The 57,274-nt window shown below is 63.1% G+C and carries 56 protein-coding genes and 1 pseudogene (2 of these 57 only partly in view); 11 read left to right on the top strand and 46 right to left on the bottom strand.

The window, feature by feature from the left end; all coding sequences use genetic code 11:
- From PLO63_06280 to PLO63_06265, 4 genes are all read right to left on the bottom strand, one after another.
- Positions 1 to 702 carry the 5' portion of a transporter substrate-binding domain-containing protein gene (locus PLO63_06280; GenBank protein ID HOI73741.1) on the bottom strand. It extends 84 nt beyond the left edge of the window, so the window shows 702 of its 786 coding nt (coding positions 1-702); it begins with the start codon at positions 700 to 702; its stop codon lies off the left edge, out of view.
- 46 nt (positions 703 to 748) lie between these two features.
- Positions 749 to 1,903: a transporter substrate-binding domain-containing protein gene (locus PLO63_06275; GenBank protein HOI73740.1), complete on the bottom strand. Its 1,155-nt coding sequence runs from the start codon at positions 1,901 to 1,903 to the stop codon at positions 749 to 751.
- A 273-nt stretch (positions 1,904 to 2,176) separates the two neighbouring features.
- A complete protein-coding gene (locus PLO63_06270; protein ID HOI73739.1) occupies positions 2,177 to 3,829 on the bottom strand; it encodes a PAS domain S-box protein in 1,653 nt (550 codons plus the stop codon).
- Between the two features lie 30 nt (positions 3,830 to 3,859).
- Positions 3,860 to 4,201: a hypothetical protein gene (locus PLO63_06265; GenBank protein ID HOI73738.1), complete on the bottom strand. Its 342-nt coding sequence runs from the start codon at positions 4,199 to 4,201 to the stop codon at positions 3,860 to 3,862.
- A gap of 316 nt (positions 4,202 to 4,517) precedes the next feature.
- On the opposite strand from PLO63_06265, the gene PLO63_06260 reads away from it, so the two are divergent.
- Both PLO63_06260 and PLO63_06255 read left to right on the top strand, forming a co-directional pair.
- Positions 4,518 to 4,910 (top strand): hypothetical protein, encoded by a 393-nt coding sequence (locus PLO63_06260; GenBank protein HOI73737.1) that lies wholly within the window; start codon positions 4,518 to 4,520, stop codon positions 4,908 to 4,910.
- A 96-nt stretch (positions 4,911 to 5,006) separates the two neighbouring features.
- Positions 5,007 to 7,010: a hypothetical protein gene (locus tag PLO63_06255; protein ID HOI73736.1), complete on the top strand. Its 2,004-nt coding sequence runs from the start codon at positions 5,007 to 5,009 to the stop codon at positions 7,008 to 7,010.
- A gap of 88 nt (positions 7,011 to 7,098) precedes the next feature.
- Here the strand turns inward: PLO63_06255 and PLO63_06250 are convergent, their stop codons facing one another.
- The 12 genes and pseudogenes from PLO63_06250 to PLO63_06195 form a co-directional block, all read right to left on the bottom strand.
- Positions 7,099 to 7,956: an alpha/beta hydrolase gene (locus tag PLO63_06250; GenBank protein HOI73735.1), complete on the bottom strand. Its 858-nt coding sequence runs from the start codon at positions 7,954 to 7,956 to the stop codon at positions 7,099 to 7,101.
- A gap of 192 nt (positions 7,957 to 8,148) precedes the next feature.
- A complete protein-coding gene (locus PLO63_06245; GenBank protein HOI73734.1) occupies positions 8,149 to 8,688 on the bottom strand; it encodes a DUF6125 family protein in 540 nt (179 codons plus the stop codon).
- Between the two features lie 73 nt (positions 8,689 to 8,761).
- Positions 8,762 to 9,157: pseudogene (locus PLO63_06240) on the bottom strand (C-GCAxxG-C-C family protein).
- Positions 9,158 to 9,266: 109 nt separating this feature from the next.
- Positions 9,267 to 9,776 (bottom strand): GNAT family N-acetyltransferase, encoded by a 510-nt coding sequence (locus PLO63_06235; GenBank protein ID HOI73733.1) that lies wholly within the window; start codon positions 9,774 to 9,776, stop codon positions 9,267 to 9,269.
- A gap of 20 nt (positions 9,777 to 9,796) precedes the next feature.
- Positions 9,797 to 10,270, bottom strand: coding sequence for a hypothetical protein (locus PLO63_06230; GenBank protein ID HOI73732.1), 474 nt, complete (start codon positions 10,268 to 10,270; stop codon positions 9,797 to 9,799).
- Positions 10,271 to 10,326: 56 nt separating this feature from the next.
- Complete coding sequence (locus PLO63_06225; protein ID HOI73731.1) at positions 10,327 to 11,061, bottom strand: PEGA domain-containing protein; 735 nt, start codon at positions 11,059 to 11,061, stop codon at positions 10,327 to 10,329.
- 74 nt (positions 11,062 to 11,135) lie between these two features.
- Positions 11,136 to 12,191, bottom strand: a complete 1,056-nt coding sequence (locus PLO63_06220; GenBank protein ID HOI73730.1) for an ion channel — start codon at positions 12,189 to 12,191, stop codon at positions 11,136 to 11,138.
- A gap of 2 nt (positions 12,192 to 12,193) precedes the next feature.
- Positions 12,194 to 12,787 (bottom strand): thermonuclease family protein, encoded by a 594-nt coding sequence (locus tag PLO63_06215; protein HOI73729.1) that lies wholly within the window; start codon positions 12,785 to 12,787, stop codon positions 12,194 to 12,196.
- A 58-nt stretch (positions 12,788 to 12,845) separates the two neighbouring features.
- Positions 12,846 to 13,790, bottom strand: coding sequence for a M48 family metalloprotease (locus PLO63_06210; GenBank protein ID HOI73728.1), 945 nt, complete (start codon positions 13,788 to 13,790; stop codon positions 12,846 to 12,848).
- Positions 13,791 to 13,945: 155 nt separating this feature from the next.
- Positions 13,946 to 15,199: a DEAD/DEAH box helicase gene (locus PLO63_06205; GenBank protein HOI73727.1), complete on the bottom strand. Its 1,254-nt coding sequence runs from the start codon at positions 15,197 to 15,199 to the stop codon at positions 13,946 to 13,948.
- Positions 15,200 to 15,269: 70 nt separating this feature from the next.
- Entirely contained in the window at positions 15,270 to 16,607 is a 1,338-nt protein-coding gene (locus PLO63_06200; protein HOI73726.1) for a hypothetical protein, read from the bottom strand.
- 58 nt (positions 16,608 to 16,665) lie between these two features.
- The gene (locus PLO63_06195) at positions 16,666 to 18,252 is read right to left on the bottom strand and encodes a PAS domain S-box protein (protein HOI73725.1); all 1,587 of its coding nucleotides are present in this window, start codon (positions 18,250 to 18,252) and stop codon (positions 16,666 to 16,668) included.
- A 177-nt stretch (positions 18,253 to 18,429) separates the two neighbouring features.
- On the opposite strand from PLO63_06195, the gene PLO63_06190 reads away from it, so the two are divergent.
- A complete protein-coding gene (locus tag PLO63_06190; protein ID HOI73724.1) occupies positions 18,430 to 19,053 on the top strand; it encodes a site-2 protease family protein in 624 nt (207 codons plus the stop codon).
- 44 nt (positions 19,054 to 19,097) lie between these two features.
- Positions 19,098 to 19,574, top strand: a complete 477-nt coding sequence (locus PLO63_06185; GenBank protein ID HOI73723.1) for a hypothetical protein — start codon at positions 19,098 to 19,100, stop codon at positions 19,572 to 19,574.
- A gap of 31 nt (positions 19,575 to 19,605) precedes the next feature.
- Here the strand turns inward: PLO63_06185 and PLO63_06180 are convergent, their stop codons facing one another.
- The 18 genes from PLO63_06180 to PLO63_06095 form a co-directional block, all read right to left on the bottom strand.
- Positions 19,606 to 20,622: a hypothetical protein gene (locus PLO63_06180; GenBank protein ID HOI73722.1), complete on the bottom strand. Its 1,017-nt coding sequence runs from the start codon at positions 20,620 to 20,622 to the stop codon at positions 19,606 to 19,608.
- 220 nt (positions 20,623 to 20,842) lie between these two features.
- The gene (locus PLO63_06175) at positions 20,843 to 21,493 is read right to left on the bottom strand and encodes a lysoplasmalogenase (GenBank protein HOI73721.1); all 651 of its coding nucleotides are present in this window, start codon (positions 21,491 to 21,493) and stop codon (positions 20,843 to 20,845) included.
- 135 nt (positions 21,494 to 21,628) lie between these two features.
- On the bottom strand, positions 21,629 to 22,789 hold the full coding sequence (locus PLO63_06170; protein HOI73720.1) for a 4Fe-4S binding protein: 1,161 nt from the start codon (positions 22,787 to 22,789) through the stop codon (positions 21,629 to 21,631).
- Positions 22,786 to 23,844 carry a hypothetical protein gene (locus PLO63_06165; GenBank protein HOI73719.1) on the bottom strand — a complete coding sequence of 353 codons (1,059 nt, stop codon included), beginning with the start codon at positions 23,842 to 23,844 and terminating at the stop codon, positions 22,786 to 22,788. The genes PLO63_06170 and PLO63_06165 overlap by 4 nt, the downstream gene beginning before the upstream one ends.
- A gap of 204 nt (positions 23,845 to 24,048) precedes the next feature.
- Entirely contained in the window at positions 24,049 to 24,318 is a 270-nt protein-coding gene (locus PLO63_06160; GenBank protein ID HOI73718.1) for a hypothetical protein, read from the bottom strand.
- Between the two features lie 113 nt (positions 24,319 to 24,431).
- Positions 24,432 to 25,142, bottom strand: a complete 711-nt coding sequence (locus PLO63_06155) for a Crp/Fnr family transcriptional regulator (GenBank protein ID HOI73717.1) — start codon at positions 25,140 to 25,142, stop codon at positions 24,432 to 24,434.
- A gap of 12 nt (positions 25,143 to 25,154) precedes the next feature.
- Positions 25,155 to 25,937: a J domain-containing protein gene (locus PLO63_06150; protein ID HOI73716.1), complete on the bottom strand. Its 783-nt coding sequence runs from the start codon at positions 25,935 to 25,937 to the stop codon at positions 25,155 to 25,157.
- Positions 25,938 to 26,190: 253 nt separating this feature from the next.
- Positions 26,191 to 28,545 carry an ATPase, T2SS/T4P/T4SS family gene (locus PLO63_06145; protein ID HOI73715.1) on the bottom strand — a complete coding sequence of 785 codons (2,355 nt, stop codon included), beginning with the start codon at positions 28,543 to 28,545 and terminating at the stop codon, positions 26,191 to 26,193.
- On the bottom strand, positions 28,542 to 29,804 hold the full coding sequence (locus PLO63_06140) for a DUF3426 domain-containing protein (GenBank protein HOI73714.1): 1,263 nt from the start codon (positions 29,802 to 29,804) through the stop codon (positions 28,542 to 28,544). The genes PLO63_06145 and PLO63_06140 overlap by 4 nt, the downstream gene beginning before the upstream one ends.
- A gap of 80 nt (positions 29,805 to 29,884) precedes the next feature.
- On the bottom strand, positions 29,885 to 30,043 hold the full coding sequence (locus tag PLO63_06135) for a hypothetical protein (protein ID HOI73713.1): 159 nt from the start codon (positions 30,041 to 30,043) through the stop codon (positions 29,885 to 29,887).
- A gap of 83 nt (positions 30,044 to 30,126) precedes the next feature.
- The gene (locus PLO63_06130) at positions 30,127 to 31,275 is read right to left on the bottom strand and encodes a hypothetical protein (protein HOI73712.1); all 1,149 of its coding nucleotides are present in this window, start codon (positions 31,273 to 31,275) and stop codon (positions 30,127 to 30,129) included.
- Positions 31,275 to 31,892, bottom strand: a complete 618-nt coding sequence (locus PLO63_06125) for a GTPase domain-containing protein (GenBank protein HOI73711.1) — start codon at positions 31,890 to 31,892, stop codon at positions 31,275 to 31,277. Before PLO63_06125 ends, PLO63_06130 begins: the two co-directional genes overlap by 1 nt.
- A gap of 74 nt (positions 31,893 to 31,966) precedes the next feature.
- The gene (locus PLO63_06120; GenBank protein ID HOI73710.1) at positions 31,967 to 32,356 is read right to left on the bottom strand and encodes a roadblock/LC7 domain-containing protein; all 390 of its coding nucleotides are present in this window, start codon (positions 32,354 to 32,356) and stop codon (positions 31,967 to 31,969) included.
- 189 nt (positions 32,357 to 32,545) lie between these two features.
- Positions 32,546 to 32,746, bottom strand: coding sequence for a hypothetical protein (locus tag PLO63_06115; protein ID HOI73709.1), 201 nt, complete (start codon positions 32,744 to 32,746; stop codon positions 32,546 to 32,548).
- A 20-nt stretch (positions 32,747 to 32,766) separates the two neighbouring features.
- Complete coding sequence (locus PLO63_06110) at positions 32,767 to 33,138, bottom strand: hypothetical protein (protein HOI73708.1); 372 nt, start codon at positions 33,136 to 33,138, stop codon at positions 32,767 to 32,769.
- Between the two features lie 129 nt (positions 33,139 to 33,267).
- The gene (locus PLO63_06105) at positions 33,268 to 34,053 is read right to left on the bottom strand and encodes a DUF4388 domain-containing protein (GenBank protein ID HOI73707.1); all 786 of its coding nucleotides are present in this window, start codon (positions 34,051 to 34,053) and stop codon (positions 33,268 to 33,270) included.
- Between the two features lie 96 nt (positions 34,054 to 34,149).
- On the bottom strand, positions 34,150 to 34,347 hold the full coding sequence (locus PLO63_06100) for a hypothetical protein (GenBank protein HOI73706.1): 198 nt from the start codon (positions 34,345 to 34,347) through the stop codon (positions 34,150 to 34,152).
- Positions 34,348 to 34,797: 450 nt separating this feature from the next.
- Entirely contained in the window at positions 34,798 to 36,096 is a 1,299-nt protein-coding gene (locus PLO63_06095; GenBank protein HOI73705.1) for a CsgG/HfaB family protein, read from the bottom strand.
- A 306-nt stretch (positions 36,097 to 36,402) separates the two neighbouring features.
- Between PLO63_06095 and PLO63_06090 the strand changes: the two genes are divergently transcribed.
- From PLO63_06090 to PLO63_06080, 3 genes are read left to right on the top strand one after another with little or no spacing between them, the layout of a single operon-like run.
- Positions 36,403 to 38,334 carry an FAD-dependent oxidoreductase gene (locus PLO63_06090; protein HOI73704.1) on the top strand — a complete coding sequence of 644 codons (1,932 nt, stop codon included), beginning with the start codon at positions 36,403 to 36,405 and terminating at the stop codon, positions 38,332 to 38,334.
- A 43-nt stretch (positions 38,335 to 38,377) separates the two neighbouring features.
- Positions 38,378 to 39,076, top strand: a complete 699-nt coding sequence (locus PLO63_06085) for a class I SAM-dependent methyltransferase (protein ID HOI73703.1) — start codon at positions 38,378 to 38,380, stop codon at positions 39,074 to 39,076.
- Entirely contained in the window at positions 39,067 to 39,786 is a 720-nt protein-coding gene (locus tag PLO63_06080) for an AAA family ATPase (protein HOI73702.1), read from the top strand. Before PLO63_06085 ends, PLO63_06080 begins: the two co-directional genes overlap by 10 nt.
- Before the next feature lie 19 nt (positions 39,787 to 39,805).
- On the opposite strand, the gene PLO63_06075 is transcribed toward PLO63_06080, so the two are convergent.
- The gene (locus PLO63_06075; protein HOI73701.1) at positions 39,806 to 40,966 is read right to left on the bottom strand and encodes an MBL fold metallo-hydrolase; all 1,161 of its coding nucleotides are present in this window, start codon (positions 40,964 to 40,966) and stop codon (positions 39,806 to 39,808) included.
- A 287-nt stretch (positions 40,967 to 41,253) separates the two neighbouring features.
- On the opposite strand from PLO63_06075, the gene PLO63_06070 reads away from it, so the two are divergent.
- Complete coding sequence (locus PLO63_06070) at positions 41,254 to 42,096, top strand: HDOD domain-containing protein (GenBank protein ID HOI73700.1); 843 nt, start codon at positions 41,254 to 41,256, stop codon at positions 42,094 to 42,096.
- 60 nt (positions 42,097 to 42,156) lie between these two features.
- Here the strand turns inward: PLO63_06070 and PLO63_06065 are convergent, their stop codons facing one another.
- The 7 genes from PLO63_06065 to PLO63_06035 all read right to left on the bottom strand — a co-directional run bounded on the left by PLO63_06065 (position 42,157) and on the right by PLO63_06035 (position 47,906).
- Complete coding sequence (locus tag PLO63_06065; GenBank protein HOI73699.1) at positions 42,157 to 43,722, bottom strand: hypothetical protein; 1,566 nt, start codon at positions 43,720 to 43,722, stop codon at positions 42,157 to 42,159.
- Positions 43,719 to 43,970 carry a hypothetical protein gene (locus PLO63_06060; GenBank protein ID HOI73698.1) on the bottom strand — a complete coding sequence of 84 codons (252 nt, stop codon included), beginning with the start codon at positions 43,968 to 43,970 and terminating at the stop codon, positions 43,719 to 43,721. The genes PLO63_06065 and PLO63_06060 overlap by 4 nt, the downstream gene beginning before the upstream one ends.
- Positions 43,971 to 44,099: 129 nt before the next feature.
- Positions 44,100 to 44,618 (bottom strand): hypothetical protein, encoded by a 519-nt coding sequence (locus tag PLO63_06055; protein HOI73697.1) that lies wholly within the window; start codon positions 44,616 to 44,618, stop codon positions 44,100 to 44,102.
- The gene (locus tag PLO63_06050) at positions 44,615 to 45,196 is read right to left on the bottom strand and encodes a TetR family transcriptional regulator (protein HOI73696.1); all 582 of its coding nucleotides are present in this window, start codon (positions 45,194 to 45,196) and stop codon (positions 44,615 to 44,617) included. The genes PLO63_06055 and PLO63_06050 overlap by 4 nt, the downstream gene beginning before the upstream one ends.
- 196 nt (positions 45,197 to 45,392) lie before the next feature.
- Positions 45,393 to 46,205 (bottom strand): Yip1 family protein, encoded by an 813-nt coding sequence (locus tag PLO63_06045; protein ID HOI73695.1) that lies wholly within the window; start codon positions 46,203 to 46,205, stop codon positions 45,393 to 45,395.
- 59 nt (positions 46,206 to 46,264) lie between these two features.
- A complete protein-coding gene (locus PLO63_06040; GenBank protein HOI73694.1) occupies positions 46,265 to 47,002 on the bottom strand; it encodes an MBL fold metallo-hydrolase in 738 nt (245 codons plus the stop codon).
- A gap of 97 nt (positions 47,003 to 47,099) precedes the next feature.
- Positions 47,100 to 47,906, bottom strand: coding sequence for a crotonase/enoyl-CoA hydratase family protein (locus PLO63_06035; GenBank protein HOI73693.1), 807 nt, complete (start codon positions 47,904 to 47,906; stop codon positions 47,100 to 47,102).
- 450 nt (positions 47,907 to 48,356) lie between these two features.
- Here PLO63_06035 and PLO63_06030 point away from each other — a divergent pair, with 450 nt between their 5' ends.
- On the top strand, positions 48,357 to 48,983 hold the full coding sequence (locus tag PLO63_06030; GenBank protein HOI73692.1) for a glycine zipper domain-containing protein: 627 nt from the start codon (positions 48,357 to 48,359) through the stop codon (positions 48,981 to 48,983).
- 127 nt (positions 48,984 to 49,110) lie between these two features.
- On the top strand, positions 49,111 to 49,779 hold the full coding sequence (locus PLO63_06025) for a hypothetical protein (protein ID HOI73691.1): 669 nt from the start codon (positions 49,111 to 49,113) through the stop codon (positions 49,777 to 49,779).
- Positions 49,780 to 49,882: 103 nt separating this feature from the next.
- On the opposite strand, the gene fdhF is transcribed toward PLO63_06025, so the two are convergent.
- From fdhF to PLO63_06005, 4 genes are all read right to left on the bottom strand, one after another.
- The gene (fdhF, locus tag PLO63_06020) at positions 49,883 to 52,570 is read right to left on the bottom strand and encodes a formate dehydrogenase subunit alpha (protein ID HOI73690.1); all 2,688 of its coding nucleotides are present in this window, start codon (positions 52,568 to 52,570) and stop codon (positions 49,883 to 49,885) included.
- A 241-nt stretch (positions 52,571 to 52,811) separates the two neighbouring features.
- Positions 52,812 to 53,384, bottom strand: coding sequence for a nitroreductase family protein (locus PLO63_06015; protein HOI73689.1), 573 nt, complete (start codon positions 53,382 to 53,384; stop codon positions 52,812 to 52,814).
- A 69-nt stretch (positions 53,385 to 53,453) separates the two neighbouring features.
- A complete protein-coding gene (locus tag PLO63_06010) occupies positions 53,454 to 55,733 on the bottom strand; it encodes a CHAT domain-containing protein (protein ID HOI73688.1) in 2,280 nt (759 codons plus the stop codon).
- Positions 55,734 to 55,843: 110 nt separating this feature from the next.
- Entirely contained in the window at positions 55,844 to 56,755 is a 912-nt protein-coding gene (locus PLO63_06005) for an SAM-dependent methyltransferase (GenBank protein HOI73687.1), read from the bottom strand.
- 248 nt (positions 56,756 to 57,003) lie between these two features.
- Between PLO63_06005 and PLO63_06000 the strand changes: the two genes are divergently transcribed.
- Positions 57,004 to 57,274, top strand: the 5' portion of a protein-coding gene (locus PLO63_06000) for a M23 family metallopeptidase (GenBank protein ID HOI73686.1). It continues 1,058 nt past the right edge of the window; the window shows 271 of its 1,329 coding nt (coding positions 1-271); the start codon lies at positions 57,004 to 57,006; its stop codon lies beyond the right edge, outside the window.

Below are 57,274 nucleotides of genomic sequence, written 5' to 3'. Positions count from 1 at the left end.
ATCCAGGGTAGCCTGCCATCTCCGGACCGTCTCGACGGGGGTGCCGCGGGACATGGCAATGTAGAAATATGTATTGCTCATGGTGTATATCGGCTCCAGGTCATTCATACTGAAGCCCGCACGTTTCACGATCTCCGGAACCGTGATGTCGGTAAAGACGGCCAACTGGACCTCGCCCTTCATGAGTTGTTTCACGCCGGTGACCGGGAGAGGCGAGCTGAGGAGATTCGTGAACCCCCTGCTCTTCAGGTATTGTTCCGTGAACCAGCCCGTCGTTGTGGCGATCGCGTGGACTTTCCTCGCTTCGTCGAGGCTCTGGAGCCGGATGCCGCCCCCTCTCTTTGCATAAAGAATCGCACTGTTTTTCCCCACCGGCCCTACCCACTGGAAGAGCTTCTCCCGCTTTTCCGTCCGCTCGGTGCTGAACAGCACAACGTTCGGCCTGTCCAGGGCCGTCTGGTAGGCCTCATCCCAGGTGACCAACCGGATATTGTCCGGCACCCCCTGGCGGGCGGCGATCTCCCGAACCACATCCGTGACGAAACCGGTGACCTTCCCTTCTTTCATGAATGTGACCGGCGGGTACTCCTCTGTCAACAGCAAAAGACCGGGGGCGCCTTTCAGGGCCTTCTGAAAGGGACAGGCGCAACCGGCCAGAACGAGCATACTCAGGATCAGACAGAACCAGCCTGCTTTTTTCATCGTTTCTCCATTTCTTGACATGCGGTTTCCGTGAAGATGTCGTGCGTCAGCGACGATCCGGCTTTGCCTTGAGCCTGCCGGAGCACACAATATAGGTTCGGCCGTCGCTCCCCTTCGCCGCCTGGAAATAGGTCGTCTTGAAGTATAGTCCGCTCTCGCCGGGATGGGTGTAAATGTAGTCCTCCCAGCCGCTCCCGTCCTTCAGTGCCCGGGTGACGATCTCATCCCGGAACGCCTTCCCGTCCACATCCGTCTTTCCCTTGAAGTTGACACCCACGGTTTTCGGATTCTCCGCGTGGGCGGCCATGGTCACCCCCGGATCGTACACGAAGACGTAGAGCGCCCGGTTGTCCCCGTCGCGGTAGGGCAGCTCGCCGGCGTTGATCCTGCGGATCGTCAGGGCGGCGTCCCCGGCCAGGTCTTTTACCGTGCGGTCGACCAGCCGCTTCACCTGCTCCTCGGTGATCCCGTCTTTCCCGTAACGGGGCTTCAGGTAATGATCGAAGATCTCCTCATAGGCGCTGAAGCCTTCCCGGTTCTTTTCCCGCTTGAGATCGTCCAGCGCCTGCTGCATCCTCTGAACGACCTCCCGCGGCGTGTTCCGGCTCACGGCGAAATAGAGCTCGCCCTCGTGGAGCGTATAGACGCTCTGGAAATTACCGGCGTCGGCGGCCACGTGCCGGATCAGCCAGAGTCCCGCCGTTTCCTCGTAGGCCCAGGCGTCGACGGTCCCGGCCTCAAGCAGCCGGATCGCGTCTTCCGGGTTGTTCCGGATGATGACGGACTTGCCTTTGATTCCCCCCCGGGCCAGGAGCTGTTCCCCGATGTCGTCCCGGAGCGCAGCGATCTTCAGCGTCTTCAGGTCGTCGAAGGCATTGATCTTCCGTGCCCGGTCCCTCCGGGCGATCAGGACGATTTTTGTCGGGGAGATGGGACCGACCCACTGGAAGAGCGTTTCCCGCTCCGGCGTCCGGGTCGCGGAGAACAGGACCGTGTTTTTCTTTTTCAGGGCGGCCCGGTATCCCTCGGTCCAGTTCGTCAGCCGGATCCGGTCGCGGCGGAAATCGAGGTTCGCCCTCTTCATCATCTCTTCAAGGAGATAGACGGAGATGCCTTCCAGGCGCCCGTTTTCCCTGTAATTGAAGGGGGGGTACTGCTCCGTCAGGAAGGTCAGTGGTGGGTCGGCAAGCGGCCTTGCCATACTCTCCGCAGGTGGAAATGCAAACATCGTTGCCAGAAATAAAAATGCCAGAAGACATGCCCGTTTGACGTTGACTCCTTTTCCGATCATCCGTCCTTCCCTCCCGGGAGATTGAGTTGAGCAGGGCGGTTTTCACCGCTCCCGTCCTCGGCCGCTCCGCCGCCGCCGGGTTTCCCGCAGGCGTATCCGGCACTCCGGCCTTGCCCGCAGTCTCACACGAATCGTGAATTCCGTCAATTATTGCCTTCGGTGGGGGAGCCGGCCCGGCGGGATCTATTTCACGGAGAGGAGGTGCGACTGCAGATTGATCTTTTCCCCGGACAGGCTGAGCTTTTTCCGGATGTTGATCCGGTGCCGGTCCACCGTGAGCTTGCTTGTTCCGAGCATCTCCGCAATTTCCTTGCTCTTTTTCCCTTCCCGGATCATGTTTGCCACCTGGGCCTCCCGGGGCGTGAGTTTCCCCTGCATGGAGGAAAGGCCCGCCAGGAAAGGCGATGCGATTTCCCGCAGGTTCGCCTTCAGGAGGTCCAGGTAGTGCATGCCCCGGGCATTCAGGCCGCAGGATGCCAGCTCATCGAGGGCGGGCAGGACCAGCTGGTCGATGTTCAACTGCAGCTTCTCCTCAAGGATCTTCCGGTCCTCCTCGCGCTGTTTCAGGAGATACCGCAGCGCCGAATTCGCCTCGCTCAACTGCAGCGTCCGCTCCCGGACCGTGGCATCCAGGTTGTCGAGTATCTCCTTCAGGGCCTTTTCGGCCTCCTTGCGGTCGGTGATGTCCCGCAGGTAGGCCAGGATGCACCGCTCTCCTCCGAAGATCACCTCGACCGGCGATACCTCGAAATGGATGCATAGGCCGTCCGGCTTCAGCACCCGGGTTTCGATGTGTCTCTGTTTCGCCTGCCCCTGATTGAACCGGTCGACGGCGTCCATGAAGGCCGCCTGGTCGTCGGGATGGATGTAGGTGCCCATCACCGTTCCCAGCATCTCGTCCCGGGTCCGGCCGATCCGGTCCAGGAACGTCTGGTTGACGTAGACGTAGCGGCTGTCCCGGGCGATGACCACGCCGTCGTTGGAGCTCTCCAGGGCCGTCCGGTAGAGCGCTTCGCTCTCCTGGAGCGCCTGCGCCATCCGCTTGCGGTCGGTGACGTCCCGGGCGAACGAGACCGCCAGGCCCTTTCCCTCGCGGCTTATGATCCGGGCGCTGACCTCGATGGCGATCTCCGAGCCGTCCTTGCGGATATTCCTGCGCTCGAGGACGCCGGCGCCGTCTTCGACGAGGCGCTTCACATCACCCCGCAGCGGAAGAACCCACTCCGGGTCGATCCCGGCAATGCCGGCACCGATGAGATCCTCCCGGCTGTAGCCCAGCATCCGGCAGGTATTTTCGTTTACGTCGGATATGTTCCCCTCGAAATCGTTGATGAAGATGGCATCGTTCGTGTTCTCCACGATGACGCGATATCTTGCCTCGCTTGTCCTCAGGACCTCTTCGAGCCGCTTCTGTTCCGTGATGTCCTGCGCAACGCCCAGCAGATACTGCTCTCCGGCTCTCCTGATGAGCGTCGCCGATATGATCACGTGGGCCTCATGGCCGTTGCGGTTCCGGAGCCGCGTTGCGAAATCGACAAGACTCCCTTTTTCTGCCAGCTCCCGGAATATTTTTCGCCGATCGCCGCCATCGACGAACAGGTCGAGCGCCTCCGTCGTGCGGCCGACGGCGTCCTCCCGGGCCAGTCCCGTCGCCCTCTCCCATGCCCTGTTTACGTCCACGATCACGCCGTCCCTGACGCGCGTGACGGACATGGGCGCCGGGCTGGCCTGGAAGACGATCGAGAGGATCTCCTCCAGTTCCTCTTCGACCCCGGCCGGATTCCTGTACGGTCTGTTGCCTTCTTCCATCCCCTGTTTCACCGTTTCGTTCTTCACCCCACCTGGCCGCCGGCGGTAAAGCGGTCTCTACTTCAGTTCCCTGAACCGGGCCTCGATGGCCGTGATGTCCTCGATGCGGATCAGGGCATCATAGAAGTCCCGGCCGGAAAGCTTCTCCAGGTGGACCAGGTGCTCGCCCAGTGCCTTCACGGACCCCTGGAAGGTCTTTCCCGAGCGGAGATGGATCACGACCTCCTTGCCGCTGTAGACTTTCAGGTTGTCCCTGATCGAGTGGGCCGTCTCGAACGTCGCCCCTTCCACGGCAACCGCCTTCCTGGCCTGTGCCTCCACCGGGATGCCGGCCGACACGGCCGCCAGCAGGATCACAGCCAGCAGCACCGGCCATGCAATCCGATCCGTCCGTTTCATAGAGCCTCCTTTCGGGAAAAGAGAATGAGTCAGGTTTTTTCATATAGCATTTCCGGGGGAGAGAAAAGGGGTCTGAATCCTCTGCCGCGTCTCAACTCTTTTATACCGAAAGTTATAGATAAATATACTCGCCGCTATATGGTGTTCGCCCATTGGTGCATGTATAAGTCGGCCGTTCCTAGTGCGTACAGGTGCGACTTACGCCGTCCGTGACGGACCGGGCGCCGGCCGGACCGGCATGGAGCGGGGTTTGCAGCGGACCGGCGGTCCTGCCGGATGCGGACGATCAATCGATACAGTGAAGGAGACGGGAACTTTGAGGGACAAGAGGCGTTTTTCGGGAGTCGCAGTGGTGATCCTGGTCGTGTGCGGGCTTTTCCTCCTGGCGGGATGCGGCAGCAAGTCGAATATCCCCGTAACCGGCGAGTACCAGGCCGTGTTCATGGACACGGGACAGATCTTCTTCGGCAAGCTGGAGAACGCCGGGTCGGACTACCCGGTCCTGAAGAACGTCTTCTACATCCGCCAGCAGACCAACCCGGAAACGAAGGAAGTGAAGAGCGTCCTGATCCGCCGGGGCAATGAGTGGCACGGACCGGACCGGATGATCATCAACGCGAGGCACATCGGCGTCATCGAGCCGGTGGGAGCGGATTCGCAGGTGGCGAAGCTGATCAAGGAGGCGGAAGCCAAGCCGGCGGCAAAGTAGGAAGCATCCGCCTCCCGGATTCCAGATCCACCCTGTTCTCCCGGTGCATGGCCGGGGACAAAAGAGGAAGGCAACAACCGGCACAAGGAGGCCATCATGGGAAGAAGACTCTCTATCTGGAAGCGTTTCCTGGCGATCGCGGCCGCGGCGGCGGTGATGGCACTGCCGGGAACCTTGCGAGCCGATGAAAATTACTGGTATGGTACCACCGGTGACGGTTTGTGGAGCACCGCCGGGAACTGGGACCTCGGGAGCATCCCTTCCGAGGGGCAGTTGGTCTATGTGGACAGCACCAGTGCCGTCACATATGACGCAACCGTGGATCCGAAGCTGAACGAGTTGCACATCTATTCCACTGGAGCTTACAGCACGGTCTTCAATCACTCCACAGGTACGCTCTCGCTTCCGGGCGACACTTTCCTGTTGGTCAACGGAGAAGTCGCCGGCTCACAAGCAGTCTACAACCTTTCCGGCGACGCCGTTCTCATCAAGGACTCTTATGAAGTGAAGATCGGCACCAGCGGCACCGGAACTTTCAACCAGAGCGGCGATTCCATCTTCCAGATGGGCAGTGCCATGTACCTCGGAGACCAGATAGGAACAATCGGTGTCTACAATATGACCGGCGGTACACTGACGGGCTTTATCGGTGAGCGGCCTGTTGATTCAGAACTGCAGTATGGAACCTGGTACGGCGACATCGCCCTCGGCGAATGGGGCGGTAAGGGATATTTCAACCAGAGTGGTGGCAGCGTAACGGTCAATACCCTCACGCTTGCCCGCCAGATCGCAAACGGTGGAATCAGGAGCTACGGCCGCTACGAACTCAGTGGTGGCGAGTTGAAGACCAGCCAGACGAATATCGGCATGTCGGGCGACGGCGTATTTGTCCAGACCGGCGGAACGCACTCAATTACCGGTGACCTTAATCTGGGATCCCAGTCAACCGGTTCCGGCACCTATGAATTGAGCGGCGGCTCTCTTGTCGTGGGGGGATCCGAACGTGTCGGCTACTCCGGATCGGGCAGCTTTACGCAGACCGGCTCCTCTACGACGCATACGGTCGGTGCCAACCTTGTCATCGCCAATGAAGCAGGAAGCAGCGGTACTTTCAATCTCGAAGGTGGCACTCTCCGAGTCGGGTATTTCTACAACAACTCCACGTCTGAAGATATGTACACGGACGGAAGCACCTTTGTCGGAATGGGCGGCACGGGAACGTTCACCCAGAGCGATGGAGATCACATCATCAGCGGCGGTCTCACCCTGGGCCAGGAGTCCGGGAGCCAGGGCACATACACCTTGAGCGGCGGGACCCTCGCGGTAAGCACACATGAGCATGTCGGCGTATCGGGCAAGGGTGTCTTTGAGCAGCAAGGAGGATGGCATTACGTTGGAGGCGATCTCGTCCTGGGAAACAATGACGACGGCGAAGGCAAGTTCTACATGAAGGGCGGAACTCTCGATGTCACCGGGACGACGACCGTCGGCCTGAACGGCACAGGTGAATTCAACCAGACCGGCGGGACATTCAAGTCGAACGCCATCATCAACAACGGTACATTCACGTACACCGGCGGTATAATCCAAACGAGTACCTTCACAAACACCGGCACGTTCACCGGTGCGGGAGTGATCAATGCCCTGTCCAAGGGCGGCTCCGTAGCCTTCACCAACTCGGGCATCCTGGCCCCGGGCAACTCCCCCGGCACGCTGAGCATCGGCGGGAATTTCGAACAGACTGACTCCGGCACGCTGGCCATCGAGCTGGCGAGCCTCACCTCCTATGACATTCTGAGCGTAACCGGAACGGCGACCCTGGCGGGGATCCTTCAGGTGATCCTTTACGAAGGCTATCTCCCGGCTGTCGGCGACTACTACGATTTTCTGACGGCGGGCGGCCTCAGCGGGGCGTTTGCATCGATTCTGGGTCCGCAGGGCTATTCCTGGACCGTGGACTATCTGGATCTCACGAATGACGGAGTTATTGAGACGGCCAGGCTGACCGCCAACGCCGTGCCCATTCCCCCGGCGGTGTGGCTCCTCGGAACGGGGCTCATCGGGATTGTCGGGATCCGGAGACGGTGGGGGAAACCGTAGCAAGCGGTTCAGAAGAGGAAAAAATTCGATTTGAAATCCAACCCCGGACGGGCTCAAGCCTTTCCGGGGTTTTCTTTATTTATTCCAATCACTTTCCCTTGTCCGCCTTCTCCAGGACCATCCGGATCGCCTTCTCCAGGGCGCGGTTGAACTCCTCCGGGCGGTTCATCATCAGGAAATGATCCGCGTTCTTGAGGATGATGGCATCGAACGACAGCATGTGCCGCCGGTTCGCCTCGTAGTTGACGGGCCAGAGGTCCCCGTTCACGCTGACGACGGGAACGCGGACCTGATCGAAGGCCCTGGCCGCCTCCCCCGTGACGAACTGCATCAGCAATTCGTTGCTGGCGCTCAGGGCCACGGCCGGCGGCGCCGCCGACATGTCCGCAAGGATCCACTCGCGAAGCCGCTGATCGGTCCGGGGCGAGATCATCTGCCCGACGAACTGCCGGCTTCCGGCCCGGAAATCCTTCTCCATGGGAGCAAGCATTTTCTTCATCGCTTCGCGTGTTATTGGGTACTCGACGTTTTCGAGCGTGTCGACGCCGATCAGGCCGGCGACGCGGCCGGGCATCAGGCGGGCAGCCTCCGCGATCACCGAGCCGCCCATGGAGTGGCCGATCAGGATGACGCGGCGGCTGCCCGTGGCCTCGACCACGGCCCGCACGTCCTCCCCGAAGGCCACCATGGTGTACTTCGTCCGCCCCATTCCCGAGTGGCCGTGTCCCGCCAGGTCGAGAACCACCACGCGGTTCGTCCTGGAAAAGAACGGCACCTGTTCGCGCCAGTAACGGGCGTCACAGCTCCAGCCGTGGACGAACACCAGGGCCGGCTCCCCTGTGCCATAGACCTCGTAGGAAATCGGCGTGCCGTCCCCGGACAGGGCGACATGGGGCCAGTCTGCCGGGGCGGCAGACGCCGTCCCGATCGTCATGACCAGGAGCAAGAGGCAACCTGCCAGGCACAAGAAATGTTGTTTGCCGGATCGGCGTCTGCGGCGGCTTTCCGCCGTCACCGCAGTGTCATGTACGATCATTCTTCTGTTCCTCCCTCCGCTCGCGGGCGGCCGTGGTTGATTGTTTCCAGGAGCATCCGCCGGACCTTCGGCGACAGGACCTCTTTTTCCGGGAACGGCGGATCAGGACCCGGCCGCCCCGCCGAATTCGAAGACGAAGTCCCCCTCGCAGGTGTCCCCCGACCGCATCCGGCAGCCGGTGATCTCCGGAGTGGCCCTGTACTTCAGGCCCAGGGCGTCGAACCAGCAGGCCAGCCGGTAGATGACCCCGCACTCGTATCGATCGATCGCCCCGATCCGAACCATCCCCTTGTAGGCGAAGCAGTTCTTCGGCGCGAATTCCCAGTGCAGGGTGTTCTCGCGGTCCGTATCGAACCTCCCGTTCATGAACGGCGGGACGCAAAGCCTGGCAGCACCGGAGAAGAATTCCCGGAATTCCTCGAAGGTCTCCATTTTCTCCGCGGTAAAGCCCAGGGCCTTTTTCATCCTGGCCATCTCCAGGGGCGCCATGGACCGGATCGCCGCCTTGTTGACCCGGTTGGCCGTTTCGATGCCGCATTCCCGGAAGCAGTTGTAGAACCACATCCCGTCGTGGGTCATCCAGGAGCGGTTCAGAAACTCGATGATCTCGTCCTTCGTCATGCGATCGACGACACTGTTCATGACGGCACCTCCCCGATCGTCCGTTCGGTTCCAGGTCCTGTCCGGTCCCGGGAGGGAGACATTCCCTTCCCTTCTACTTCCTTTCCGCAAGGTGGCGGTCGATCATCTCGCCCACGATCCTCGCGGTTTCACCGGTGATCCGCAGGCACTCGCCGTATTTTTCACTGCTGTGGAAATTTCTCGCCTGTTCCCTGTCGCTCCAGTCCACCCCGATCAGGTCGCGACAGAGGATGCTTCCCCGGCCGATCTCCTCCTTGAAACACTGCAGAAATTGCTGCGAATACGCCCACATCAGGGGGCTCTCCCGCTCCTCCTCCCGGCTGCGGCTGAACATCAGGCCGAACGCGGCGAGGGCGCCGATCACGCTCCCGCATACCTCGCCCGTGGCCGCCAGGCCCGCCCCGAAGGGCCCCATGGCCCGGATCAGCCCCTCATCCACCTCCCGCCCCAGTTTTTCCTGCGCAACCGCAAGAACGGCCTGGCTTCAATGGAACCGCTTCAACATGATCTGGACGGCCTTGTCCCTCATTTCATCCGGCGTCATGGCACCCTCCGTTTTCCTTGCGGGAGAAAAAGGGTCAGCCTCCCCTTTCCGGCAACCCCTTTTCCCCCAGGGTCATCGTGACCGTGGGGATTCCTGCGGGATTCAGGCCCGCCGCGGCGGAATCCGCGAACCCAAACTGCAGGTACAGCCTCCTGGCGGGAACACCCCCCGGGATCGTTTCATCGAACGTGGTCACCGCAATCGGCCGGCTCCGATCCAGGCGTCCGATCGCCTCGGACAGCAGGGCCGCCCCGATCCCGTGTCCGCGGGTCGTTCGGGAAACGGCAAGCCAGAGGATCTCGTTCGCCTCTTTCGAAATGACAACACCTCCACGAAATACACACCGGCCGTCCTTGTCCGTCTCCGAGACGCAGAATGCCCGCTTCTCCTCAATCGCCCGCTTCAAGCCTTCGCGGAAGGCCGCATCGTCCACCATGGGGCCGAACAGCGGCTCGACCTCCCTGGCCAGATCGAGCCAGCCGATGAAGTCGTCCGGCGTCGCTTCGCGCACTCTTTCCCGGTTTTCCATGTCTGACAGGATCACACCGGCCCGCGACGGGCCGCTCAGCGGCGCACAGTCCGCTCGAAAAACCCCTTCTCGAAGGCGATGACTGTCATCAGCTCGCTGTTCACGTCGATCGTGACGATCACGGGGAGTCCGGTGTCGTCGTCCTTTCCAGACAGGCGGACGGCGGTCCCTCTCCCTCCCGACAGGGTGAAGCCATTCTCCTGCAACCGTCTCGCCGTCTCGATGGCGAGGTCCCCCTGGAAGATGAAGGCGATCCCGGCCAGCGTCTCCCCCTTCTCGTAAATGCAGCCCGCGCTCACCAGGGGGCTCGCGCCGGTGACCCGGTACAGCTCGATCTTCAGGGGACCCATGGACGCCACCTCGCCGGGCGCTCCCAGGATGGAGAGCACCCGGGCCTTGGGCATGAGGACGCTGACCCGGTCGAGGGCGGCGAGATCCACCGCCGAGGCTGTCGCCGCCGGGACAAGGATCAGGATGACCCACAGAATCGACCATGTTTTCTTGAACATTCACAATTCCCTTTCCCTGTGGCAGGGTGCGGATGTGCCCGTTGCCACAGGGTGCCCTACTTGAACAGCGTGTCGATGACGTCGACCAGCCCCGCGGGATCGATGCCGACGCCGACCGAAGTGCTCGATTTTTCCGTGACCCTCGTCCCGTCCGGCTTAACGTAAGTCCTGGACGAAGAAGAGGTCTCCACTCTCTTTTCGACGGGCTTCGTGTGGGTCAGCGCCGCGCCGGCTCCCGACCGGAAGACCTCGCGGGCAAATTTCCCGTCATCCATCCCCGGGGCTTTGCGGGAACCTGCCGGCTGTCGCTCCATTGCGGCACCGGCGGTCGAGCCGGACGGGAAGGAATGGCTCCTTCCGGCACCCCCCAAGGGCGTCAGGGTCATCGCGACCGCCGGCGGTGCCAGGACATAAGCCTCTCCCGTCTCCTCCTGCTCGGAGAGCGACATCATGCCGGCACCAATCCCCATGCCGGCATTCCCGAAAAAGAGGCCAGAATCGATGCCCGATTCAATCGCCTTCAGGTAGGACTTGTCTCTCTGGTACCGCCTCTCGACCACCACGTCCTCCTGGCGGTAATTCTCCTTGACCAGGGTCAGGATGTGGCTGCGGTTCCGGTCCAGCGCGACGCTGGCGGGCGTCTCCCCCACGAGCTGCCCGTCGGCGTAAATTTTCGCGCCCATCGGGTTGGTGGATACAGGAATGTCCTGCTTCAGGACCGGGCTGCTGCATCCGCCTGCCAGCAGGACGGCCGAGGCTGCCATGACAGCCAGTCGCATTGGAATTTTCATCGGTTCCTCAACTCCTTCGGATGCCTGTCCGCCTCTCCCCCGGAGGGAACGGACCGGGCAGGAGGCTGTATGCTTTACACGACGACCCCGTCCGCCCGGGTGCCGCTGATGACAATGGCCCGGTCGGTGTCCCGGACGGACTCCGCCGCCGGGCAGTTGAGCATCGGACGCCCCTCGCGGACGACCCCGATGACCGTGTGGCCGTTGGCAAGGCCCCACTTGACGAGCTCCCCGTACTCCCAGCGCTCCATTTTCCGGATGGGCACGAAGTAGATCTGGTGTCCCCCGAGGTCGCTGACCAGGTCCTTGATGACGTCGTGGATGCCGGGATCCTGAAGCTCCTGGATGATCAGGCCCGCGGCCAGCTCGGCGGCACAGACGACGCTGTCGGCTCCGGCCAGGCGCAGCTGCTCGATCTTCTCCGCGCTGACCGCCTCCACCACGGAAAAAATCCGGGGATTCAGGTTCTCGATGACGAGGGTGACGGCCAGGTTCCGGTCGTCGGAATGGACGTCCGCGGGGTCCTTCGACAGGACGATCACGTGGCTTGCCCCGGCGACATTCGCCCGCCGCAGGATCTCCTGCCGGGTCGGATCGCCCCGGAGGAACAGGACGCTCCGGGCGTGAAGCTCCGCCGGAAGCTCCTCCAGGGTGTCGTCGACGAGGCAGATGTCCCGGTCCCGCGTCAGCGGGTCCGCCTTCAGCTCCCGGACGAGTTTCAGCACCTTGTCGATCTGGTTGTAATTGACGATCAGGACATGGTTTTTCGCAGTGATGTCGATCATCCCTTTCAGCCTCCTGGAACGGGTTTCAATGATGGTCCCGGCGATCTCGGAGATCAGGTATCCCAGGAAACCGATGCCGAAGACCATCGCCGGCACGCCGACGAGATATCGCCCTCCCGGCGTCAAGGGGAATACGTCCCCGTAGCCGACGGTGGCCATGGTCACCAGGGACCACCAGAGGGCGTCCAGCCAGTTCAGATCGGGTTTTCCCGGAAGCTCGAAGTACAGGAACCCCGAGGAGGTGTACCAGAGGAGCAGGACGAAGAAAGCGGCGGCCTTGACCTTCATGTTCAGCGCAGCCAGGGTCCGGCCTCTTCTCCAGAATCGCAGGAGGATCTGATACACCGTCAGTCTCCTTTCGTCCGTTCCGCGTCCCAGAGGCTCTTCAACTGGCCGGAACGAAGGGCGAGCTGCCGGTCCGCCCAGAGCCCCTCCTTGTCCTGCATGGCCTTTTCCTGTGCCAGCAGATAGGGGCTCATCCTGGAGAAGGGATATTTCGTGTAGGCCAGGGACAGCCCGCGGGCGATCATCTCCATTCCGACATCGGCACTGTCCCTGTGCAGATAGGCGAGAAGCCGCTTCCGGGAGTCATACTTCAGCTCGTCGAAGACGATCTCGACATCCCGGTTGCGCAGGGCCCGGTCCAGGTGGAGAAAGGCCTGCCGGGCCGCAGGCCTGACTACGGGATCGTCGGCGGTCGTGTCGTAGGAGTAAATCCCGAGAAGCCGGACCCTCACGGACTCTTCCCCCGTCCGGACGGTCACCTCGTCGCCGTCGATGATGTTCGTGACAACCCCGGTCTGGCCGCTCCGCAGGCCTTGAGCGGCTGCGCCGGATCCCAGGCCTTTCTTGAAGGCGGTCACCTGGACCGTGAAGAAAAGAGAGGCTCCGAAGAGGACGATGACGATCGCGACGAAGAGGTTGTAAAGGTGGTTTCTCATGTTCACGGCCCGGATGACACGAGGGATTCCCCCGTGAACGGGGGCTTCCCGGCCATCGCTATTTCTTCTTCATTCCCGCCGCGATCTGCTTCGCCCTGTTGAACGCGGGGGTATTCGTGACGGCGTTCCGGTCGGGGCTCTTCGCGGCCAGCTCGTTCATCTGCCGCACCCTTTCCTCGCTGGGGGGGTGCGTGCTCAACGCGTCGGAGAGGCTTTTGGAGACGGCTCCCTCCCCCTGCTTGGACTTTTTTTCCATGACGAGGAGCTTTTCGTAGAATTTCCCGACCTGATCCTTGTCATACCCGGCGGCGACGGAGTACCGGAACCCGAGGCGGTCCGCCTCCATCTCGTCTTCCCGGGAGTTCACCAGGAAGGTGTATTTCTGCGCCAGCATGCCGCCCCCGGCGCCGACCACCCCGCCCACTGCAGCTGCCTTGGCGAGGCAGGCCGTGTCGCCTTTTTCGCAGATCAGGACACCCAGGCCGAGGCCGGCCGCTGCGCCCACCACGGCCCCACCCGTCGCATACAGCCACGTTTTCTTCTGGGCCTTCTCCATTGCGAACATCCGCTCCGCCGAGTGCCTGGCAACGACATGGCCGACCTCGTGGGAGATGACCCCGGCCAGTTCCGCCTCGCTGGACGCCATGGCGATCAGGGGCGCCGTCACGAAGATTGTTCCCGCCGGCATCGCGAAGGCATTGACGTCGACGACGTCGACGACGGTGAAGGTATAGTGGTAGGGATTGCCCTCCAGGTTGTTCGCCCGGACGATCTTCGCGCCCAGGCCGGACACATACCGCTGGAGCTCGTCGTTTTTCGCCGGCGGATAGTCTTTGACCATCTTGGGCAGGGCTTCCTGCGTCAGCCGCCGCTCGTCTTCCACAGTCAGGCTGGTTTCCTGCCCCACGTTGCTTCCCTCGCGGTAGCGCGAGCTGTTCGTGGGGGCACAGGCGACGGTCAGAACGACCAGCAGCACGACCAGCAGGGTGAGGTTCCTTTTCATGATACACACCTCCCGGCGCGGCAACGCGCCCGATTCCTGTCGGTGATTCGTCCTGTTACCCGATTCATGCGGCCTGTCACTGGTTATCCCCGACCGGGACCGTCCTGTCAAGGTTTCGATGCACTCCCGGGAGGCCGGGTCTCGGCCGATTCCCGCTACCTGGTCCCGCCCCCGGAGGACTTCTTCTTTCTTCCTTTTTTCCGGAGCCGCGCCTCGTGCTCCAGGATCATCGCCCGCAGATCGGTCTCCCGGCCGGAGAGGCCGGCGGGCCCGGCATAGTCGTCTCTGTCGACCCGGATCACCTCGATCTCCCGGTTCAGGAACTGCCGGATCTCGTCCAGGAGCGGCTTCTCCCCGGCGCTGCAGAGCGAGAAGGCCACTCCCTTCTTCACGCCCCGCCCGGTCCGTCCCACCCTGTGGACGTAGTTCTCCGCCCGCTCCGGCAGATCGTAGTTGATGACGAAATCGACGCCGGGGACGTCGATCCCCCGCGCGCTGACATCCGTGGCGACAAGGATGCCGCATTCCCCGTCCCGGAAACGCTTCATGACGGCGGTTCGCTCGTCCTGGTCCTTGGCGCCGTGAATGGAGAGCGCGGGAATCCCGGCCCTCTCCAGGACCTTCACAACCCGCTCCGCGCGGACGCGGGTCCGGACAAAAACAATGAGCCTGTTGTCGGGGTGCTCCCGGACGAACCGCTCCAGGAAAAACCGCTTGTCGTCCATCTCCACGAACACGACCGCGTGGGAGACGTTTTTCGAAACGGGATCGTCAGGAGAAAACTGGATTCGGATGGCGTTGCTTTTCACCTGTGAAAACGCAAGCTTCTTGATCTCCGGGTTGATGGTGGCCGAGAAGAACAGGGTCTGGTGCGGCCGGGTGAGTTTTTTCTTCACCGACTGGATATCCCGGATGAACCCCAGGTCCAGCATGCGGTCGGCCTCGTCGAGGACGAGCGTGTCGATGCCGTCCAGGCGGAGGTGTCCCTGATGGATGAGGTCGAACATCCGGCCCGGGGTCGCCACGAGGACATCGATGCCGCCCTGGAGCCGCCGGACCTGTGAATCCTGCTCCACGCCGCCGTGGAGCGCAAACGCCTTCACGCCGGTGTGCCGGGCAAGGCTGGTGAATACCTCCCCGATCTGCAGGGCCAGCTCGCGGGTCGGCACCATGACAAGGCACCGGATGCCGCCGGAGCGCCGGCTGCTCCTGGTGCGCTGGATCCGGTCCACAATGGGGATGGCGAAGGCCGCGGTTTTTCCCGTTCCCGTCTGGGCGACGGCCAGGACGTCCTCCCCGTTCAGGATGGAGGGAATGGCCCGGAACTGGATGTCCGTCGGTTTCCGGAAGCCCAGACGGGCCAGGTTTTCCTTGATCTCCTCGGAGATGCGGTACGTCTCGAATTTCATGGTCCCTCCCGGACCGGGCGCCGCCAATGGATCAAAGCGAACCGCCGTTTTATCATGTGTGGAGTCCGTCTCACGGAAGGCCGCCTCCACCGACGGATGCCACAGCGCCGGCGATGGCGGATCCGATTCCCGATCCGTCCCTCGTGAGGACGAGCCGGACTGCCGCCGCCCGGCTGCCGAGGAGGTCGTCCAGGGTCTTCGAGATTCCGGCCCGGTATCCCGGGTTGTGCTCGAACAGCGCCCCGTCGATCGCCACGGCGTGGCCGGCTTTCATGTCCGGATCCATCCAGGTAAGGACGGCGGTGATGGCCGAGCCGGCAAGCCGCGCGGACCGGCCGGTGACGAGCCGTCCGATCTCGCGGATCGCCGTCCGGTCGTCTTCCCCGGCATCGCCGAGGCCGGGGGCTGTACCATCCGCCTGTGCGCCTCCGCCGGGAAGCAGCTGCTCCGTCGTCAGGCCGTACGGCACGGAGAACGCCGTTCCAGCCCCCCCCGGAAACAGGAGGCCCCTCTCCATCATCTCGCGAATGGCCAGCCGCGCGAGCTCCCCCAGGTACATCCCGGACACCATCTTCTCGAGCCGCTGCCGGCCGGGATTCGGTGAGGCTTCGTCCAGGAGGTCGTCGAAGCGGTTGGCCGTGAGCCGATGGAAATTGCCCCACTCGAGGTTGACGATCATCTCGCCGGCCGCTCCCGTCCACGGGAGCTTCCGGATCCGGTCGGCCCTTTCGGGGTAGCAGGCGTTCGTCCCCGTTCCCAGGATCACTCCCATGTCGCAGGAAGGATCGGCATAGCTCCCGGCCAGGAGTGTCCCCACGGTGTCGTTCGTCAGGGCCGCGATCCGGATGGATTCAAGCCCCCTGCTTCTCATCGCCGCGGCGAGAAGCGCCGCAACGTCCTCGCCCTCCACGCCCGGGGCCGTGAAGGCCTTCGTCCAGCCGATGAGGGTGCCCGAGACGGCGGAGCGCTGCTCCACGGGGAAGGAGAACGTGAAGGCCAGGACCGGCTCCCGCCGCCGTTCCGGGGGATGCTCCCGGAGAAAGGAGTCAACGCACCCGGCGAGGAAATCGAAGAGCTTCCGGCCGGGTCCGCACAGGCACTCCCGCGGAATCACGAACCGGCCCGCCGCCGCAACGGAAGCCCCGCCCCGCCCGTCGAGCACCACCTCCAGGACGCGGCAGTTCGTCCCGCCCAGGTCGAGGGCGAGGTAGCGGCCCCTTTCCCGGCCTGTCGGCCGGCCCATAAAGGAGGGAATCATCCGCAGGGAGCTTGGTTCTCCCACCAGGCCGCGGGCCATCTCCCCGTGGAATGCCTCGACGATGCCCCGGGCGTCGGAAACGGAGACGTCAAAGAGTTCCCCGAGACGGGCCAGATAACGCGCTCTCTCTTTTTCCAGGCTGCTGTCCACGTTTCCGCCGTTCTGCCTCTCCCGCCCGGGCGGGAGCGAAGGGAAAAGGCTCACCCTGTCAGGTCATGGAAAGAAGATGCGAGCGGAGATTGACCTTCTCCCCCGTCAGTCCGAGCTTGGTCCGGATGCTGATCCGGTGCGAATCCACCGTAACCGTGCTGACCCCCAGCAGCTCCGCGATCTCCTTGGTCCGCTTCCCTTCCCGGATCATGCCGGCCACCTGGATTTCCCTGGGAGTGAGGTTCCTGTAAGAGGACGTCAGCCTGGACAGAAACGGGGACGTGATGTCCCGCAGGTTCGACTGCAGCAGGTCCAGGAAAAGAAGCCCCTTTCTGTTCAGGCCGCAGGACCTGAGCCCGTCCAGCGTCGGGATGAGCAGCTCGTTGAGGTTCCGCTGGAGCCGCTCCTCGAGGATCTTCCGGTCTTCCTTGCTCCGGTCCAGGAGAACCCGGAGGGCCGTGTTGGCCTCCTTCAGCTCGGCCGTGCGCTCCTGGACGAGGTCCTCCAGGTTGTTGAGCGTGTTCCGCAGTTCCTCCTCCGCGTTTTTCTGCACCGTGACGTCCCGGGCCACCGAGAAGATCTCCATCCGTCCCGTCACGTCATTCCGGAAAACCCTGCCCCGGCTCTCCACCCAGCGGTATCGGCCGTCCTTCGTGCGCAGCCGGCATTCCAGGCCTCCCTGTTTCTCTTCCTTCAGTACGCCCAGGAACACGTTCCCGGCGGCGGTCCGGTCGTCCGGGTGGACCAGGTCCAGGAAGGACCCGCCGACGATTTCCTTCGGAAGGTAGCCGAGAACCGACTCGACGGCCTCGGAGACAAACAGGATGGTCCCGTCCAGGTGAAAGCGGGCGACGTAATCCATCGTGTTCTCCACCAGCAGGCGATACTGCTTTTCGCTCCGGAGCAGCTTTGCCTCGGCGGCTTTGCGGTCCGTGATGTCCCTCACGAACCCCATGATGAGCCCTCTTCCCTTCCAGTCGACGACCTTCACACTGACCTCGACGGGAATCTCGGTGCCGTCCTTCCGGACGTTCCAGCGCTCGAAGGAATGCCGCTCCTGCTTCAGGAGAGAGTCGAGCTCCGGGTTCTCCGGCTGGTTCCACTTCCCATCGATCATCCCCAGATTGGACCCGATCAATTCCTCCCGCTCATATCCGAGCATCCGGCAGGCTATCTCGTTCACGTCGATGATAATCCCATCGAAATCGTGAAGGTAGATCGCGTCGTTCGCATTCTCCACGATCAGCCGGTATCTCCGGTCCCGTTCCCGGAACTTCTCTTCGACCCGGATGCGCTCCGTGATATCACGGGCGGAGACGATGATTCCCTGGAAGTTGTCCTCCTTCCAGACCGATCGTGCGACCGTCTCCAGCCAGAGGAAGCGGCCGTCGGCGTGGCGGAAGCGGAACCTCTCCGTTTCCCGGTCGGTCTTCAGGGTTTTCCGGAAGGTCAGATGAACCCTTTCCAGGTCTTCCGGAAAGACGTAATCGAAGCTGACCGTCCCGACTATGCGGGCCGGCTCGTAGCCGAGGGTCCACCGCGCGGAGGGGCTGACGGCCCGAAAGACGCCGTCTCCGTCGAGGATCACGACGACGTCGATCATGTTCTCCAGGATGACCCGGATCTCCATTTCGCTGGCTGTCATATCGGCACCCGTCGGTTTGTCGTTTGGCGGTTCACAGCGGTCCGGCGTTCCGGACGGGGAACGTTCCGCAGCCGGTGCAATACGACAGCGGTCCATGAAAATCAATCTGGTATTGCCGCCACCGGACGTGTACCATGACGCCTGTCAAAACCAATCCTCCGGAGGGAAAGAACGGGTATGGGACTGTTGAACCTGCTCATCCGGGATCCGCTGGCATTTGTGCTCCTGGCGATCCCGCTGTTGTATTCCATCATCATCCACGAACTGGCACACGGCTGGGTCGCATGGAAAATGGGGGATCCCACCGCAAAAGCCATGGGCCGGCTGACGCTGAATCCCATCAGCCACCTCGACCCGATCGGGACGCTGATGCTGTTTCTCTTCGGTTTCGGCTGGGCAAAGCCGGTGCCCTTCAACCTCTCCTATATCCGGGACACCCGCAGGGGCCTCATCCTGGTTTCCTCGGCGGGGATCGTCGCCAACATGATCCTGGCCTTCCTCGCTTTTCTCCTGTACCGGATCCTCGATCCGCAGCCGGCCGGGACGGTCGCCACGCTTCTCTATTACATGGCGAAAATCAACATCATCCTGGCCGCCTTCAACCTGATCCCCATTCCGCCGCTCGACGGGTCGAAAATCCTCATGGGCTTTACATCCGTGAGGTTTCAGTATGCCCTGGCCCGGATCGAGCCCTTCGGATTCTTCATCATCATCGGCCTTCTCCTGCTCGGCGTCCTGGACCCGGTCATCCGCTTCTTCCAGGCGGTGATCCTGGCCCTGATCGGTTTCCTGCTTCCCTGAAGACGACGCCGGAGGGCGAACCGGCCCGAACTAGGATGTGAATCATGGGACCAACAGAAGTCGAGAAAGCCCTGAACGTCATGGAGGCGATGGGGGATCTCGAACGAGCGGTGGCCGATTTCTACCGCGCCTGCAGTGCGAAATGGCCGGAAGATCGTCCGTTCTGGTCGAACCTCGTAGACGAGGAAATCCGTCACGCCGAATTCATAGGGACCATGTCCGCCCGCCTCCGGGCGAACCCGAGGCTCTTCGAGACGGGCCGGCCGTTCAGCCTTTCCGCCATCCGGACCGTCATCGATGGAATCAAGGGGAACCGGCTCAAAGTGGAAAGGGGGGAAGTCAGCCGGAAACAGGTTCTTTTCCTGTCCCTGGATATGGAAAAATCGATCCTGGAGTCGAAATACCAGGATATTCTGAAAACCACGGATCATGAATACCTGCAAATGATCCGGGAGATCACGCTCCAGACGAACAGCCATCACCGGCAGATTGCGAACCGGGTTGAAAGGCTGCAGGATTGAATAACGGCCGGCTGGAGCGCCCCCTCCCTCCTCATCCGCTCTTTTTCCATTCGTACATCTCGTAGCCGTCGACGACCTTTCCGGAGGGGGCGAACCCGCTCCGGCCGGAAAGCGTTTCCATGACGGGCTTCGGGATGCCGACGGTGTTCCGGTCCGCGTATTTCTGCATGTGGCCCGCGATGTCGATGGCGGGATCGCTGATCGCATCGAGGGGCACGTTCTCGTCGTAGATGACGAACCCCGAGTTCACGCCGCAGCGGACAGCAAACTCGCGCCGCAGCTTCCTGACCTCCCGGTTGAATGCATCCAGATCGGTAACAACCCTCTGGGCGGCGCGCAAGGCATTGTCCACCGCCGGGAAGCAGGCCATGACCCCGTCGGGTGTCCAGGTCGACTTCAGGCATCCGTGCTCGTCCAGGATCCCGCTTACGAACTGGCGGTAGCGGGTAAAATCGTTCTGCACGACGGCCTTGTCCTCGTCCAGTTTTATGCCCGTGGAGTCAATGATATCGATCGACAGAAAGGCAAGGTCGCGCCCCTTCTCGTTGAGCCCCTTCTCCGTCTCGGCAATATTCCTGAGGATCCGGTCACGGTCTTTTTTCTTCGCTGTTTTCAGGAGGTCCAGTTGCCGGCCCAGCGCCGAGGCGCTCATCGCGTGATCGGAGATATGAAGCCGGCGCCTCATGTCGTCCACCTTCTTCCGATAGCGGTAATACTGCCCCTCGTAGAAGTAGCGGTAGCTCAGGGTGTTGAACCAGAAGGTGAACACGAACGACAGGACCAGGACGATCCACGGCGTCATGTCGTTGCCGCCGATCCGGATGGGAAACACGGCGCGGACGGGCCTGGTGACGGTCTGCTCGAGCGCGAAGGCCGCCTTGGCGTACCGATGCTCCTTTCCCAGCGATATGTTGTAGGGGGCGAGGCGCGGGACGACGATGGAATACGCGGTGGCGATCAGGATGACGGCCATTCCCAGGCTGAAGATCTGGGCGGTGAGAGACAGGCCGTAATGAAGGATGGCAGCCGGGAAATGTCTCAGGCTCACGGGGAAGTCCTTTCCTGTTTCGAGCCTCGGTGGAAAGCCCCGGCCGCGGGATGGGGTGAGCCGTTACCCGACGCGCCACGGACACGGGGAGCGCCCTCCGAAAGCTCGCGAAGAGCAGGCTTGATCTTCGCTATCGATTGCGGTGCAGGATAAGAAACGATTCCTTCCCTGTCAACTGAAATGCGTTTCCCGCGGACGGGTCTCCCCCGTTGCCTCATGCCTACAGAAACAGGGTAGAGAAGGCGATCAGGAACTGGCCCGCATAGTAGAGGGGCAGGCCGATCAGCCGGTTCAGGAATTCCGGCTTCACGAAGCGCTGGCGGGCCACGAACACGTCCGACAGGTAGAAAAGAACGGCACCGGTCAGGGCAAGGACCCGGCCGTCCACGGGCAGTTCGCTTTCTCCGGCAAGCGTGCTTGCGCCGGCGACCATGACCGAGATGACCGCGATGTAGGCCGCCACCGGGAGCGCCATTTTCCCCAGGCGGGGCCGTAGCCACAGGAAGAAGGCGCCACCGGACGGGAGGCACACCGCGGCCGCGATGACCGTCGCGAGGCCCGGAGCGGCCATGGTGAAAAACGCGGCGCTGTACAGGACGTGCCCGGTGAGGAAGGCGAGCAGGCCCGCCAGGAAAAGCCTTCTCGATGCGGAGACCAGGAAGACGTCGCCGGCCATGCAGAACAGCAGGCCGGCGAGGACAAGGGCAAAGTATCGCGGGTTCCCGTGCGGACCGGACAGGGCAGCCAGGACAAAGAGTGCCGACAGGGCGGATTTGGTCAGGAGGACCCCCCGCAGCGATTCCCGCTTCCGGAAATGCAGAAGGGACACCAGGAGAACGGTGGCCGGCAGCAGGAGGACGGCGATGGGCATCCCTTCACCTCCGTGGGAGCGGCTCCGGTACCGGGGCAACGGATGGACCCCGCATTTCCGGACGCCCGGTTCGCTGGACCGGTTGCCTCTTTCCCGCCGCAGGACCGGACGGCAGGCCCTCTCCGGACGGACCGGTTACCTGTACGGGCTGAAATCCACCCCCCGGCGGCGTCCCCGCTCGTCGAACCACGTGTCTTCGGCAAGGGGCGGGACATCGATCTCCTCACGCTCCTTGCGGACCAGCCGGATGGCCTCCGCCGGGCACGCGGTAACACAGAGCCCGCAGCCGATGCACCGCTCCCGGATAACCGCATAGGTTTCCCCCTCGTCCGAGACGGCCCCGACCTGGCAGCGGCTGTCCGCGCAAATCCCGCATCCCGTGCAGAGATCGGCGTCGATCACGGCATAATGGTGGGAGTTGACCGCCCGGGCTGCAGGCACCCCGAATTCGTTGATCGACCGGAGCACCCCGCAGCAGCACTTGCAGCAGTTGCAGATGTAGTAGTGCCCCGTCTGCACGTTGCCGGTGAGGTGCACGAGGCCGGCGTCTTCCGTCATTTTCAGGAGGGCAAAAGCCTCCTCCTTCGTCAGGATGCGGGCCGAAGGCGTCTTTTCGAAGACCCCGGGCTCCAGGGAGATGCCCAGGCAGACATGCACGGGCCGGTCGCAGGGCTTCCCCAGCAGTCCCTGTTCCTTCTTGCAGATGCATTCGTTGACCATGAACGACCGCCCCTTTTCGACGATCGCCGATACTTTCTCATAGGGCAGTGCTTCCTGGTGCGAAGGAACGGTCTCCTCCACGGCAAGGGTCTGCATCAGCTGCGGCGTGTCGGAAAAGAACTGTTTCGAAAGGTACGGCCAGTATTCCTCGTTCAACTCCGCAAACTCCCTGTCCATGCTGTCGAGCTGGAACTCGTAGATCCCGAAGACCCAGGGCAGCATCCGGAAGCGCCGGATTCCCCCGGGCTTGATCGTGAAGACCTGTCCCCTCACGGCCATGCCCATGAGGGCGCCTTTCAGGCCTTCCACCGGCATGCCGTTCCGGGCGGCGATCTCATCCACCGTCTCGAACGTCAGCCGAAGCCGGCAGAACAGCTCCGCCTGGGCGGGAGTAAATATTTTTTTGAGGAGCCGGATCTCCACTCCGCTGTCGGTCCTTGGAAATCCGTTGGGCAGCGTATCCAGCACTTCTGCAAGCTTTTCGTAGCACTCGTCCGACAAAACAGCCTCCCTTGATCGTTTATTGGTTCCGCAGCGCGGCGTCCGTTCCGCCGCATCGCCGCGGTGCACCCTCATCCCTCGGCAAAGCGCCTCCGCCAGGGTGCAAAAAGCGGAACATGGAAGATGCCCGCCGGGGCGGCGCAGACTTCCGGAATGGCGTTGATGACCGACCCCGCCACGCCGTACTGTTCGGAGCGCGTCCGGACCGTGGCATCCTCCGGCTCCACGAGGTTCATGACGATGTCGATTCCCGGTTTCCCGCGAACGGAGATCCTCCAGTGGTCGAAATTCTCGAACCCGGGCACAGAGTTTCCCATCACCCAGTTCACTTCCAGCGTGATGAACCGCCGTCCGCCGACGATCCCGTGCCAGCGGTAGTTCGTCGCCGCCACCGTCCCCGCCTCCACGGTGCCGGCCCGGGCCGTGATGTCCCCCGTTGCCACCGTCACCCGGTGGTCCGGCTCCACGCGCTCCAGCACCAGGCCCAGGCGGTGGGCCAGAAGCGCGATCACCTCGGCATACATTGCCGTGATCAGTTGCGCGACGGGTCCGGACCCGGCAGGGTCGAACCGCCCCGGATCGGAGCCCATCCCGCAGACGGTGAACACGTACTCATGATCCGGGGCGCCGCTGACATCGAAGGTCTCCCGGACGGAGATGGATTCGATGTCCGTGCAGATCCCCGTGGCCGCGGCGACGATCTTCTCCACGACGAAGCCCGGGTTCAGGCCCGTGCTGAAGAATGTCGAATTCCCCCGCCGGCAGGCCTCCTCGAACTCCGCCGCATACGCGGCACCGTGCCAGGCCGGAAAGCCGTGTCCGTTGATGGTGATCAGATTCTTGCCCGAGGCCAGGATCCGGCAGATGTCCCGGTTGTGGTGGCTGTAGGGGAACTGGATGCGGGGTGCATGGATGACCACGTCGGCGTCGAGCGCCAGGATCTCGTCGATGCTCCGGGTGGCGATCACCCCTGTCTCGCCGCGACGCGCGATCTCGCCGGCGTCAAGGCCGGCCTTCCGCTCGCTGTAGACATAAAGGCCCGCCAGTTCCAGGTCCGGGTGATCGATGACGGCCCGCAGGCAGGTTTTCCCCATGGAGCCGGTGGCCCACTGAATGACACGGTATTTCATGCGCTCCCCCCGGGAAAAGGTTTCCCCTGATATCCTTTCCGGGGAGATCGGGCAAGACAAACTTGTCCCGTCGGCCGTTTTGGTTCTTCGACGGGAAATCCAGGAACGGTCCGGGTAATGGGGAGGCCGGCCGGTTCCCGCACAGGGGGAAGGAGGGCCCGGCCGGCCGGCTTCAGGGGGTCAGGGAGTCAGGAGGTCGGGCCGTCATTCCCGGTGAACGGTCAGCCCGAGAACGGCAAAAACAAGCAGGATGAAGCAAACGCCCGAGATCAGCAGCGTCTGTCCGCTCAGCCACGAGGCCGAATCGGAGAAGATGGTGATGTCCCACAGTCTCCCCCAGTACACGAGAAAGCCGAACTGGACGATCAGGGCCAGCTTCAGGCGGCCGAAGATCACGCCGGCTGTGCTGATCAGTACGGCGGCGAGGATGCTGGAAAAGGGAACGACGACGTCCATCGACCAGATCGATTCCATGTTCCACCTCCGAATGTGCGAAAGGAGGCCGGCCCAGGAGGACAACCCGCGGGCCGGCGGGAGAATGCGGGAAGGAGATTGCCAGAAGCGGAGGGGAAAAAATGTGACGAACGTCACACAAAATCGACTTTGTGAAAATTCGGCGTGATCAGGATCCTTCGTTTCTCCAGCACGGAGATCTCCCCGGCCAGCTCCAGCCGCTTGAGGATGCGGCTGACGGTCTCCCGGGAAAGGGACGCGTAGTCCGCCAGCTCGCTGTGGGTCATCCGGAGACGGATCGCCGTGCCCCGCGCGTCCCTTGATCCGAAGCGGGACGCCATGTGGCCGAGAACCGCCCGGACCCGGTCTTCCGCCCGCTGCAGGTTCAGGACCTTGAGCATGAACCAGGAATCCCGCAGGCGCTCGCAGAGGAGGGAGATGATCTGCCGGACGGCGATGGGATTCTTCAGGAAGCGCATCTCGAAATCCGCCCGGCCGAGGAACCCGACCCGCGTATCCTCCAGGGCGATCACCCTCGCCGGGGAGGTCTTTCCATCCAGGAGGGCCATTTCACCAAAGAAATCGCCTCGCTTGTGGACGGCCAGGATCTGTTCCCGCCCCTCCTCATCGATCTGCGCGACCTTGACCCGTCCTTCGTAGATCACGTAGAGGCAGCGCGGCGTGTCCTCCTCGAACAGGATCACATCGTTCCGGCGGTAGTTCCGCTCTCCCATGACCATCCGCAGCTCCGCCACGTCCCCTCCGGGCAGGCCCTGGAAAATGGGAATTTCCTGGAGGAAAACGCTGGGGCGAATGCTCACGGCCGGCTGTTTCATCGTTGCCATTGCTGGAAAACCTCACGAACGCCTTTTGGTTGATTTCCGGGAGTTCCAATTGTGCCGCCGGTGATCCATTTCCAGGCTCTCGATCTGCCCGGCCGTCAGGATCCCTTTCCGGACGAAGAAATCGCCGAACCGGGGCTGCAGCAGTTTCTGCCAGGCCGTCAGGCGGCGCAGCTGCCCGGCGTCCATGTACCCGAGGCGGACGGCACACTCGCCGAAGCGCTCGCCGGACCGGCGTCGCTTCAGGATGACAAGAATATCTCCGCGTTCCAGCCAGCCCCACCCGCAGGCGATCATGCCGACCGGAGGCCTCTGCCTCTGCTGCCAGACCACCGCGTCGACCAGGATCCGGTGGGTAATCATGCCGGTGTAGTAGAGATAACGGCCGAAGAGGAGCCTCCCCCCGGGAATCGGCCCCGTGTGGACGTAATCCTGCACCGGGTCGCGCTTCCTTGACGCTCTCTTCCGGAACGGGGGCTCCTCACCGGGTGCGGGGGACGCCGTACGGCGCGGATTTCCTTCGATCAGGCGGAACCGGGAGGGATTCTCCAGGTAGAGGCGGAGCCGTTCAAAGGCGGACTGGACCTCCTTGAACTGCTCCTCGAGAATGCGGGATTCGACGGCCAGCGAGAGGGCGCGATCCGGGTGGGTCTCCCGCGCCCGTTTCCGATAGGCCGCTTTCAAACCGGACATCTGCAGGGAATGGTTCAGAAACTGGACGGAGACGTCGGTCTGTTTTCCAAAAAGGACATGACAGGCCTCGAACAGGTCGGTGGCGTGGATTTCGCTCTTTTGCAAGCCGGTTCCTCTTTTGCCTCTGCACAGATGGAAAAACGGGTCGGCTTCCCGGGGCAGCGTTCGCGGAAGGCCTGTTTCCCATGCCATTAAAAGAAAGCCCGTTTCCTTGTCAACGCAAAAAGCAGTCCCGCGGCCGGGATCGCAGGACCTGCCTGGTTCAGGACCGATTGGGAAAGGAAGCCGCCGTTTGCGGCAGGGAGGGGATTTGAGGGAGGGGGAGCCGCGAATCCCTCGCGGCCTGGAATGGGGAGGCCTACTTGATGCAGACCCTCCGGACCTGCCGGAAGTCGGTGATGCCCTGCAGGGCTTTCTGAATGCCGTCCTGGAGGAGCGTGGTCATCCCCTCGGACATGGCCTTGTCCCGCAGCGTCTCGACGGTCTCGCTCTTCTGGATGAGCCGTTTCACGGGGTCGCTGGCGATGAGGAGCTCGTGGATGCCCACGCGCCCCTTGTACCCGGACCGGTCGCAGAGGTCGCAGCCCCGGGGCCGGTACAGCGTCAGGTCGCTTGTGAAGGGAATGGCCAGCTCTTCAAACCGTTCCCTTCCGTAACTCTCCGCCATTTCATCGTATTCTTTCCGGTCGGGATGATAGGGCTCCCGGCATTTTTTACACAGCGTCCGGACCAGCCTCTGGGCGAGGACGCCGAGAAGGGCGTCGGCGAAGTTCAGGGGGTCGATGCCCATGTCGAGCAGCCGGATGATGGTCTCGGGGGCGCTGTTCGTGTGCAGGGTGCTGAAGACGAGATGGCCCGTCAGGGAGGCCTCCACCCCGGTCTTGGCCGTTTCGAAATCGCGCATCTCCCCCACCATGATCACGTCCGGATCGGCCCGGAGAAAGGCCCGCATCGCCGTGGCGAAGTCGAAGCCGATCTTGGGCTGCACCTGGACCTGCCTGAGTCCGTACTGGGTGATTTCCACGGGATCCTCGGCCGTCCAGATCTTCTTCTCCGGCGTGTTGATATGCCGCAGGGCCGCATGGAGGGTCGTCGTCTTTCCCGAGCCCGTGGGCCCGACCACCAGGATCATGCCGTAGGGCTTCTCGCAGATCTTGAGGAGTTCCGCATAGTTCCTCTCCAGCATTCCCATGGCCTCCAGGGGCAGCGTTTCTCCCTTGGCGAGAAGCCGCATCACGACATCCTCGACCCCTCCCTGGGTGGGCAGCGTCGCCACACGGAGCTCAATCTCGTCTCCCGGGGAGCGGCGGAACTTGATCTTGCCGTCCTGGGGTATCCGCTTCACCGTGATGTCCAGGTTGGACATGATTTTGACGCGCGACACGAGAGCGGCCCGATAGTTGAAAGGAACGGTCTGGTACACCGAGCAGTCGCCGTCGACGCGGAAGCGGACCTCCACGTTCTTCCGGCCGATGTTGGGTTCGATGTGGATGTCCGACGCCCGCCGGCTGACGGCGTCATTGATGATCTTGTTTACGAGCAGCATGATCGCGCTGTCCGACTCCGTGACGGCTTCTTCCCCGTCCTCACCATCCTCCTCATCCGCACCGTCCAGTCGGCCGATGATATCCGAAATCGACGTTTCATCCCCGTGGACCTGGTAGAAATAGTTGATGAACCGGGAGATATCCTCCGGAAGGGCCACATCATAGCGGATGTCCTTTGTCCTCAGGAGGTTTTCGATCATGTCCCGCTTGATGATGTTGTCCGGGTCGCTCACCAGGATGTGGACGGTTCCGTCGGTCTTCTCGATGGGCACCCAGAGTTCCCGGAGCAGGTATTCCTTGTTGAGCCTGCTCAGGAGGTCCGCGGGGATGGGGAACCGGTCGCTGAACTGGACAAAGCTGCATCGGAAATGCTCCTCCAGCGACGTTCCGAGTTCCTCCTTCGGGATGCCGTGTTTGCGCATCAGGAGGCTTTCCACGGTCTCCTTCTGCTCCCGGGCTTCCTCCCAGGCATGATCGAGCTCTTCTTCCTTCAGAAATCCTTTCCGGATGAGGGAGTCGAAACGCGTTTTTCTCCGGCGGGCATAGCGTGCGTGGTTGGAGAGCGCGATGGCGAGGACTTCGGAAATCTCCTGGAGCAGCACGGGCTCCTCGTCGATGAACCGGCCGTCCCGCCCGGGCTTGTTGATCACCTCGATGACGCCGATGACCTCGCCCTCGTGAACGATCGGCGCGGCCATGACCTGCTTCAGGCGGACGTTCGACCGGGCGTCCCGGTCAACCGCAAGCTCCAGCCCCTTGCAGCGGCTCTTCATCTCGGCCTGGTCATGCACGTCGGCGATGTTGATCAGGAAGCCCGTTTCGGCCACGTACCCGGGAATCGTCCGGTTGTTGACGGCCATCCTCTGTTCCCGGAACAGGCGCCCGGCTTTGGTGGTCGTGTAGATTTCCCTTCGCTGCCGGTCTACGGCATAGATGTTCACCGCTTCGACGCGGAAAAGATCCACAATCCGCCTGCTGCAGTCGGTGAATATCTGCGCCACGCTCTGGGAGGCGTAGATTTCGTTCGTGATGTCCTGCAGCTCGTTCTGGAGGCGGAGGATCTCTTCCAGTTCGTTGATTTCATTGAAGGGGACGTCCTTGCCGACGGGATGGGATCCCTGGGACGGCAGCGGATGGATGGACTCCGCAACAACGGACGACGTCATGGAAGCCGGGCCTTATCGATACGGACAGGCTCCACCATGGCCCGGACGACTCCCGGCGGCTCCTGGATGAACACGATCATGAACGGTGTCTCGCCTCCCGGGGGGACCTCGCCGTTCGCCTGCGGACCGGACTGGGCGGCCGAGATAGCCAGATGGAGATCCGCTTCTCCAAGGGTCTCCAGCTGATCGGCGGTCAACCCGCTCCCGCAGGAAACCATCCGCGCCGTCACGAGCATGCCCCGGGCATCATAAAGCTCGCCGCGGATCCGGATTCCCGAGATGCCTGCATGCCCTCTGTTGAACGCCGTTCCCTCGACAACCCTGATTTCCCGGCCGAGAGCCGCATTTCGGACGAACCGGTGCCGCAGGTTGACAACCCCCACCTGCTCCGCCACGGGATTCCGGACCGGACTTCCAACCTCCAGGTATTGGCCTGCGAAGGGGACGTTCACAGACAGCCAGCGGACCAGTGCCTGCCCGTCGGCGGGCCTGACCAGGAAATAGCCGAGAGCGGAGAGGGCCAGAGCAAGGCACAGGAGCAGGCCGATCAGAACCGGTCTCGGCCGGGACGTTCCACGGCCGGCAGACGGGGCCGAACCGCTCTCCGGCTTCGTCTTCTCCTCCCCGATGTCCGCCGCCGTCTGCAGGGACAGTCCGTTCTCGGCGGCCGCCTCTTCGATGGTTTTCCTGTCGATCCGCAGGGTCCGGTCCATTTCCGGTATGTCCCTGCGCTCTTCCGGCTCCTCAGGCAGCCGGCCGGCCGGCTGGAATTCCACGAATGCCGGCGGGGCCTGCTTCACCGCGAGTTCCGGCGGCTCTTCCCGTTCGCTTTCCACAGCGGCCTCTGCTGGATCCGGAACCGGCTCCTGCAATGCCTCCGCCTCGGGCATGACAGGCGCCATTGTGGTCTCCATTTCCAGTTTCGGGACCGGCGGCTCCTCCTGTCTACCTTCCACGGCGGCCTCTGCCGCATCCGGGACGGGCTCGTACAACGCCTCTTCCTGCAAAAGGGATAAGGGTTCCGAAGCGTCCGTTTCCGGTTTCTGCAGGGGCACCCCCTTATTCTTGACCGGAACGGTGATGTCGAATTTCCCGAAAATTGCCGGATACGGCGTCACGGGCGTAACGGGATCGACGGGATCGGGCGGCTTTATGTCCTCCATCAGCAGCGAAGGGCCTGCGGCTGAGAATGTGGATAAAAACGCCTCCAGTTCCTGCTTTTCACGGACCAGATCGAATGTCTCGTTCGGGATGTTCATCTCTGCCTTTCCACTCCATGGAATCCGGTGTACCGCCGGCCCCGGGCCCATCGGAACGAATCCGGCGCCCGGCCCGCCGTTCAGGCCTTCATAGCCTTGATACCCTGCACGGCCGCATCCGGAACGGTGATCCGGATGACGTCGCTGCATTTCCTGCAGACCCGGATGATGACGGATTCCCTGATCTCGTCGGGTTCGATAACGATTCTTTCCCCGCACTCCTCACAGAAGACAATCACGTCTCGACCACTCTCTTCATCAGCATTTCAAGGTTCGCCTGCCGGCGCGACCGGCCCCTTTCTTTCCAGACCCTGCTTCCCCGTCAAAGGACCGTGCCTTCTTTCGGGTGCGATGATCCTTTGCCCCCCAGCCCCAGTTCCGCCCTCAGCACTTCGAACTCGCTCAGGATCATCTTCCGGACCTCTCTCCGGATCTCCTCCAGTGCGCATGCGAAGGCATCGTGCGGGTCCATGGCCTTCACGGCCTCGCAGAAATCCGGACCGGCATCTTCTTCCCTCTCGGGGTGTTGCTCCGATTCGCATTCTTCGGTCGTCAGCAGCGCGGCAACGGAAACCGGGAGGCCGGCCGCCGCGGGCCCGACATCCTCTTGTCCGGGCACCGGAACCACCTCGGCCACAGGCTCCCGGCTGTCTCCGGCGACAGGGACCCGTTCCTCCCCGGCGGCCGCCCCCGCGCAGGAGGAAAGGTCAATCTTCTCCACCCAGTTCCTGTACTTCCCGATATCGGCCACCAGGACGGCCCGCTTTGACTCCTCCGCCATGGCCTTCGAGAGGACGACCCGTTCCAGGTCGTCATATACGGAGAACAGCAGCTTCACCGACTCCGTGTGGGAGTCCCCCTGTTTAACCTGGATGTAGCGCTCCAGGAAACGAAGGATCCGGAGGAAGCCGAGAACGGTGCGCTCGTGGCGGTACAGCTCCTGCAGTCCGTTCAGCTCCCTGTCCAGCTTGCCCAGAATGGCATCGCTGATTTCCCATTCCAGCGACAGAATGATGCTTTTCAGCGTCTTGACCGGCGAGAACAGGGCCGGTGTAACCGCCTCGATATCGCCGAAAATCTGCTCGAAACGCCTGTCTCCGTCTTCGGTCGCGTCGGAGTCCGTCGATCCGGGAGCCGGTTCGATTTCCTCGAGACAGGGATGGGCGGCACCGGATTCCGCAGTCGGATCCGGCGTTTCCACCTCGAGAAGGATGTGATAGCGCCTGTCCCGATCCGTCTCCGGGGATTCGGCATCGCCGCTCAGACGCTCGTCCATCATGTCCGGAACCGCCGCCGAATCCCCGTCCCCTGCGGCCTCCAGTGGAGTCTCCGCGCTGATTCCATCCAGAATGGCCCTGGGATCGACGGGATCCGGTCCCGCATTCCGGCCGCGGTCCACGGAATCAAGGCCGATTCCGAACAGGACGTCGAGGCGGTTTTCCACTTCCCGAACGAATGAAGATTCTTTCATCACCAATCCCCGTTCTCCAGCTCCTTTTCCAGGGAGGCCATGGTCAGCGAGATGATCTTTTTCAGGGTCACAACGACGTTGTCTCCCTCCACGGCACTGGCTTCGAATGACGGCGCTTTCAATACGCCGTTGAGATCCCGGTCCAGGGTCTCGACATCCAGCACGTCGATTCCCTGCTTTGCCAGGTCCCGCTTGTTGTACTGGATGACCAGCGGCATCTCGAAAATGTTCTTGTTGTAGAGGGCGAGGTTCTCCTGGAGATTCATCAGGGACGCCACGTTCTTGTTTCTTCGCTCCGCTTCGGAATCGGCGACGAACACGACGCCGTCCACCCCCTTCAGGACGAGCCGCCTCGTCGAGTTGTATTTCACCTGGCCCGGCACGGTGTACAACTGGATTTTCACGTCGTACCCGGCGATCTTGCCGATGTCGAAAGGAAAGAAATCAAAGAAGAGGGTTCGGTCGCCCTGCGTCTTGACCGTCACCATTTCGGAATTGATCTGCTCGCGGCACCGGCTGTAGATGTATTCCAGGTTCGTCGTCTTGCCGCATCTTCCGGGACCGTAATAGACAATCTTGGCCTGGATGACCCGATCCTTCAGGTTGATGAATGCCAACGTCCGCTTCCTCCCTGCCCGACACCTTCCGCGCTTTGCCTGCCCAGCCTGGTCCGGCCGGGTGATCCTGTTTCCTAATCCAGAACCCGGGACAATTCCTGGATGACCTGGGCCATCTTCAGCCTCAGAAATCCAAGGGTTACCTCGTTGTCAAAGATGTTGACCAGCAGGAACTCTTCGTTCACCCTGCTGAAATAGATGCTCTCTTTCTGCCCCTTGTGAAAGAGGAGCGAGAATTCTTCCTCCCCGACGATCCTGGCCATGCTGCACATCGCGCCGAAATTGGCCGCAGCGAGCGCGGCCAGCGAATACATGTCCCGCGTCGCCTGCCCGTTGTCGACCGTCACGATGATGTTGCCGGCCATATCGATCAGCATGGTGTTCTGGACACCCGACCCGATCAGGTTCTTCTGCAGGGTATCCTGGATCCTGTCGAGGTGCTGACTGCCGAGGATCAGGCTCATGGCGACATCTTTCCCGGGCGGTGGCCGCCCGCGTGCATGCGTTTCTCCATCATCCTCTCAACTCTCGTTGATGCGCGGCCGTTCCGTCGGCGCCCTCCGCCGCGGCGTCGGCCGTGTGCGGTACGATCCGCGGGCGGAGCGTTCCACCCAGGGGCATCCGTGCCGCGGCCTGCCGCGGAAAGGCGCGCATCAGTGGCTGATGGTGTTCAGGTTGCTCCGATCGAGGATCAGGTTGGCGGTTTCCTTCAGTTTTTTCACCATCTCCTCGGTATCTTTCATCTGGGCCGCCATGGACTGGGAAATCCCCGTCCTGGTCGCCAGCTCCATACGTCCCTTGAGACCCGCCTGCTCCATGACGATCTCAAAGATCCGGACCATTTTTTCTCCCATCGCCCCTTCCTTTCGACTCTCTAGGAAACGACCGCATCTTCGAATGCGTTGATGATGCTGGGCAGAACGATATTCAGAAGCAGCCCCAGCTTGACCTGTTTCTTGTTGACGACGATCGCCCACTGGTAGTCGCCGAAGGGGATGGCCAGGATGCCCATGTTCCCGGCGACGTCGATATAATAGTACTGGCCCAGCTCCACCGGGTAGGTCTTGAGGCCCTCCCGGATGGACACGGTGATTTCATTGAGCAGCGTGGCCCCGGCCGTATTGGACCGCTCCGTCGCCACCAGCACCTGCCCGTCCTCCGTTGAGACGATGCTCGACGCAAGCAGACCGTCCCCCAGGTCTTTCTTCAAGCCTTCCAGACAACCATTCAATTTCTGTATGTTCATTACGCCTCCCCTTTAGAATGTTGGATTCTCCTGCTGTACAATTCCCCGATTCCCGTCGATTCGGGAATGCCGTCCCGTCCCCCGCTCACGGATCCTTCATCCGGACGGATCGCCCCGGGGCGGGACCGCTCAATCACCGCCTGCTTCAAACGTCCTGGCAGCCTTGGGAACGATGGCGTTCAGGACCAGCCCCAGAGAGCATTTTGCGCTGTCGAACAGCATGCCCAGTTGATGCCCGTCGAAAAGAAGGACCATGAGCGTCAGCCCGTCCCTGAGGTTCATAATATAATGGCCGCCGAGCCCCCTCTGTTCCGGATCCCGTCCGAAAGCGCTCCGGAGGGATTCCGTCAGCTGGATGAACAGCTGGGCCGTTCCCAGGGTTTTTCGGTCATGATGGGAAGCCAGGACCGTCCCGCCGTCAAGGTCCGCGATGCTTGCCGACAGGAGCGCATCTCCCATGTCCTCGCGAACGACCCGAAGGCACTGCTTGAAACGGTCTTCCCCCATCCCGGGGGCTTCCGCGTCGGTGTCGGCGTCTGCTTCCGCATCCTCCGCCTCCGCACCCCGCCCGCCGGCCGCCTCGTCGCACCGCCGCGAAGACTCCATCAGGATCGACATGAGGCTCTTCTCGATCTTCCTGGTAAAACCGCCGGCATCGACAATCCTCCGGATGTTGAGCCGGACGTTCTCCCAGGAGACCATCTCCATGGCGGCATCTTCAGCCTCCAGGCCGTCGCAGGCGGCATCGTAGAGGGCTCCCTGAACGAAACAGAAGCGTCCCTGCCGGTCGGCGTCCCGGTAGACTTCCAGGATGCAGGTCTGCTGGTCCATGGCGATGACCTGGAGAAAACTCGCCACCGGAAGGCCGCAGATCGGCCAGCGCTGCAATTCCTCTTTTGAGCCCTGTTTTTCCACGTGCGGCTGGGTCTCCGAAGAACCGTCATTGTGCACGATCAACCTGAGTTCTCTCCTGGCGGCGCCTTCCACTGGCCTCATCTCCTGACCGAATCGTTACGGCGCGGTCTTGCCGCAAAGCGTATCGTAGATGTCGCTTGCCGCATGCTTGAACCGGTGAACGAGTTCCTCCGTATCTTCCACGTCGACTGCCTGACTCAAAGATATCCCCGTTCTCACGGCAAGTTCGAGCCGTCCCTTCAGCCCGGTTTTTTCGGTAACGAGTTCATAGATGCGCACCAGCTTTTCCCCCACCGTCTCCTCCGCATCCGGCCCGGGGCATTCCGCTTCCCGAATTCCCCGGCCATTCTGGTTGGTGGATCCGGATTGTACGGATATTCGTGATTTTGTCTGTGACGAAAATCACATTCGTATATCATTTCTATCGTCGTCATACCGATGCCTTCGCGGAGGCCATGGCAGGGGCATGGGAATGGACGGGCGAGAGGGAGATAAAGGCGCAGCGGGTCGGAGAGAGGAATGGGAAAAAACGGGAATCGGATGGAATCTCCTGGGAGAGACAGGAACAGGCTGGGAAAACCGGATCGCGATGGTCCGTCAGGGCGTCAGGAAGGCCTTCGGCGGTTTCTCCGTGCGGACTGTGACATGGGTGTGTGCGGCGCGTGACGCACCGGCTGCGGCCGGTCCGTCGCCTCGTACGGACCGGGTAGCGGCCGCATCGCGTATGCATTCATGCGGCTTCGTTCAGTAGAAGCGCAGGTTGTCGATCCAGAGGGATCCCTTTTTATCCGCGCGTTCGTCGAGGTCCGAGGGACATACGCCAATCCGGATCGCCTCCACCCGCCCCAGGTCGAGGACCTGCCGGCCGTGCCGGTAACCGGTGGCCTCGATGCCCTTGACCACGATGATGCTCAGCTGATCGAAGGGGACCCGGACGGTCCGCCACTGCTCCCCCACGGGGTAGCGGGCGGACCACCGGTCCCGCATTCTCGGATTTTCGCGGTCCGAGATGTCGATGTTCGCGTAGGCGCGGGAAGGCTGGGAGGACCGGACCATGAACTCGATCCCTTTGAAGAGGGACAGGTCCCGCTTCCGGACGTTCGACAGGGAGGGGCATCCGGGTCCCTCGTACGGGTGCGTGAAATTGTAGTCCAGGCGAAGCGCTTTTTTCGACCCCCCGGCCCCGCCGGTTGTGTCGAGGACGGCTTTGCCCACCCCTTTGCGCCACGCTCCCATGTGCCACGAATAGTCGACGGATCCCGGTGAATACGATTCAAAGTCCTCCTCCAGGGCCTTCGCCTCGCGTCCTCCCTCGGCCTGGAAGAGCGGGACCATCCCCTGGACGGCGACAACCGCCTGGCCCGTGGCCACGTTGATGGCCCTCAGGTGGACCTCCCAGGCATCGCGCATCTCCGTCATCGTCCCCGTTACGATGAGGTCGGCCACCAGGAGCCTCGACCGGGCGTGGGCCGGGATCTCCGTGAGCCCGGAGGCGGCCAGCTTCATCTCTTCCATGACGGCCTGGATTTTCTGCCTCTCCACGACGACGAAGGACCCCGCCTCGACAAAGGCCGTGCCCAGCTTTTCCGCCAGGATCGAACCCGCCTCCCGGATGTTACCCCTCAGGACCTCGATCTCGGCGACGGCGACTTTTTTCTTCGGAACGTCGATGACAAGGCCTGCCCCCGTTTTCAGGACGGCTGCTTTTTCAAGGACAACCACAACTGTGTTTCCCGCAACCCTCCGGATCGTACCTTTCTCTCCCCCGATCACAATGGGCATGCCCTCCAGGAGGAGGGTCTTCCGGGCGATATCCTGGACGATGCGCTCGACTGGATCTGCGGAGGGTTTCCATTCCGGAGCCCGGCAGGCGAGGGTCACTTCCTTCCCGGCCACCGACCGCACGGTTGCCGGGAGGGTCTGCACGGCCCCGAAGGCCTGTGCCTGTCCGGAGGCGCTGCATTCTGACACAGACATCATGAGGAAAAAAGCAGCGGCAAGGCACGGAAGTACGGCCTTCAGCATGGTTCCGGTTCGGTTCATGATGCCTCCTGTGCGAAGGGTGGAGAATCGGCGGAGGACAAGATCCCGCCTGCCGGGGAAGTGTAAGAGAGCCGCCCGCGGGTGTCAATGCTGATTATGGCCGCGGTAGCAACTCCGATCCACCGTATGTGCACGGACAGCCGGATGGCACCTGGATATCGCGTCCATGCATGTCATCAGGGATTGAAGCCCGGCCCGGATTCAGGTATGGAATCCATACCGGCCGGGAAGACCCGCCGGCCGCACGGATGAACCTCTTCCCGGGCCGCTGTCAGGCCCGTCACGGCCTGTTCGAAAGGAGAAGGAATGTATCGGCACCTGTTCACCCCCGGACGCATCGGAAACCTGGAAATCAAAAACCGCATCGTCATGCTCCCCATGACGATGGGCTACTCGGAGCCTGACGGATCCGTCGGGGACCGCTTCATCGCCTATTTCGCCGAGCGGGCGAAGGGCGGCACCGGCATGATCATCATTCCCTTCACCCCCATGTACGCCGGATCGCACATGGCACCGGGCGTCTTCGACGACCGCTTTCTGCCGGGAATCCGGCGTCTCACGGAGGCCATCCGGGCCCACGGGGCGAAGGCCGCCTGCCAGCTCATCACCTCCTACCACATGGTCTTCCGGGACGACGTGCCCGAGCTGATCGGCCCCTCGACGGTCCCGAACCAGATGATGCGCGGAACTCCGCGGGCCCTCACGGTCGAGGAGATCCACCGGCTGGTCGACGACTACGGGAAGGCGGCCGGGCGTGCTCGCGCAGGGGGCTTCGACGCCGTGGAGTTCATCGTCGGCGCGGGCTACCTGCTGAACCGCTTCCTGTCGCCCATCACGAACCAGCGCGAGGACGAGTACGGGGGAAGCCTGGAAAACCGGATGCGCATCGTCCTGGAGATCGTCGCCCGCATCCGCCGGGAGGTCGGCCATGACTTCCCGCTGGGGATTCGCCTGAACCTGGAGGAACAGATGCCGGGGGGACACACCATCGAGGAGTCGAAAATCGTGGCCCGGGAACTGGAGCAGGCGGGCGTCGATTTTCTCAACACCTATACGGGCTGGCACGAATCACGCATTCCCACCGTGGCGTCTTTCGTGCCGAAGGGGGCCTTCGCCCCCCTGGCCGGGCAGATCCGGGGCGTCGTCGGCATTCCCGTCATCGCCTCCAACCGGATCAACGACCCGGAAACGGCCGAGCGGATCCTGGCGGACGGCCTCGCCGACTTCGTCGGGATGGGGCGGGCCCTGATCGCCGATCCGCACTTTGCCAACAAGGCAAAAGAAGGGCGCGCCGGAGAGATCGTCCCCTGCCTCGCCTGCGGAACCTGCCTGTCCGACATCATGGTCGTCTACAAGGACCCGCACTGCGGGGCCTCCGCCGGGTGCACCGTCAATCCGAGCACGGGGAAGGAACTGCTGCACGCGGCGACGCCCGCCGTTCGCGCAAAAAAGGTCTTCGTGGCCGGCGGCGGACCCGCGGGCCTCGAGGCGGCCATGGCGGCCGCCGGGCGGGGGCACCGGGTCACCCTCTTCGAGAAGGAGCCGGAACCGGGCGGATGGATGCGGATCGGCTGCCTGCCGCCCCACAAGGAAGAGATCGCCAACCTCACCCGGAGCATGGCACTGCGGGCCGCCGGGGCAGGCGTCGAGTTCCGGCTGGGATGCGCCCTGGATCCCGGGACCGTGAAAAACGAACAGCCCGACGTCCTGGTCCTGGCCGTGGGCGCCGTCCCCATCGTCCCGAACATTCCGGGAGTGGATGCGGCCCACGTCGTGGCCGCCGAGGACGTCCTGACCGGGAAGAAGACCGTCCGGGGCCGCGTCGTCATCGTCGGCGGCGGCCTGGTGGGGTGCGAGACGGCGGAGTTCCTCGTGTCGAAGAAGCAGGGCGTCGAGAGCGTCACCGTCCTGGAAATGCTGGAGCGCCTGGCACCGACGGTCGCTACAAGCTACCGGCCGTTTTTCCTGGGTATGCTGAAGATGCTGGGCATCCGTCTGGAGACCCGGACGACTGTCGAGGAAATCACCGCACAGGGCGTGAAGGTGAACAAGAACGGGGAATCCGAATTCATCGAGGCGGACGCCGTGGTCATCGCGGCAGGGCTCCGCCTCGACCCGGCGGTCATCGAGGCCTTCCGGGGAACGGCCCCGGAGGTCTACACCATCGGAGATTGCGTCCGGCCCCGGATGATCCGGGAAGCCGTGGAGGAAGGCCTGGCTGTCGGCCTGAAGATCTAAAGATCTGAAGATCTGGACCTTCCCGGACGGCAGCGCGGAAACCATGCTGAAAAAACTCCTTACGAAAGCCCGGGACGCCCGCTGGATGTGGGACATCCTCGGCCCCGTCTACAACCACCACATCTGCGGGGCGAACGCCGAGCTGTTTGAGGACATCGCCAGGCGGGCGCCTGCCGGCTGCCGGGATTCCTGCCTGGAAGTCGGAACCGGCAGGGGGTACGTCGCCCTGAACCTGGCGGCGGCCTGTCCGGAATCGACGGTCACCGGCGTCGATTACTCCATCACGCAGGTCCGCTCCGCCGAGCGCCTCCGCCGGAAGAAGGGGATCGCCAACTGTAGCTTCCGGCAGGCCGACGCCATGCGTCTCCCGTTTGCAGACGCGTCCTTTGACGGCGCCCTCACCGTCGGGTCCATCAAGCACTGGCCGGAGCCGCGGCGGGGACTGGCCGAAATCCATCGCGTTCTGCGTCCAGGGGGATGGATGATTCTGTCCGAGACGGACCGGGAGGCGACGGACGGAGAGATCCGGGCCTACATGAAGCGGCTGAGCCCCTACCGCCCCCTGGATCCCCTGCTGTTCTGGGGTCTCCGGAACATCATCTTCGGCGGGAGCTTCTCCGGCCGGGATCTTGCCGCCATGGCGGCCGGCACAGGATTCGGAGCCATCGTCCTCACCACCTCCGCGACCTGTCCCTACGCCATCGTCGAGGCCAGGAAGAAAAAGGAGCCCGCATGCACCTGAAAAGCGTCACCCTCAACCCGGACCGCTACCCGGTGCGGGACACCTACCCGTTTCATCTCCCCGCTTTTCAGCAGACGCCGGGCCTGCGCTTCGAGACCCCCGTTACGCTCTTCACCGGGGAAAACGGGACGGGCAAATCCACCCTGCTGGAGGCCATCGCCCGGCGCTCGGGCATCCACATCTGGCAGGCCGTCGAGGGAAGGCGGATCCGGCGGAACCCTTACGAAAAGAAGTTCTGCGAGTACATCTCGGTGGAATGGACGGATGGACGCGTGCCCGGCTCGTTTTTCGGAGCGGCGGTCTTCCGCGATTTCGCAAGGATCATCGAGGAGTGGGCGGCGGCGGACCCGGGCCAGCTGGATTACCTGGGGGGCCGCTCGTTTCTGACCCAGTCCCACGGTCAGTCTGTCATGTCCTTTTTCCGCGCACGCTATGCCATTCGCGGCCTGTACCTGATGGACGAGCCGGAGACGGCCCTCTCGCCCCGCTCCCAGATCGAGCTCCTGGAGGTCCTTGCCGCCGCGGGCAGGGCCGGAAACGTCCAGTTCATCATGGCGACCCACTCACCGATCCTGCTGGCCTGCCCCGGGGCCGTCATTTACAGCTTCGACCGCATCCCCATCGCACCGGTGAATTACGAGGACACGGAGAACTACCGGCTGTACCGGAGCTTCATGGACAACAGAGAGAAGTATCTGGATCGGGGATAAATGCCGCCGGCGGCTCGGGTCAGGAGGCTTCGCGGGTCCGTGCTGCGGCCTGTTTCGTCTCGCCGGGAACGGAGACGGCCCGTCCGAACACGGGCACGATGAACGAGGCGGGGGCGAGATCCCGCTCCTTAAGCGCCGCAGCGACCCCGTTCGGAGCCTCGTCGAAGCCGTCCCATCCCAGTTGAAAAACCCGGAAATGAGCAGCAATGCTCACCCGGGATCCCAGGTCCAGGTGCGCCTGGACCGCCTCGTCGGGTCCCATGTGTACACTCGCGAAACGCACGCGGGACGTCTCTTTCGACGCCTGCGGGTTGAACGGCGCAATCGGCAGGAGCGCCATCCGGATGGGGCCGAAGCGGCGGGCGATTTCATGGAAATGGGGTCCGTACCCGGTATCCCCGGCGAAGTAGACGTTGCCCGACGGACCGGACACGACAAAGCCTCCCCATAGCGTCCGGTTGCGGTCCCAGAGGGTCCGGGAAGAGAAGTGCCGGGCGGGAACCATCGTCACGGTGACCTCCGGGGAGAGGCGGACCATATCCCACCAGTCGATCTCCTCTACGGCGGGGATGCCCGTCTCCCGGATGCGCTCTCGGTTTCCGAGGCTCGTCACCGCCCGCGGCACGCCCTTGCCGGCCAGGCGCCTCAGCGTGGGCAGGTCGAGATGGTCGTAATGGTTGTGGGACACGAGGACGACATCGACTGCCGGCAGATCCTCGAACCGGATGCCCGGCGGCTGGTAGCGGCGCGGCCCCGCCCAGGAGACGGGGCTGCACCGCTCCGACCAGATCGGGTCGGTGAGAATGTTGAGGCCGTCCATCTGGATGAGAAAGGTCGCATGGCCGACGGGGGTGACGACAACATCCCCCCGCGAAACGCGGGTTGCCGGGGGAGGGCCCGCGGGAACCGCGGCCATTTCCGGCCAGCGGGGCCAGTCGTCGCTGAAAATCCAGCGCCATACCCAGCGGGAGAAGCCCCGCCTCTGTTCCGCTCCCTGGAGGGGGGGCACCTCACCCGGCGCGGCCGGATTGAAAAAGACCTCGCCGTTGAAATGGTCGGAGATCTTCCGATCCCCCGCTGCCGTGACACCCGGTTCGACCCGGACCGCCTCGAAAAGGACGATGCCTGCCAGGACGGCCAGGACAACGAACAAAACCCGCTTTTTCATCACGATCTTCATACTGCATCCGAAACAGAAATTTTGAGAATGAAAAATAGGTCAACGTACTTCGTATGTCAAATGTGTTTGAATCCGCTCCGAAAGATGCGGAATAACGGCCATTCACGGGTGATCGGTCCGTCGGCCACCCGGCTCCCGGAGAGACCGCACCATCGGACCGGCGGAGGCCACTCGGCCGAGAGGGGATGGCCGCCGGTCAAGTTTCGTGCTAATTGTGCCGAAATAGTGAAATAGAGACCGTTCCCGACCCTATCGGCTCCGAATCTCTCCTGAGAAAGGAACGCTCCATGGTATCCGACCAGGCTTTCGAGTTGATCGATAAAGTTGAGAAGTCCCTCACCGGCACAATCCATGACCGGTTCCTCCAGCCGGAGATTTTCCAGACCCTCGACAACCCCGACGCCTCCCGGAACGAGATCGAGGCCCTGCGGGGCAAGATCGGCGATGAAATCTCCCTCGCCCTCTTCAGCATCGCCAACTCGGTCTATCTCGGGACACTTCGCCGGGGAGACGCCAAGACGTTCTTCGAAGTCGTCAATCGGCTTGGCCTCCACCACGTCAAGGCCCTGATTCTTACTCTTGCCGTTCTTCACCACGGCCGGGGCGACGAGGAACTGGAGCTCCTCTTCGCCCGCTCCTACGCCACGTCCGTCATGGCACAGATCCTGGCGGTCCAGATGGGATTCCGGGAGGAGGCGGTGCGAAAGGCGGAGCTGGGTGGGATGCTCCTGGAGATGGGCCGGAAGGGTCTTCTGGTCTACCGGAAAACCGTGGGAGACGAGGGGGGGGTTCTGGACAAGGACTTCATGGACGCCTACCACCCCTACCTCGGGGAGCGGCTTGCCGCATATTACGGGCTGCCGGCCTACGTCCGGTTCATGATCCGTACCCGCGCCCTGGTCCTCGACGAGCGGGACCTGACGCTTTCCTCCGCGGTCCGCATGGCCCACGAGGCGGTCCAGGCCAGCTTCTACCGGTACGGCGGTCGTCTCGTCCTGATGTGCACGATCCCCCGGCCGGCGACGGACACGAGCCGCACCCTCGAGGCGATCGTCGCCGACAAGTTCCGGGCCGTCGGCCTGGAGGACCGCCTCAATATCATCCGGATCCCATCCTCCTCCGATCATTGACAGACAGGATGGAGGAATAGGCCGGTGAACCGTTCCCCGTCCGGCCGGGCGGGTGCACGGTTAAGGGAAGACCTCCATCTCAAATCGGCGCAGGGCCATGTCCAGGGCCGCCCTGGCCCAGTTGAGCGGCGTGATCGGGGAGGGAAGCCAGTGGGACCGCCTTCCCAGGATCACCGTGTTGATGCTTTCCGGGGGAAGCAGCGAATCCAGGACCTTCCCGTCGGCCGCCAGGACGGGCCCGCCGTCGAAAGACCCTGTCAGCTGGCCGAGGGCCCGCTTCAGGTGCACCGCAGCCAGGAAGCGGTCCTGCTCCCTCCGCCTCCCCTCCGGAGCTGTCGAGGCAAGCTGCAGCCGGGCCAGCGCCAGGAGGCTGTCGAAGAACCACTGGGCTTCGGTTCCCGGGATCAGGTTTTGCCCTCGCCGGACGAAGGCCTCCCGGGAAGAGGCATCCTCCGTGCCACCTTCCCGCCGTATTTCCTTTTTCTTCTCCGGACGCCGGATCCAGTAATTTCCCGACTGGTAGCTGTCGTTCCGGTAACGCAAAATTCCGGCGGGTCTCCGCAGGGTCTCCACGATGGCGACGGCCTGCCTGAGCTCCCTCTCCCGCAGCCCCTCCAGCGGCGACGGAACCAGGAGAAACAGGAGTGCCGCATCGGCCCTCCGGAAGCGGACGTCGTATGGATCGTAGTCCGGTGACTCCCCTCCCAGCGCAAGCTGGCGCCGGACGGTCCTCATCCCTCGGGTGATCAGCCGGTCCAGGGACTCCGCCTGCCATGCCTCCTTCCACGGATGGCCGGAGGCATCGAAAAGCCGCCGGAAACCGGTACGGAAGGCCTCGCCACGGTTTCCATCCCGGGCATACAGCAACCGTCTCCACAACTCCATGGCACGCGTGACCAGCCCGATGCTCGAGGTGTTCCGCCGCTCCAGCTCTTCCCAGGCCCCCGCGTCCTCGCAGGAAGCAAAGCGGATCCGCGCAAAGAAGGCGGGGAAGCGGAGCAGGACGCCTCCCCGGCCTTCGTTCAGGTCCTCGGCAACGATCAGGCCCTGACGGACCGCGTCCGCCAGGGCGATCAGGAACAGGCCGTGGGCGTCGTTCTGCCGGTGGTTCCAGACCTGGGGCCGCCCTTCGTCATCCAGGACGTCGTCCGGACCATGGGGGTGGACGTCGAAGCGGATGCGGGGCACCCGCATGATATCGGAAGCCAGGCGTGGATGGGCGATGACGTCGTCGAACCGCCGGACCTGGGTCGGCGAGGCATAGTAGTCCCACAGGGCCAGGAGAAGACGCCTGGCGTCCCTTCGCGTTTCGGGACGTTCCCGGAGACTGAAAAAGACCCACACGGCGTCGCGGACCCAGACGGTGTCGTAGTGCGTCTCGTCCCGCGTCCCCCCTGTCTTCCGGTCGGCAGCCCGGGCAAACCCCTCCGCCGTCAGGGGGATTTCCAGGGACGGGGCCAGTTCCCGCCGGATCCCGCAGAGGGCCTCTTTCGTCAGGCGTCGCGAAACCCACGCCTCCACCCGCGGGTTGAAGACGACGATGAGCTCGCCCTCCGGCGCGGGCACCAGCCGGTGTACCGGCCCGCGGGCCAGGCGTGCCGTCAGCACCGCGGTCGACGTTTTCATGACGGCCCCGCTTTTTTCCACTCGGAGATCGCCCGGTCGACCAGGTCGATGAAATGGAAAATGTTGAGCCGGGCCTCCTCGTACTCGCCGCCGGCCACGCAGTCCGGATGATCGAAGAAGAACCGGTCCACCAGCTCCTTGTGGGCCTGGCTCGCCTCGACGGACATCTGGATGCAGCCGCACATCAGGCCGTTGCAGACGTACTCGGCGGCCTCCCGGATTCTTATCAATTCCTCGACACTTGGCATGGCCCGTCCCGGAAGAAGAGTCGGTCCCGGAATGGAATCCCGAAACCGCGCGTCACGATACCGCGCCTCCGGCGGTCCGTCAACCGGAGGAAGGCGGCGTTCTCTCCCGGGGGAGGAGTATGGGGAGACTCAGCGGGTGGGAACCGCTCTTTGCGTCTTCTTTTTGAGCCTCCATTGGAGAAACCGAACCCAGGGGCTCCAGTCCGGCAGCTTCGCCTCGCCGTTGGCCAGCCTGCGGTCCGCACCGGCCAGGGCGTCCTCGAGCAGGGCGTCATGGAGCGGACCGATGAGAAACTGCCATCTCAGCCAGCTTTTGAAGTCACACTCGGCATCCACCACATGGCGGAGCACCACATGGCCCTTCCGGGGAATGACCTCGAAGAAGTGGCGACCGTCCAGGCCCGCCACTGCTCCCACCCCGCTGAAGCGGAACTCGACCCGCCTCCCCGGGATGTATTCCGAGACGGAGTACCGGATCGGGCCATGCCCGCCTGAAGCGCCCACGGCCAGGGGACCGTCAAACTTCATGGCCGGCCAGCGGTGGCGGGGCCACAGGAAGTCTTCCCGTCCGGCCAGGCTGTCAATGGCGCCCCCGGCCTCCGCGGGCTCCACCTTCATGCTCCGTTCGTGGATGTTCAGGACCTTCATGGTTTCCTCCTCATGATGGATTCACAGGTTTCCCGGATCAGGGCATGAACCGCCGGCGCGGGCAGGCGGCCCTCTTCCAGGGGACGGCGCACCGCCGCCAGGGGGACGTCGATGAGCGCGAAAACGGTTCGCCGGATGCAGGCCTTCTCCGGCGATCCGAAGAAGCGGAGGGAGAAGGCCGCCAGGGCCGACCGGAGATCCCCCTCCAGCTTTTCGGCCCGGCGCCGGATCTCCTGGGGCCAGGGTCCCGCCACCATCTCCTCCCTCCGGTACAGGAGCAGCACCCTCGCCTCCCGTGGATGACGCCGGACCCAGCGGGGGGTGAAGAGCGCCGCGTTCACGGCGTCGTCCTTGTCCAGGAGGGCGATGAAGCCTTCCTGGAAGGATTCGGCCAGGTGCAGCCATGCCTCCGCCAGGATGCGCTCCCGGGACTGAAACCGGTGGTACACGGAGCCCACGGGCGCCCCGATCCGCGCCGCTATGGCGGCGATGGTCACGGCCTTCGGTCCCCCCTCGGCGATCAGTGCGAGGGCGGCATCGACAAACTGGTCGTTTGTAAAGTGTGCCTTGCGTCCCATGGGCGTTTATTAGAATATGTATTCTATAATGTCAAACGTTATTTTATGCACTTATAGAAATCGACAATGGTGTTTATGGCCATCCTGTTTCCCATAAAAAAACAGGTCCGTTTTTCATGCTGCTTGAGAAAAACGGACCTGTTTCTATCTTCCGGGGGGACGGGCCTGAAACCCGTCCCCTTTTCTCATCCCAGGATCAGCGCGACTCCCGCTGCTGCTTTTCCATGGCCTTGCGCATCTCCTCCATGGCCTTCTGCATTTCTTTGGCCTGCTCCGCGGTCATCCCGGGCTGGGGTCCCGGCTGGCCTCCCGGCTGCGGCTCGCGGGCGGATTGCTCGGCGGCCTGCTGGGCGGCCCGGGCCGCCTCTTCCGCCTGCTTCTGCAGTTTTTCTGCCTGCTCCATATACTTCTTCTGCATGACCTCCGCTTCCTTCTGCAGCCGCTCCGCCTCGACGAGCGCCTTCCTGGCGGCGTACTGGCCGGAGAGGCTCATCACGGCCAGGACGATGGCGATGATGCCGAACACCATCCAGGCCTTTCGGGCGGGAATCCCGTGTGTCTCCACGCTGGCGATGACGTAGTAGTAGCAGGCGATCCCCAGGGAGAGGACGGATCCGGCATAGGGAATCAGGTTCAGGATCGTCATGATGGGAGAGAGGGCCGAGACATATGCCACGCAGCGGTACGACGTCTCGTAGGACTCCTCGGACCCCATGAGTTTCCAGATGGCAAACATGATGGCTGCGGCGACGAAACCCATGACGGCGATCGCGATGGGAAAAATCACAATGGAACTGAGCGCCATGCCGATGCTCGCCTTGAACTGCAGTCCCAGGAAACTGAAAACGGCATGCAGAAGCCCGCTTATGACGCCCATGGCAACCATGAAAATCAGGGGTTCGACATACCCTCCCGTTTTGGGCATCTCCCGGAAAAAGGCCGCGGGAGACATGACGACCTTCAGGGCCGTCTGGGGGATCTCCGCTACGTTGATGTTCTGGTCTGCCATTCCATCCTCCTTTTCAATGATGTCAAGACTGCTCTGTCCGGACCGTCCGACCCTTCGTTTCAACTCATCTTCCGGATCCGAACCTCGATATCCTTTTCATTTTTCAGCAGATCCTTCAGCTTGCCCGTTGTCGTGCCTCCGAAATGGTAGGGATACAGGACGCGCGGCCGGAACGCCTTTGCGGCATCCGCCACCATCACCGGCGTCATCGTGTAGGGCAGGTTCATCGGCAGAAAGGCGATGTCGATGCCCTTGAGCGCCTTCATTTCGGGTGTGTTTTCCGTATCGCCGGCGATGTAGATCCGCTTGCCGCCGCAGGTGACGACGTACCCGTTTCCGACGCCCTTCGGGTGATACGGGACACCGGGACTGCGCATGTGAACCAGATTGTACGCCGGGACCGCCTCGATCCTGAATCCCACGGCGTCCCGGACGTCGCCGTTTTTCATTTCGATGCTTCCCTTGAGCTGCCGGCCGGCCGCCCCGTTGGCCACGACAACCGTCCCGGCCTTGCTGATAAGGCCGACAGCCTTGAGGTCCAGGTGGTCGGAGTGCTCATGGGTGACGAGGATCACGTCCGCCTTCGGCAGCTTGCCGTAGTCGGCATACTGGCCAACCGGGTCCACGTGGATCACCTTGCCGCCGACGGACATCATCAGGGTTCCGTGGCCGATGAAGGTGATGGTCAGGTTGCCTTCCGCGGTGGGGAAGACATCGGTTTCAAAGGCCTGGCCCGCACCGGCGGCCATGGCCATGGAAATCAGCATGCCCGCACAGAAGATGGATACTTTTCCCATAACGACCTCCTTGTCCGGACGGGACCGAGGCGGATGCCCGTCTACGGTCCGTCCCGATGCGCTCGGGAATGGAAACAGCCGAATCGTCTATATGTCCTCAGCGCCCCTTGAAATCAGCGGGCCGCTTCTCGAAGAAGGCCGTGACGGCTTCGAGCAGGTCTTCCGACGGGATAACGGCGGCGTTCTTCTGGGCCACGTACCGGAGTCCCGGGTAAATACCCTGATCGCGGCTGTAGAGGATCACGTCCTTGGTGCCCTGCACGGCCAGGGGGGCACAGCCGGCGATCTCGGCGGCCAGTTTGCCCGCTTCCCGGTATAGGGCGTCCTTGTCTTCGCAGACCCGGGTGAGGAATCCCATCTTCAGGGCCTCCTCGGCGCCGAAATCCCGGCCCGACAGCGCCAGTTCCCGGAACCAGCCGTGCCCGACGATATGGGGCATGCGCTGCAGCGTGCCCACGTCGGCGATGAAGGCGACCCGGGTCTCCCGGATGCTGAAGACGGCGTCCCGGGTTCCGTAACGCACGTCGGCGGCACAGACGAAATCCACCCCGCCGCCGATGCAGTGCCCGTGGATGGCGGCAATGACCGGCTTCCTGCACAGCTCGACGGCGTTGATGCCCTCCTGCGCCTCGAGAATCATCCCGCGGAATTTTTCCCGGGTGGCGGTGCTTGGATCGGCGCAGGCGCCGCCCAGTTCGGCCAGATCGGTCCCGGCGGTGAAGCTCTTTCCCTCGGCACGGATCACGACGACCCGCACGTTCGGATCCTGGTCGAAACGGGTGAACAGTTCCTTCAGGCCGAGGTAAAATGCAAACCCCATGGCGTTGCGCTTCTCCGGACGATTCAGCACCAGCCAGGCGATGTGGCCGTCCATTTCCACCTTGAAAATATCGTCAACAGACATACATCCTCCTTCCTGGAAAAGGCTGCAGCCCCGACTCCGGGGCCTGCCTTTGATTGACTGCCGGGAGCACCGCCGCGGACCGGCCGGTGCTCCTTTCCATGGCGCGCATCATATGCCAATCCCAAGAGCCGCTCAATCATCTTTTTGCAAGACCTGCAAAGGGCGTTCGCCAGCGGTTGCAGTGTATACTTTGTGCACATCCGCGGGACCTGGGTTGTGTATTTTTTACCCTGTTGATCCCCCTTGCTCCGCGTCGCCGCTTCTCGTTCAATCGATAAAATACAAGTGATCTCTACCGATTGCATGGCGGCGATGCGGCCCTGGCATACGGATTGCTTTTTTCATGAAACAGGTTCAATCTTTACGGCAGGAATGCGCCCGAATAGAGAGGGTCCCGCCGCCGAATCATCCCGATCGGGGCGGCGGGGTCATTCCGGAAGGAGCAAGAAAATGAAGCCAGATCGTTCGGCAGCGACTGTCAGGAGGGGATGGAGGCGGCGGTTTTCCAGGACCGGTTTCGTGCTGGCGGCCCTTCTTTTGGTTCTCGCCCTGTCCGCCTGCTACCACCAGGCGCCATACCGCGAGGCATCACCGGCTGCTCCGGAAAGTACGGCCGCGGCCCAGAAGACGCCCCCCCTCACCCAGGTCTATTTCTATCCGAAAGAGGGCCAGACGGAGGAGCAGCAATCCCGCGACCACTACGAATGCTACAACTGGGCGGTGAAGCAGACTGCGTTCGACCCGGGACGCTCGTCCATTCCCATTGAACAGCGCATCCAGGTGGTCCCGCTGCCCCCGCCGGGATTCGAGACCATCCGCATGGCCATTGCCGGGGCGGTTCTGGGTGCCCTGATCGGCGGCCACCGGCACGCCGGCGGAGGGGCCCTGATCGGCGCGGCGGGTGGTGCCTTTGCCGGGGCGATGTCCGAAGCGGCCCGGCAGGAGCAGCTCCGGCAGATCGAGGAGGCCCATGCCCGCGATCGCCAGGCGCAAAACGCGCAGATCAGGGAACAGGAGCTCCGCTTCCGGCGCGCCATGTCCGCCTGTCTGGAAGGACGGGGCTATACGGTCCAATAGGGGCCGTCGCTCAAGCCGGCCCCCTCGATTTTTTTATCCGGAAGCGGAGAAACGGATGGGCAGTCCGTGCCCCTGCTTCCGTTTGACCCGCTGCGGGCTGGAGGGAATCGCCATGTCGATGAATTTCATGAAACATAGAAGCATTTTGTCCGGGCTGGCGGCGGCCCTCCTTACGTCCGTCCTGTTCCTGGCGACCGTGGAGACGGCACCGGCGCAGCCGCCACGCCCCGGCCCTCGCGGTCAATGGGAGTACCGGGACATGCGCTATCACCACAACCGGGCCTATCCGTACCGGGGCCGGCATATCCGGGTCCTGCCGCCGCGTCACCGTGTCGTCGTCTATGGCGGCCTGAGCTACTACTTCTCAGACGGCGCCTGGTATCTGCCGTCAGGGCCCAACTTCGTGGTCGTCGCGCCGCCGGTGGGGCTGATCGTTCCCTTCCTGCCGCCCTACCATACGACGGTCTGGGTGGGGAGAACTCCCTACTACTATGCCAACGAGGTGTATTACGTGAACCGCGGGAACGGCTACGTCGTCGTGGCACCGCCGAAGGAAGAGGCCAGCCAGGCGCCGCCGGCGGCAGATGAGCTGTTCGTCTATCCCCGCCAGGGCCAGAGTGAGCAGCAGCAGGCCGACGACCGCTATGCCTGCCATCGCTGGGCCGTCGACCAGACAGGGTTCGATCCGACACAGCCCCCGGGCGCGTCAACCGCGAACAAGGTGCGGAAGGATCGGGCCGATTACCAGCGGGCGATGGCCGCCTGCCTCGACGGCCGCGGCTATACCGTGAAATAGGAAACGGGGCGGATTTCAATTCCGCCCCGCTTCCTCAGAATCGAGAGGGGGACAGAGTTGAAATCCGTCCCCCTCTCGTCAAGTTTGAGCCAAGCCCGCCGCCTTACATTTTTTCGATTGCCACCGCGCAGGCCTTGTATTCGGCGGTCTGCGTAATCGGATCGAAGGCCGGATTCGTGATCCAGTTGGCGCAGGCTTCCCGGAAATGAAAGGCCATCCAGACCATTCCGGAAGGCACCTGCCCCGTTACGTTCGCCCGGACCTTCACATCCCCGCGCCTGGACCGGACACGGATCATCTCCCCGTGGCCGATACCCAGATTCCGCGCGTCCTGCGGGCTGATGTCGGCGGTCTCCTCCCCGAGCAGGTCGTTCAGGCCGGCGCAGCGCCCCGTCTGGGTGCGCGTATGGTAATGGTAGAGGCGCCTGCCCGTGCTGAGAACGAAGGGATACTCGCCGTCGGGCTGCTCCGCCGGGGGCGTCCAGTCGACCGGTGAAAAAACGCCGAGCCCGCAGGTGAAGCATCCGTCATGATGAAGGAATGTCGTCCCGCAGCTCTCCTCGCTCGGGACGGGCCACTGGAGGCCGTCTTCCTCCAGGCGCGCATACTTGATGCCGGCCATGGACGGGGCCAGCGCGGAGAGCTCGTTGTCCCAGATCTCCCGGGCACTGTCCGATTCCCAGGAATGGCCGAACCGCTTGGCCAGCTCCCGGAAGATCCACCAGTTGGGCATGGCGGACCCTGGTGCAGGGCGGACGGTGCGGACGCGGTTCACCCGGCGCTCGCTGCTCGTGAACGTTCCATCGTTCTCGCTCCAGGCCGCCGCCGGCAGGATCACGTGGGCGAACCGGGTCGTCTCAGTGGGAAAGATGTCCTGGCAGACCAGGAACTCCGCCGATTCCAGGCAGTGCTCCACGTGCCGGATGTCCGGCTCCGTATTGGCGAGGTTCTCGCCGAAGATGTAAAAGGCCTTCACGTTTCCGTCCACCAGGCCGTCCATCATCCGGGGAATCATCAGGCCCGGCTTCGCGGGCAGGTCCTCCACGCCCCAGGCTTTTGCGAACTTCGCCCGCGCCTCGGGATTGTCCACCCTCTGGTACCCGGGGAAGACGTTGGGCAGGGCGCCCATGTCGCAGGCCCCCTGGACGTTGTTCTGGCCCCGCAGCGGATTCACGCCGCCGCACTCGAAGCCGACGTTGCCGAGGAGCATCTGGAGGTTCGCGCAGGACAGGACGTTGTTGACCCCGCAGGTGTGCTCTGTGATGCCGAGCGTGTACATGAGCATGGCCGGCTTGACGGAGGCCAGGGTTCGGGCGATCTCGCGGATCCGGTCGGCGGGGATCCCGCTGATCTCCGCGGCACGCTCCGGCGGATACTCCATCACCTTCTCCTTCAGCTCGTCGAAGCCGGTGGTGCAGGAGTTCACGTACTCCTTGTCATAGAGATCCTCCTGGATGAGGACGTGCATCAGGCCGTTGAGGAAGGCCACGTCCGAGCCGACCCGGATCGGAGCGTGGATCTTCGCGAAATCGCACAGCGGCGTTCTTCTCGGGTCGACGACGATGAGCTGGGCGCCGCCCGTGACGGCCTCCTTGACGAAGGTCGCCGCGACGGGATGGGCCTCCGTCATGTTCGACCCGATGATGAACATCATCTTCGCCTTGGCGAAGTGGGAAAAGGAGTTCGTCATGGCACCGGAACCGAATGCAGTCGCCAGACCGGCGACGGTGGGGGCGTGTCAGGTTCGGGCGCAGTGGTCTATGTTGTTCGTCTTGAACACCGCCCGGAAGAGCTTCTGCATCTGGTAGGAGTCCTCGTTGAGGCTGCGGGCGCAGCTCACCCCGGCAACGCTGTCCGGTCCGTGCTTGGCGATGATCTCTTTCAGGCGGTCGGCGACGAGATCGAGCGCCTCGTCCCAGGAGGCCTCTCGGAAGCCCTCTCCCTCGCGAATCAGGGGCGTCGTGAGCCGCTCCTTCGAGTAGATGAAGTCGTACCCGAAGCGACCCTTGACGCAGAGGCGACCGTGATTCGGCTCCGCCTCCTCCACGCCGGTCGCCTTGACGATCCGGCCGTCCCTGACATGAAGGTGAATCTGGCAGCCTACGCCGCAGTAGGGGCAGGTCGTGCGGATTTTCTCCGTTTCCCAGGGTCGGCCCAGCCCCGTGGCCTTCTTCTCCGTCAGCGCCCCGACCGGGCAGACCTGCACGCACTGGCCGCACATCACGCACTCGCTCTCGTGATAGGGCATGTCCCCGCCGGTGACGATCTTGCTCCTGGCGCCGCGATAGCCGAGGCTGATCGCCCGGTTGACGACGACCTCGTTGCAGGCCTGGACGCAGCGTCCGCAGAGGATACACCTGCTGAAATCACGCACGATGAAGGGATTCTCATCCTCCACGGGGTACCGCTCCTCGGATCGGGGGAATTTCAGTTCCCGGATCCCGTAGCGATAGGCAAGATCCTGGAGCCGGCAGTTTCCGTTGGCCTCGCAGACCAGGCAGTCATGATGACCGCTGGCCAGGAGGAGCTCCACGACCAGCTTTCTGGCGCCGTGAACACGCTCGGTGTCCGTCTGGACCTCCATGCCCCGCGTCACCGGTGTCGAGCAGGACGCCATGAGGGTGCGGGCTCCGGCCACCTCCACGAGACATACCCGACAGGCCCCCGTGGGGGCATTTTGCTTGAGAAAGCAGAGAGTTGGGATTTCGACACCGTTATCCCGGGCTGCATCCAGGATGGACTGGCCCGGAGTAAACGTCGCCTCTCTCCCGTTTAGCGTGAATGAATTCATACAGGACCTCCCTTACGGACATCTATGCTATTTTTAACCTAACTATGCCATATTCTTTGCGTTTTATTACAAGGTGGCGGGAGGAATGTCAAGGAAGGGAACAGGAGGGAACGGGGTCGATCCCGCTCTCGTTTGCGAAGGCAGGGCTATGCACCGGATCATTCCGCCAAGGAGCGGAGCGTCCTCTCAACAGAACCGGTAATCCACCGCACGGATGCCCGCGGGAGACCGGCCGATGATGTCAGCGGATGAAGGTGGTCCTGTCCGCGGCCGCCTTTCGCGGTGTCTGAAGCGTTTCCCCGGACGGAAGCCCCAGGCAGATCAGTGCCAGGGGAAGCCTGGACGGCCCGATCCCCAGGATCTCCGCCAGGACCGCCCGGTCGAAGAGGGTGAACCAGAGGCTTCCCAGGCCAAGGGCGTGCGCCGCCAGCAGCATGTTCTGGATCGCCGCGGCGCAGGCATGCTGGTAGACCGTTTCCGTCCCCTCGTGAAACTTGTGGGCTCCCGTCTTTTCCGGGTCGCCGATGACCGCGACGAGGACCGGCGCCTGGAGCAGAAAATCGGCCCTGTACCGGTCGATCCAGGACCAGCCGCTTTTTTCGTACAGCGCCTTTTTCACGGCCAGTGATTCATCGTGGATCCTTCTCTTGACGTCCGGACTGGTGATCACGACGAATTCCCACGGCTGGTTGTTGGCCGGCGACGGCGCCCGAACCGCCGCATCCAGAATCTGCATGATCTTGTCCTCGGGGATGGGATCCGGCAGAAACTGGCGGCAGCTTCTGCGTCCCCGGATGGCCTCAAATACGTCCATACCGCACCTCCCGGAAAGTATTCATGGTATCTGCGATCCTTCAACCCGCCTCCGCCCCCGTGGCTCCCGTCACTGGGAATTGCCCGTCAACTGAAACGACGCCCAGTAGAACGGATGGGGGTGCCTCTTCATGGCGTTCCGTTGGGCCTGCCTCAGGGCCTCTCCCTTGTCCGTCTTGAGGATCCGGCCGTAAAAATCCAGCATCAGGTCCTTCGTCGCCCGGTCGTCCACCTTCCAGAGCGTGGAGACAATGGAGCCGGCCCCGGCATAGAGAAAGCCCCGGGTGAAACCGACGACATCATCGCCCTTCGTGATCTTCCCCAGGGCCGTCTCGCAGGCGCTGAGCGTCACCAGGTCCGCATTCAGGTTGAGGTTGTACAGATCCCGCGCCCGGAGCCAGCCGCTCCCTGCATCGTCCCCGGCCAGGAGCAGCGCCGAGCCGAGCGGATCGTCCGGATCGAAGACGCCGTGGGCGGCGAAATGGATCATGTCGAACTGCCCGGCGCGGCCGGTGAGGACGGATGCCTTTGCCCGTTCGCGCAGAAGGAGGGTGGCGCCGGGCATGAGCCGGGCGATGGCCCTGGCCTCCTCCTGGGCATACTTCAGATCGTACTTGGGGTCCCCCAGATCGGGATTGCCCATGACAAGAACCACCGGCCGCGCCGCCCGGGGCCTGCTGCGAATGAACCGGAGAATGCCGGCGGTCTGCAGGATCCGGATGCCCGCCCGGTCGACGAGGTATTCCCGGCCTGAGTGCAGTGCGCTGAAGGGCAGGTAGTGCAGCGGCCCGTGGGGAACGACGGTCAGCCGCGACCCCTCCAGCAGGCCGGACACCGGCTGGATCAGCTTCCGGTAGAGATTCTGCGAGCGGGCCAGGTAATCGCGGGAGGCCGGGTTGGTCAGCGCCGATCGGAAGTCCCGGACGTCCTTTTCCAGGTCGGGCTTGCCCAGTCCTTTGACGGCGATGCCGTCCCGCTTCAGGACAAAGACGAACCACTCCCCGCCGGCCTCGTAATATTCGACTAGCGCTTCGTCCCGCGCAAGCCGGTCCCGGATCTCGCCAAGCGGGGTCCCCGTAACGGCCACGAGAGAAGTGAATTCCGGGGCCTGGGAGGCCAGGTCCTTCTTCAGGGAGACGGCGATCCCACGGGTTCGTGCCGTGTCGTTTCCACCCGCGGGATCCGCCACGACACCGAGATCCCGCTCGGCCCGGGCAAGCTCCCGGTAGGAGGTGCCGACCTGCTCCGCGCTCCCGGTGCGGGGCCGGATGTCCTGGGAGGCCAGGAGGTCCACCAGTGCCCTGCCCTTGGCGCGCTCCACGTATTCAAACGCCTCGGCGGGACGATTCCCGGCCACGAGGAGCGTGACCAGCTCCTGGTAAACGGCCTGCTTGTCGCCGACGTACCCGATCCGCCCGGCCTCCGACCGGATGGATGACCGCTGCTTCTCGATCACCTCGACGGCCTCCCGGAGCATCGCCTCGGCCTCCCGGTCCTGTCCACCGGCGCGGGCGATCTTTGCGCGGTCCAGGAGGACCGGCCAGTACAGCCCCCCGACCTGCTTGATCTGGGGATGCCTCAGAAGCTGGTCGTATCCCTCCCCGGCCTCCCGGATCCGTCCCGTTTCATAGAGGCACTTGGTCAGGATGAAAAACTTCGGGAGTTCCTGGAAGGTCTGGTCGTAGAAAACCGTGGCCGGACCGAACGCTTTGGCCGCCGGGTCCTGGATCGCCGCCAGGGCCTCCCGGTACTGCCGCTTCGCCATGTAGACCCGGGCGATGGCGATGTGCTGCTCCGGCCCCAGGATGCCCTGCCCCATTTCCTTGCGCTTGAGGACATCGAGGCAGCGATCCGCTTCGGCGAAGCGGTTCAGGTTGGCCTGCGCGACGCCGAGGATGCCGTTTATGTCGATGAGCTGGGAGGTGTAAAAGCCGTTGGACCGCGAGCCGATCCGCTCCAGGACGGCATGGGCCTCCGAGGCCGCCTTCACCGCCTTCTCGAAGTCGCCCTGATCCAGGTATGCGAAGCCGCGCATGATCCCCGGATACGGGGCGAGATTTGCGCCGTAGATCTCGGCGTCGCCGCCGGCGATCCTGCGCTCCATCAGGTCCACCGTCGTGAGCAGGCGTTCGTAGTCCCGGACTTCATAGTAGGCCGCGCTCAGTAGATAGAGGCGGAACGAGGACACCTCCATCTTCGCATCCAGCTCCCCCTGGAGCATCCGGATTGCCTCGTGATGCTTCTTCTTCTGCATGAGGGAGCTGACCTCGATGTCCCGGCCAAGGGCGCCGCAGCCGCAGAGCATCACAACAACGAGGAGCCAGAGTACTCCGGTGGCGATTTTTCTCATCGTTCCTCCTTCGGCGGTCAAGAGTCTGCATCCGATGTCCCGTACGGCCCGGTTTCCTGCTCCCGGCACGGGGAAACCTTGCGATCCATTCCTTTTCCGGTACGGGACGGTCACAGAAGCTCCGCCCAGACAAAGGAGAACACGGAAGGAACCGTCCCCGCCAGGGCACGATCGGGCAGGTTCAGGTATCTCGCCTCCATATCCTCCGACGTGAGGTTCTCCAGGATCCTGTAGCCCCTCTTCTCCAGGAAAGATTCGATCTCCCCGTCCCGCAAGGCGAAACAGGCCGGTTCTTCGGGATAGCTCGATTTCATGTTATCCTTCAATTTCTGCACCCGGTCGCTCCCCTGTTTTTCGGGAGAGCGGGACGCATAGTCGAAACAGACGGTGCTCCCCGGGTACGAATGATCCCTGATCGCCTTGAGCGTGTTGTTGATGGCCTTCCCGGGAAGGTAATACGTGACCCCCTCCCAGACGAAGAGCGCTTCCAGGCCCGGATCGAATCCCGCCTTGCTGAGTTTTCCTCCAATGCCGCCGGTCCGGAAGTCGACGGGAACGAACGTGAGCTGCTCCGGGATGGGAATGCGCGCCCGCTCCAGCAGTTTCCGCTTGTGCTCCTGGATCTTCGGCATGTCCATTTCGAAAATCCGCGTTTCCCCGATCAGGTCCCGGAAACGGTAGGGCCGGCTGTCATACCCCGCCCCCAGGAAGACGATCTGCGGAACCCTTGCGGCCAGGGCCAGTTTCACGATGCCGTCGAAGTAAGCCGTCCGCGCGATCAGGAACTCGTACATCCCTGGAGAAACGGAGTTCCGGATGACCCATCCCCTGAGCGCCGGATCCTGGAGAATGATCCTGCGGTCATCGGGCAGGAAGTGCTGCGCCAGGTCATCGGGGCCCCGGATGCCGCTTCTCCTGTCCACCGCCGCCATGGCCCGCAGGAAAACCGTCCCCATCGCGGTCTGTGAAGGCTGATGCTCAACGGCATTCCCGGTTGGATTCGCTTCCGCACGCCTGTTCATAATTCTCCTTTTTTTTCGCTGTCATTCTATTTCGGAACGATAATGATTGCGAAATGCATCTTACAGGGAAACCGGCAGACAGACAACCACTGCATTGCAGCGGGACGGGTTCCCATGGAAGCGGTGAAGCCGGCGGCCCGTTTCGCTTGAAAAGGCTCTGCAAAGCCTTTATAGAAAGACCACGCCGGACGCCGGGAGAACAGGTGTGTGCACGCCTGCCGGCGCCAATTCTGGCGGGGAGGTCGGTTGTGAAACCAAACAAGTGGATGATCATTGGAGTGGCCGCGGTCCTGGTGCTGGGGGGGGCGGCCTGGTTCCTCCTGACCGTGGGCGAGTTCCAGAAGCCCCGGATCGACCTGGACCAGGATGTCAGCCTCGTGGGGAGGCAGAAGGTCCTGGGCATCACCTTCCGCGACTCCGGCAGCGGCCTGAAAAAGGCCGTCGTGACGCTCTCCCAGGGAACCCGGACCCAGGTCATCGCGGCGGAGGATTTCCCCCAGCGGGGAGTCCGCGAGAAAA

The organism is Syntrophales bacterium (genome assembly GCA_035363115.1).
Classification (GTDB): Bacteria; Desulfobacterota; Syntrophia; order Syntrophales; family PHBD01; genus PHBD01.
Note: the sequence above shows the minus strand (reverse complement) of the source record. Positions and strands in the feature narration are given on the sequence as shown.

Coding starts and splice junctions, on each gene's coding strand:
- PLO63_06065 (HOI73699.1), bottom strand. CDS start 43,722: ATGAAAACGTCGACCGCGGTGCTGACGGCACGCCTGGCCCGCGGGCCG.
- PLO63_06215 (HOI73729.1), bottom strand. CDS start 12,787: ATGAGAAACCACCTTTACAACCTCTTCGTCGCGATCGTCATCGTCCTC.
- PLO63_06210 (HOI73728.1), bottom strand. CDS start 13,790: ATGAAAAGGAACCTCACCCTGCTGGTCGTGCTGCTGGTCGTTCTGACC.
- PLO63_06165 (HOI73719.1), bottom strand. CDS start 23,844: ATGAAATACCGTGTCATTCAGTGGGCCACCGGCTCCATGGGGAAAACC.
- PLO63_06120 (HOI73710.1), bottom strand. CDS start 32,356: ATGAGCCTGATCCTCGGCAGTCAGCACCTCGACAGGATCCAGGATACC.
- PLO63_06060 (HOI73698.1), bottom strand. CDS start 43,970: ATGCCAAGTGTCGAGGAATTGATAAGAATCCGGGAGGCCGCCGAGTAC.
- PLO63_06035 (HOI73693.1), bottom strand. CDS start 47,906: ATGTCTGTTGACGATATTTTCAAGGTGGAAATGGACGGCCACATCGCC.
- PLO63_06175 (HOI73721.1), bottom strand. CDS start 21,493: ATGCCCATCGCCGTCCTCCTGCTGCCGGCCACCGTTCTCCTGGTGTCC.
- PLO63_06090 (HOI73704.1), top strand. CDS start 36,403: ATGTATCGGCACCTGTTCACCCCCGGACGCATCGGAAACCTGGAAATC.
- PLO63_06040 (HOI73694.1), bottom strand. CDS start 47,002: ATGGGAAAAGTATCCATCTTCTGTGCGGGCATGCTGATTTCCATGGCC.
- PLO63_06185 (HOI73723.1), top strand. CDS start 19,098: ATGGGACCAACAGAAGTCGAGAAAGCCCTGAACGTCATGGAGGCGATG.
- PLO63_06265 (HOI73738.1), bottom strand. CDS start 4,201: ATGAAACGGACGGATCGGATTGCATGGCCGGTGCTGCTGGCTGTGATC.
- PLO63_06140 (HOI73714.1), bottom strand. CDS start 29,804: ATGAACATCCCGAACGAGACATTCGATCTGGTCCGTGAAAAGCAGGAA.
- PLO63_06145 (HOI73715.1), bottom strand. CDS start 28,545: ATGACGTCGTCCGTTGTTGCGGAGTCCATCCATCCGCTGCCGTCCCAG.
- PLO63_06085 (HOI73703.1), top strand. CDS start 38,378: ATGCTGAAAAAACTCCTTACGAAAGCCCGGGACGCCCGCTGGATGTGG.
- PLO63_06255 (HOI73736.1), top strand. CDS start 5,007: ATGGGAAGAAGACTCTCTATCTGGAAGCGTTTCCTGGCGATCGCGGCC.
- PLO63_06225 (HOI73731.1), bottom strand. CDS start 11,061: ATGAAAATTCCAATGCGACTGGCTGTCATGGCAGCCTCGGCCGTCCTG.
- PLO63_06010 (HOI73688.1), bottom strand. CDS start 55,733: ATGAGAAAAATCGCCACCGGAGTACTCTGGCTCCTCGTTGTTGTGATG.
- PLO63_06015 (HOI73689.1), bottom strand. CDS start 53,384: ATGGACGTATTTGAGGCCATCCGGGGACGCAGAAGCTGCCGCCAGTTT.
- PLO63_06005 (HOI73687.1), bottom strand. CDS start 56,755: ATGAACAGGCGTGCGGAAGCGAATCCAACCGGGAATGCCGTTGAGCAT.
- PLO63_06170 (HOI73720.1), bottom strand. CDS start 22,789: ATGAGGGTGCACCGCGGCGATGCGGCGGAACGGACGCCGCGCTGCGGA.
- PLO63_06115 (HOI73709.1), bottom strand. CDS start 32,746: ATGGGAGAAAAAATGGTCCGGATCTTTGAGATCGTCATGGAGCAGGCG.
- PLO63_06075 (HOI73701.1), bottom strand. CDS start 40,966: ATGAAGATCGTGATGAAAAAGCGGGTTTTGTTCGTTGTCCTGGCCGTC.
- PLO63_06160 (HOI73718.1), bottom strand. CDS start 24,318: ATGGAATCGATCTGGTCGATGGACGTCGTCGTTCCCTTTTCCAGCATC.
- PLO63_06025 (HOI73691.1), top strand. CDS start 49,111: ATGAAACATAGAAGCATTTTGTCCGGGCTGGCGGCGGCCCTCCTTACG.
- PLO63_06195 (HOI73725.1), bottom strand. CDS start 18,252: ATGACAGCCAGCGAAATGGAGATCCGGGTCATCCTGGAGAACATGATC.
- PLO63_06070 (HOI73700.1), top strand. CDS start 41,254: ATGGTATCCGACCAGGCTTTCGAGTTGATCGATAAAGTTGAGAAGTCC.
- PLO63_06095 (HOI73705.1), bottom strand. CDS start 36,096: ATGAACCGAACCGGAACCATGCTGAAGGCCGTACTTCCGTGCCTTGCC.
- PLO63_06045 (HOI73695.1), bottom strand. CDS start 46,205: ATGGCAGACCAGAACATCAACGTAGCGGAGATCCCCCAGACGGCCCTG.
- PLO63_06230 (HOI73732.1), bottom strand. CDS start 10,270: ATGTTCAAGAAAACATGGTCGATTCTGTGGGTCATCCTGATCCTTGTC.
- PLO63_06110 (HOI73708.1), bottom strand. CDS start 33,138: ATGAACATACAGAAATTGAATGGTTGTCTGGAAGGCTTGAAGAAAGAC.
- PLO63_06155 (HOI73717.1), bottom strand. CDS start 25,142: ATGGCAACGATGAAACAGCCGGCCGTGAGCATTCGCCCCAGCGTTTTC.
- PLO63_06245 (HOI73734.1), bottom strand. CDS start 8,688: ATGAACAGTGTCGTCGATCGCATGACGAAGGACGAGATCATCGAGTTT.
- PLO63_06030 (HOI73692.1), top strand. CDS start 48,357: ATGAAGCCAGATCGTTCGGCAGCGACTGTCAGGAGGGGATGGAGGCGG.
- PLO63_06205 (HOI73727.1), bottom strand. CDS start 15,199: ATGAAATTCGAGACGTACCGCATCTCCGAGGAGATCAAGGAAAACCTG.
- PLO63_06055 (HOI73697.1), bottom strand. CDS start 44,618: ATGAAGGTCCTGAACATCCACGAACGGAGCATGAAGGTGGAGCCCGCG.
- PLO63_06190 (HOI73724.1), top strand. CDS start 18,430: ATGGGACTGTTGAACCTGCTCATCCGGGATCCGCTGGCATTTGTGCTC.
- PLO63_06275 (HOI73740.1), bottom strand. CDS start 1,903: ATGGCAAGGCCGCTTGCCGACCCACCACTGACCTTCCTGACGGAGCAG.
- PLO63_06050 (HOI73696.1), bottom strand. CDS start 45,196: ATGGGACGCAAGGCACACTTTACAAACGACCAGTTTGTCGATGCCGCC.
- PLO63_06130 (HOI73712.1), bottom strand. CDS start 31,275: ATGAAAGAATCTTCATTCGTTCGGGAAGTGGAAAACCGCCTCGACGTC.
- PLO63_06080 (HOI73702.1), top strand. CDS start 39,067: ATGCACCTGAAAAGCGTCACCCTCAACCCGGACCGCTACCCGGTGCGG.